Genomic DNA, 55,785 nt, shown 5'->3' with positions numbered 1-55,785 from the left:
GCCCGGCGGAGGCGCATCTCCCGGCGCAGGATCCGGCACGGGATCGTGCTGGTGGTGCTCGTCGGGCTGGTCGCCGCCGGCGTCGTCCTGGCGCTCGGCCTCGTGCGTGGCGACATCAGGATCGGTTCCTCCGAGGCCGTCCCGGAGCCCACGTCCACGTGCCCTGCCGGGCCGTTCGACTACCAGGACCCGAGCGCGATCACCGTGAACGTCTACAACGGCACGACTATCGACGGGCTCGCCGGTACGGCTGCCGAGCAGCTCCGCGGGCGGGCGTTCGCGGTACGCGACATCGGCAACCGGGAGGGTGGCTCCGCCTCCGTGTTCATCGTCTCGGGCGAGGGCGGACGCGCCAACGCGTTCACGCTGCAGCGCACGTTCCCCGACTCGGTCTACGTGCCGGACGAGCGGGAGGACAGGACGGTCGACGTCGTCCTCGGCTCGTCCTTCGCCGGCCTCGTGCCGCCGGAGAAGGTGGACATCACCCCGGCAGGGCTCACCTGCGCGCCCGAGGAGGGCTCGACGCCGACCCCCACCGCTCCTTAGACGTACTGGGCCGTGAGCCCGACGCCGTGGTGGACACCGCCGTCCCGGTGGGTCACGACGCCGCGCGGTTCCGCACCGCCCGACGACGGACCGCCAGCGGATAGACGATCCACAGCAGCAGCACCAGGAGCAGGACCGACCCCGCCACGACGAGGCCCGCGAATCGGCCGACCACGAGGTCGAAGATCAGCCAGGCGGTACCCGCGAGGACGAGTCCCACGAGGGCGATCGTCGCCTGGATGATGACGGCGGTGTGCCGGACGAGCGTCGCCTTCACGCGCAGGCCGAACAGGACGCGGTGCAGGTTGACCGACGACAGCACCAGGGCCGTGATCAGCGCCGACAGGCAGACGAGACCCAGGTAGACCATCACCTGGGTGTCGTCGAGCTCGTCGAAGCGGCTCTGGAACGGCAGGGTCAGCAGGAATCCGGTCAGGATCTGGATGCCGGTCTGCATGACGCGCAGCTCCTGCAGCATCTCCTGCCAGTTCCGGTCGAGGCGCTGGTTGCTGCTCTCGCCGCGTCCGTCGTCCGGCACCGATCCGTCCGCGACGTCGTCGGACGCGGCGGGCTCCTCCTCGAGCGGGTTCGTCGCGGTGCTCACGATGCGCCTCCGCCTGCCGCTAGGAGCGCGCGCCGCCCTGCCAGACGGCGTCGAACGGGGCGTTGGACGCGACACGGTTGCGGATGCCCTCCGTGACGAAGTCCTTGGCGGTGCGGGCGGCGTCGAGCGGTGCCGCGCCCTTGGCGAGTTCGGCGGCGATCGCCGCGGCCAGGGTGCAGCCGGCGCCGCTGACGGCGACCTCGCCGACCTTCGGGGCGGACAGCACCTCGAGGGTCTCGCCGTCGAAGTAGACGTCCACGGCGTCGGGGCCCTCGAGACGCACACCGCCCTTGGCGAGGACGACGGCGCCGCTCTGGCGGTGGATGATGCGGGCGGCCTCTTCGAGGTCCTCGAGGGACTCGATGGTGATCCCCGAGAGGGACTCCGCCTCGAAATGGTTGGGTGTCACGAAGGTGGCCAGCGGCAGGATGTTCGCCTTCAGGGCCTGGTCGGTGTCGAGGGCCTCGCCGGGCTCCTGTCCCTTGCAGATCAGCACGGGGTCGAGGACCACGTTGTCCCACTCCTGGCTCTTCAGTGCCGTGGCCACGGTGTCGATGGTCGCCGGCGTGCCGAGCATGCCGAGCTTGACCGTGCGCAGGGGATAGCAGGACTGGATGGCCTCGAGCTGGTCGGCGATGACCTGCTGGTCCACGGGTACGAAGCGGTGCTGCCACGCGTTCTTCGGGTCGAAGGAGACGATGCAGGTCAGCGCCACGATGCCGTAGACCCCGAGCTCCTGGAACGTCTTGAGGTCCGCCTGCGCGCCTGCGCCGCCCGTCGCCTCGGATCCGGCGATGGTCAGGGTGACGGCGGGGGTTACGGGGGTCTGGGTCTCGGCCATCTCCCTAGTCTGCCCGAACCGGCTCGGGGGCGGCCACCCGTGCGCCGGCGAGGATGTCGTCGAGCGCCGGCCCGAGCGTGGAATAGGTGAAGCGGAAGCCCTCATCGAGCAGTCTGCGGGAGCTCACCCAGCGGCTCTTCAGGACGAGTTCGGCCTCGGTGCGGATGAGCCTCCCGCCGAGGTGCAGGAGCCAGGCGGGTGTCGGCAGGCCCGCGGGGACGCACAGGTGCTGCCGGACGGCTGCCATGAGTTCGGCGTTCGTCACCACGTCCGGCGCGGCGACGTTGACGGGTCCGGAGAGGGACGGCGACCCGGCGATGAACACCACGGCGCGGAAGAGGTCGTCGAGGTGCACCCAGCTGAACTTCTGGGCGCCCGTGCCCATGGGGCCGCCGAGGCCGGTCCGGGCGAGAACTGTCAACGGCGTCATCACACTGCCGCGGCCGAGCACGATCGAGAGGCGCAGGGCGACCTTGCGCACTCCCGGGGCGTCGGCGTCGGCCTGTGCCCTCTCCCACGCCCGGGCCACCGAGACCGAGAAGCCCGTGCCGAGTTCGCCGTCGTCCTCCGTCTGGGGCCTGTCCGTGGCGTGGCGGTAGATGGTGCCGGTGCTGGAATTGATCCACACCGGAGGCGGCGCGCCTCCGCCGGCACGGCACAGGGCGAGGGCCCGGCCGAGTTCCTCGGTGGTGTCCACGCGGGAGGAGAAGATCGCGTCCGCGTTCCGCTTGTTGTAGCGGCAGTTCACGCTCCGGCCGGCGAGGTTGACGAGCAGGTCGGCGCCGTCGAGCGCGGCGGCGATGCCCCTCGTGTCACCCCAGACGGTGGGGCCTGCGCGACCGATGGTCCTCACCTCGACGCCGGCCTCGGTGAATCGGCGGACGAAGTGCGTGCCGATGAAGCCCGAGGCTCCCGCGATGACGACCGTGCTGATGCTCGACGGGATGTTCATTGCACGCGGACCAGCTTCCAAATACTGGCGCGGGCCACCGCGGCCGCGCCTCCGATGACGAGGGCGGTGGGCAGGCTGTCCCGGGGCAGTGTCGAGGGGGAGAGCAGGGCGGTGACGAGGAAGGCCGTCACCGCGAACGCCGCGAAGAAGATCCCGACGTGGACCCACTGGTTGCGTACCGGGCGCAGGAGGAGTCCGAGCACGATGCCGAGGGGCAACCCCGTGACCAGGCCGATCCCGAGGCCGTACCAGAGCGCCAGCAGGAAGACCCGTGGCGCGTCGGCTCCCCACGAGGAGGCGAAGGCCAGCGCGAGGACGGCGACCCCCACGAGGAATCCGACGGCGACGGCGCCCGGGCCGAAGGTCAAGCGCCGGCGTTCCGGGGGCCTGTCGTCGGGTGATGCGCCGTCGGGTGTCCCGCCGTCGGGTGTCCCGCCGTCCGCGCTCATTCCCGTGTCCCCCGGATCAGCTGCACGATGTCCTCGACGATCTTCCGGACCACCGGTAGCCGGGAGAGGATCACGAGTTTCGAGATCAGCGGCGCCACCTGGTGGATGAGCCGGCGTGTGCGGGCCTGGGAGGGGGAGGAGTCGTACACCCAGAAGAGCGTCACGGCCATGTAGGCGAACCAGAGGAGTTCGGGCAGGTCGTCGCGGATGGCGAGCGGCGGTTGAGGCCTCGACACGGCCACGGCCTGCCGGAACAGGGCGATGGCCCGGGCGCGGGCGACGGCGGATTCGCTGCCGAAAGGGCTCGTCGTCGCCGAGGGCTTGATCGCGATGCCGATGAAGTTCGAGCCGAAGTCGTGGTACGGCTCCATGACGTCGATCCCCGTGTTCAGCACGATCCGCAGGAGTTCACCGAGGTTCTGGCCCTCGCGCAGCAGTGGCAGTGCGCGGGCACGGTGCTCCTCCTGCAGGCTGCGGTACAGCTCGTGCACGAGATCGTCCTTCGAGGCGAAGTAGTAGTACGCACTCCCCGTGGAGACGTTCGCGGCCGACGCGATGGCGCGCATGGTGGTCTTCTCGTAGCCGACCTCGCGGAAGAGCCGGAGCGCGGTGGACACCAGCAGCTCCCTCGTGGCTTCGCTCTTGGCTGTGGCGGCGGGCATCGGGCTCTCTTTCTGAACGTGTTCAATTCGGAGTATAGCCCTGAATTGAACACGTTCAAAAGAGTTGCCGATGTCTGCCGTGGTTCGTGCCGTCGTCGTCCACCCTGGCGTTGTCGCCGCGCCGGGTGCCCAGACCCGTTGGTTCTTGCCCCCGGGTCTGTGACTACGGCCCGGCTTTGTGCCCTCGGCGTCCGCAAGCACTGAGAAGGGCGCTCTGCCCTGCATTCCCCGCCGAAGATGCGGAACGCCCGGATGCGGCGTCCTGGTCAGGCGGCGGCTTTTCGAAGGGCGGCGTCGAGGGCCCGACGGATGCGGGCTTCGAGTTCCGCTTCCCTGAACAGGTCCGACCACTCGATGCGCACGATGGTCCAGCCCTGCTCCGTCAGAGCCTTCTCCCGGCGCCGCTCCTGGTACAGCACCTCGTCCGTGGCGGTTTCGAAGTACTTCACCCGACCGTCGAACTCGAGACCGACCAGCAGTTCCGGCCAGGCGAAGTCCAACCGGTACAGCCCGTAGCGAGTGTCGACCTCGACCTGCGACCGAGCAGGAGGAAGACGGAAGCGGAGCAACCTGCTGCGGGTGAGTGTCTCGCCCGGCGACTCCGAGAGGGGGTCCGCTGCCACGACGACCAACCGGGCCCGGGTGATTCCCGTGACCGGACCGAGCAGGTCGAGGGCTTCGAGGGAGGAATCCCTCGGAACACCTCGGGCGAGGCACTGGTCGGCGATGATCAACGCCTGGTCGAAGGGCAAGGTCCTCGCGCAGTCCAGCATCGTGCGGCGCAGTGACGTCGAGGGCAGCCCCCGCAGAATGACGACGTCGTCCTCGCCCAGACTGGCGCTGTGGTTCCGCACATCGGCGCCGTGACTCGCGTTCGAGGTACGCGTCGGCTGCGTCACGTGGACGTCCGGGGCGGGCCTCCACAGACTGAGCCCGTGCAGGGCTGCGGCGGTCTCGTGACTGTAGACATGCTGAGTCGTGACGAGCCCGACGAGCGAGTGGTGGTGGGCTTCCGCGCGAAAAGCAAGGCGCTGCAGCGGGGTGAGGGCCGCCCAGTATTCATCCGGGACGTAGCAGTTCTTGCGCAGTCGGCGGAGCTCGCCGCCGGCAACGAGTCGCTGGATGCGCTGACGGCTCAGCCCCTCATCGAGGAGCTCCTGGTAGCGCCAGAGGGTCCGTGCTCCGAGGGCGTCCGTCGAGGGGGTCATGGCCCTACCTTGGGGAAGTGGGCGCCGCGATTCACGGCGGATGCGCGGAATGTGGACAAGTCGTCCGACGACGACGACGACGACGACAACGACAACGACGGCGGCGGCGGCCGCCGGCGGCCTCGAGGGGACGCGGAAGGGCGGCGGGGAAACCCGTGGCGCCGTCTCAGGGCCGGGGGCAAGAACCAACGGGTCTGGGCACCCGGCGCGGCGGCCCCAAGGGAAGGCGGAAGGGCGGCGGGGAAACCCGTGGCGCCGTCTCAGGGCCGGGGGCAAGAACCAACGGGTCTGGGCACCCGGCGCGGCGGCCCCAAGGGGGAAGGTATGGCGGGGCGGCGGAGAGATACAGGCGGACGACGGCGCCGCTAGGCGTAGTACCTCCCCAGCACCTCCGCCTTCAGGTCGTAGAAGGTCCCGTCGTCGATGGCGTCCCGCGCGTCGTCGACCATGCGCACCACGAAGCGCTCGTTGTGGATCGAGATCAGCGTGGCCGAGACCATCTCCTTCGCCTTGTACAGGTGGTGGATGTAGGCACGGGTGTAGTGGGTGCACGTGTAGCAGTCGCAGCCCTCGACCAGGGGCGTGAAGTCGCGCCGGAAGCGGGCATTCGAGAGGTTCCAGCGGCCGTCCGGCGTGTAGAACGCGGAGTTCCTGGCGACGCGCGTGGGGGAGACGCAGTCGAAGGTGTCGGCACCGTTCTCGATGCCCGTGAACAGGTCGTCCGGCTCGGAGATCCCGAGCAGGTGGCGGGGCTTGTCCTCGGGCAGCTCGTCGCTGCACCAGCCGAGGATCGTGCCGAGGTTCTCCTTCTCGAGGGCGCCGCCGATGCCGAAGCCGTCGAAGTCCAGGCCCCCGAGGTCGACGGAGGCCTTCCTGCGCAGGTCCTCGTACTGCGCCCCCTGGATGACGCCGAACAGGGCCTGGTAGGGGCGGTGGCTGCGCTCCGCCGTGAGCCGCTCGTGCTCCGCGATGCAGCGCAACGCCCACAGCCGGGTCCGCTCGAGCGACTCCTCCTGGTAGCCGCGCGAGTTCATCAGCGTGGTGAGCTCGTCGAAGGCGAACATGACGTCCGCGCCGAGCTGGTGCTGCACCTGCATCGAGATCTCGGGCGTGAACCGGTGGCGGTCCCCGTTCAGGTGGCTCTTGAACCAGACACCGTCGTCGTCGATGTGGGCCAGACGCTCCTTGCCGGCGGCCACGCGGTCGTCGGCGCCGGCCTGATCGGCGTCCACCGGCACGTCCATGGTGATGACCTTCTTGAAGCCCGAGCCGAGGCTCATGACCTGGAACCCGCCCGAGTCGGTGAAGGTTGGACCGGGCCAGTTCATGAAGGCACCGAGTCCTCCGGCCTCGTCCAGGATGTCCGCGCCGGGCTGCAGGTACAGGTGGTAGGCATTGGCGAGCAGCGCCTGGGCGCCGAGCTCGGCCATCGACCCCGGGAGGACGGCCTTCACCGACGCCTTCGTGCCCACGGGGATGAACGCCGGTGTGCGGATCTCGCCGTGCGGTGTGGTGATCGTCCCGGTCCGCCCGTGCCGGCGCCCGCCGCTCCCGGCTCCCGGCGTCGTGTCCTCGAGGCGGCTGTGGACGGAGAAGGAGAACGAGGACTGCTGGGACTGTGGATGCACCACCCTATTTTGCCAGCACGGGGCGGGCCGGAAGTCCGCACCCGGAGGCCGGGGCCGTCAGTCCGCGGCGAGCCGGTCGTTGAGCGCACCGACGGCGGTGAGCTCCGCGGCGATCCGGCGTTCGAGGACGTCGCGGCTCAGGGTCTCGGACCCGCCGTGCGCGCGGAGGTAGAGCAGCACGCCGATGCGCAGCACCCGCCAGTCGCGTTCGACGTCGATCTTCCCCGCCGAGGAGGCGCGCAGGATCTCGGGGTCGTAGACGTTCGGCTCGTTGAGCTGGCGCTGCCGGTACATCGCCGCCGTCTTGGCGCGCAGCGGGTCCGTCTCGGCGTCGTCGGCCGCCCGGATCGCCGCCGCGTACCGGGCCGAGCGGGCACCGTCGTGCCGTGTGAGGTAGGCGGCGATCGCGAGGCCTCCCTCGATCCACTTCCACCGCCCGAAGTTCCCGTCGAAGGGCAGCTCGGCCAGCAGGTCGGCGACGGTCAGGGCCGACGCCGTGTCACCCTCGTCGATGAGCAGGGCCAGCGCGAGCTGGTGCAGGTCCTGCAGGTTGCTGCCCGACTTGAGGTTGATGCCCCGGGCCAGCCGCCCGGCCACCTCCTGGATCGCGGCGCTGTCGGGATGGCCCAGCGCGATCTGCGCCACGAGCGCCTCGGGTGAGCCGTGGTCCGCGGCGACGGCGGACACGCCGATCTCGGCGTCGGACGGCTCGAGGTAGACCATCGAGCCCGTGGCGATCGTGACGCGCCCCGCTCCGCCGACGGTCGCGACGACGAGGGCGGGCACCCCGAAATCGTCGTTCTCGACGGCGATGGCGGTGACCTCCGCCAGGTCGCCGTCGGGGAGTGCCAGGACGTCGCCCGCCGTGAGCGCCTCTGCCGGGACCGCACGCAGTCCTGTCCTGTCTGATCTGTTCATGTACGTCGTGCCAACCTCTGCCAGTAGCGCCCCGGATGTCCTGTAGCGCCCCAGCGCGCCCGTTTCACGATACGGTAACGCGGGCGCCGACGGGTGCTCGTGGGCCGGCTAGCGGCCCCATCCGGCATGCGCGAGCGCCTGGCGCAGCAGATCTCCACGCCCGCCCGAGAGCTCCGCCTGGATGGCGGGGCCCAGCGCCTCGGCCGGGGTCAGCCAGGACAGCTCGAGGGCGTCCTGCCGTGGGGCGCATTCACCGGTCACGGGGATGATGTACGCGAGGGCGACGGCGTGCTGGCGGTCGTCGGTCAGGCCGGTCTCCGAGGGGGACGGGAAGTACTCGGCGATCGTGAAGGGCAGGGGCGACGGCGCCAGCTGCGGGAGGGCGAGCGGCCCCAGGTCCTTCTCGAGGTGGCGCAGCAGCGCGGCCCGGATGGTCTCCCGGTACATCACGCGGCCGGAGACGAAGGTGCGCAGCATCTCGCCCTGCTCGTTCGCCTGGAGGAGCAGGCCCACCTCGTTGACGTAGCCGAGGGCGTCACAGCGCACGGGGATCGCCTCGACGTAGACCATCGGCAGGCGGCGGCGGGCCTCGTACAGGTCATCTTCGGAGAGCCAGCCCGGGTTGGGGTCAGGGGTGCGTACGTTCATACCCCCAGTTCTATAGCAGACACCCTCCGGGGCACCTGCGGCGCGCGGTTCTTCGGCCCGTGGCTGAATACCCGACGGTGCCGCGACGCCGCCCCGTCAGGAGGTCGGGTGCCCGGAGAGGTCCCCTCGCCGCTCGTCGACCCGGATCCCGGCACCCCAGGGAGCGCGGACCCGGAGCGACCGTCCGTCGCTTCCGTCGCTCACCACGGGCCCCGAGCCACCGGCCGTGAGGTTCCCGAGCAGGTCCCGCACGTCGCCGTCGTACTCGAAGGCCAGACCCACTCCGCCGCGTGCGGCGGCACGGACGGCCACGAGGCCACCGTTCTTCGCCCGGAAGTCGCGCCGGGTGCCGGCACGGGCGCCGGCCCTCGGCCTCGCGCCCATGTCGCCCAGCACTCTCGCGGCGCGGTCGACGTCGGGCGTGGACCAGACCGCGAGGACCGCGAGGGGCGACGCCGGCGCACCGGTCTCGCGGGGACCCGCCTCCACGGGGAAGGAGGTGCCGTCCGGCGCGGTGATCCGCGCGGTGAGGCCGGAGCCCTCCCCGGACAGCCCCACGGCGGTGCCGGCCTCGACGGTCCGGCGGGCGAACTCCCGGACGTCGCCGACGTCGAACGCGAGGGCCGCCCGTCCCTCCTCCCTGCTGCCCGGCGCACAGGTGCGCAGGGCCACCCGGCCGCTGCCGGCGTCGAACACGGCGCGGGAACCGTCGGCGACGGGCTCCTGCGCCGGATGGAGCCCGAGGGCCCGGAGGAACCCGGCCGCCGCGGGGAGATCGGAGGTGGCGACGAGGGGGCGGACGCGGAGCATCGGTTCTCCCTGGGGTAGGCGCGGAACCACTGTTCCGCGGAGGTGGTGGACCGCCCGTCGGGTCCGACGGACCCGTCAAGGATGCCAGCGATCCGGTAGGCAGTCGGGAAGGGGGGTCCTAGGGTATGAGCATGAAAGCCGAACTCCCCGAACTCCTGCTGCCCGACGCGACGGCCTGGCGGCGCTGGCTGGAGGAGAACCACGCGTCCTCGCCCGGCGTCTGGCTGATCGAGCACAAGAAGGGAGGCACGACGACGGCGCTCACCTACGCGCAGGCCCTCGACGAGGCGCTCTGCTTCGGCTGGATCGACGGCCAGGCGAAGTCCCGCGACGAGGGCAGCTACCTGCAGCGCTTCACGCCGCGTGGCCCGCGGAGCATCTGGTCGGTCCGCAACCGGACCTATGTGGACAGGCTCCGCGCCGAGGGCCGCATGCGGGACGCCGGGGAGCGGGCGGTCGCCGCGGCGCAGGCGGACGGCCGATGGGAGCGGGCCTACGCCGGGCCCGCGACGGCCGAGATGCCGCCCGACCTCCTGGCCGCGATCGAGGCCGACGCCGCCGCGCTCGCCACGTACCGCACGCTGTCGTCCCAGAACCGGTACGCCATGATCTTCCGCCTGTCCCAGCTCAAGACGGACGCGGCGAAGGAGCGGAACATCGCGAAGTTCGTCGCGATGCTGTCCCGCGGCGAGACCTTCTACCCGCAGGGGAAGGGCCCGGCGAGGAGCGACTAGCCGAACGCCGCTCCGCCGTCAGTCCAGCCGGGTCACCTCGTAGGTGTGCCCGGCGGCACGGAGCCGCTGCACGAGCACCGTCCCGAGCGCGGTGGCAGGCGTCAGCGATCCGCTCCGGGGCGGTAGCCGGTCACCGTCCAGTGCCAGGGCCAGCGCCGTCTCACCCGCCATGACGGCGGTGGCGGCGTAGCCCGGATCACCGGGGCCGGCGGCGACCGCCTGGTACCGGCGCCCGTCCTCGGTGCGGGCGGTCACCCGGGAACGGAACCAGCCCCTGCGCTGCGTGCCGGCACTCGGACCCGTCCCGGGCGCCGGGAGCACGCGGTCGAGCAGGCTCCGGGTCGCCGGGAGCACCATGGCACCGGCGAACGCGCGGAGGCCGAGGGCGGTCGCCCCGGCGATGACCGCCCCCGCCGGTCCGCGGGCGACCCCCATCACCTCGCCGTACCGGAGGGAACGGCCGTACGCCCAGCCCTGCAGGGCGTTGCTGCGGCGCACGATCCGCGTGTTGGCCGCGGCCATGACGAAGGGTGCGGTCCACGTACCGTCACCGGAGCGGCCCACCGGAGCGGTATCCGCCGGCTGCGGTGTCGCCGGCTCGCGGGCGCGGTCCGGGCTGAGCGAGTAGGGGTCGGCGGCGAGCGAACGCAGGGCGGCACTCGCCCGCATCCCGTCGAGCTGCCCGCGCATCGACTCGAGAGTGCCTCCGCTGATGCCGCCCTTCGCCGTGGCGACGAGCTGGACCTCGGTCAGCGCGCCGGCACCGTCGGCCTCCGCTGCCTGGTGGAGCAGGAGTACGGCGAGATCGGAGGGCACGGAGTCGTAGCCGCACGCATGGACGATCCGGGCACCGCTCGACCGGGCCGGGAGGTCGCAGCGGTCGATCGCCTCGCGGACGAAGGACACCTCACCCGTCAGGTCGCCGTAGTGGGTGCCCGCCCGTGCGCAGGCCTCGACGACGGGCAGTCCGTACTTCGCGTAGGGGCCGACGGTGGTGAAGAGCACCCTCGTGCTCCCGGCCAGGGCGGCGATCGAGTCCGCGTCCTCCGAGTCGGCCTCGAGGAGGGACCACTCGTGCGCGGCGGCCGGCAACCGCGAGCGCACCGCCGCGAGCCTGGCCGCCGACCGGCCCGCGAGCCCGATGCGCAGGCCGACCGGGGCGTGTGCCGCGAGGTAGGCGGCGATCAGTTCGCCGACGAAGCCCGTCGCCCCGTAGAGGACGAGGTCATGATCGCGGGGCAGGTTCTCCATGCGAGCAGTCTGTCATCCCGGGCGATCGGCCTGCTCGGGAATCTCCCGTGCACGGGCACTCCCCGCGGCCTCCAGGACCATCCAGGCCTGGAGCTGCGAGGACAGGCTGACGGGCCCGTCCTGCCGCGGCGGGAACACGAGCGTCCTGCCTCCCGGGATGCCGCCCGGCTGCGGGCCGTCGATCTCCGTCCGGCCCGCCCAGAGTCGCTCCGCCGTCGCCTCCAGGAGGGACCGGGCGGTCGCTGCGGCCCGTCCGTCGATCCCCGGCGTGAGGACGGCGAGGGACAGGTAGCGTGCGAGGATCCCGGTGAACAGGCCGGCGTCGCCCCCGGAGGCGAGGGGCAGCACGCCGTCGTCGTCGGCCAGGCGGTCCGCGATCGCGCGGACGAGGTCCGAAGCCTGCTCGAGGTTCCCCTGCCCGCCCGTCGCCACGAGCGCGCCGAGCACCGTGCCCTGGTTGTAAGTGTGGACGGTGCGCTCCACCGAGCCCTCCGCGGTGCCGTCGGCCTTCACGCCGTCGAGGTACAGCCCGACGGCAGGGTCGTGCAGGCGTGCGTGCAGCCAGTCCAGGAGCTCCTGTGCGCGTGCCGGGTCCCCGGCGCGCGCGAAGAAGAGCGCAGCGGGAGCCGTGCTGGGAGTGTTCTTGTAGTCCCGCGTCGTGTTCCAGAAGACGCCGCCGCCGAGGTCCGGCGTATGGGCCGACGCGAGGGCTCGCCCGAGGACCCGGACGCGGCGCCGTGGCCGCCGTCGCCCCTCCACCGCGTCGAGGCGCTGGAGGGACAGGGCCAGCCAGGCCATGTCGTCGTAGTAGGCGTTGCGCCACCGGCCGCCGTTGCGCAGCCAGATGCCCCGGGCGAGCTTCCGCGCCTCGGTCAGCGCGCCGCCGCCGGGGTGGCGGAGGTGTTCGTCCAGGAGGCAGTCGAGGTAGTGGGCCTGCCACCAGTAGTGCCAGTGGCTCCTCCGGCTGGTCGGCGCCGGGTAGGCGATGGCACCGAGCCTCGTTCCGGGGAGGCGCAGGCTCCGGCGTGCGAAGAGGCGCCGGACGCTGTCCGCGGCCAGGGAGGCGGCGTCGTCGGGGATGGGCATATGACCACCCTAGTCATGCCCGCTCCGCCGGGAATTGCGCAGGATGCGCAGTCCGATACCCGCCGGGTGCGCAGTGGGCCACGTCACAGTACGCTGGGCGCGGGACGGACCAACGGCGGTCCTCCCGCTGCGGAAGGGTCAGGCATGGACATCAGGGGAGCGGTAGCGCTCGTCACCGGAGGCGCGTCGGGACTCGGTCTCGCCACCGCCCGCAGACTGTTCGACGACGGCGCGTCCGTGGTGCTCGTCGATCTCCCGCAGTCCGCCGGTGCGGACGTCGCGGCGGACCTCGACCCCTCCGGCAGCCGCGTGCGCTTCGTCGCCGCCGACGTCGCCGACCCGGCGCAGGTGCAGGCCGCCGTCGCTGCCGCCGCCGGGCTCGGTCCGCTGCGCATCGTCGTGAACTGCGCGGGGATCGCCACGCCCGGCAAGGTCCTCGGGCGGGACGGCGTCCTTCCTCTCGAGCAGTTCGCCCGCGTCATCAGCGTCAACCTCGTGGGCACGTTCAACGTCATCAGGCTCGCCGCCGAAGCCATGGCGGCCACCGCCACGGTCACCGGCCTCGGCGGCTCGGACGAGCGGGGCGTCATCATCAACACCGCCTCCGTCGCCGCGTTCGACGGGCAGATCGGCCAGCCCGCGTACTCGGCGTCCAAGGGCGGCGTTGCAGCCATGACCCTCCCCATCGCCCGCGAACTCGCGCGGTCGCTGATCCGCGTGGTCACGATCGCCCCGGGCATCTTCGAGACGCCCATGATGGCCGGACTGCCGCAGGAGGCGCAGGACTCCCTGGGTGCCCAGGTCCCCCACCCGTCACGCCTCGGCAAACCCGCCGAATACGCGGCGCTCGCCGCGCACATCGTCGAGAACCAGATGCTCAACGGCGAGACGATCCGCCTCGACGGCGCCATCCGCATGGCGCCGAAGTAGAGCACAGCCAGGTCTCAGTCCGATCGAAAGGACGGCTCGATGGAGAGCCAACTGCCCACCGCCGACTTCCTCGGCTTCGAATCCCTCCTCACCACCCACGAGCGGGAGAAACTGCAGGACGTCCGTGACTTCCTCGCGAAGGAGGTCTCGCCGCGCGCCGTCGAATGGTGGAACCGCGCCGAGTTCCCCCACGAGCTCCTGCCGAAGCTCGCCGGGCTGAACCTCAGCACGCCCGTGCAGCAGGGCTACAGCCACCTGTTCAGCGGGATGGTGATCGCCGAGCTGACCCGGGCCGACACGTCGATCGCCACGTTCTTCATGGTCCACCACGACCTCTTCGTCGAGGCCCTGCACACCTTCGGCAGCGAGGACCAGAAGGCGCGCCTGCTGCAGGACGCCATGGACCTGAGGATCACGGGTGCCTTCGCGCTCACGGAGCCCCTGCACGGCTCCGACGTCGCCGGCGGCATGACGACCACGGCCACGCGCGACGGCGACACCTGGATCCTCGACGGCGCGAAGCGGTGGATCGGCAACGGGACCTTCTGCGACTACATGCTCCTGTGGGCGCGGGACACCCAGACCGGGGGAGTGCGCGGGTTCATCCTCGACGCCACCCTGCCCGGCGTGACCCGCACCGCCATCGGGAACAAGATCGCGCTGCGGACCGTGCAGAACGCCGACGTCGTCCTCACCGGGGTGCGCGTCGCCGAGGCCGACCGCTTCGCCGGCATCGAGTCCTTCGAGGACACCCGGCAGCTCCTGCTCGGCTCCCGGATCCTCGTGGGCTGGCAGGCCGTCGGCCAGCAACTGGCGGCCTTCGACGTCGCCCGGCAGTACGCCGTGGAGCGCCACCAGTTCGGCAGGCCGATCGCCGGCTTCCAGCTCGTCCAGGACCAGCTCGTCACCATGATGGGCAACACGACGGCGAGCCTGGCCGTCATGGCGCGCGTCGCCCAGCTGCAGGAGCAGGGCGCCTCCGACATGCCCCAGGCCGCCTTCGCGAAATCCTTCACGACGGCGCGCATGCGCGAGACGGTCGCCCTGGGTAGGGGGATCCTGGGCGGGAACGGGATCGTGACGGAGTACGGCATGGCGAAGATCTTCGCGGACGCCGAGGCCGTCTACACCTACGAAGGGTCGTACGAGATCAACAGCCTCATCGTGGGCCGGGCCCTGACGGGTATCTCGGCCTTCGCCTGATCCGGCCCCCGGGCCGGTGCCGGTCGTCGTCGTCGTTCATGCTTTCCATGCCACCTACCGCGTGCCGAGCGCCGACACGCCCCGTCATGGTCGTCCGGTCGATGAAAGCCGGGAACGACGGCGGCCGTTCACATGACGGGCGGGGTGAGGCGCACGCCACATTACTGGGTAGGATCCCAACAGCAATCCGTCGTATCCAGTGCCGCATACGCCCGTTCTTCATGCCCTGAAAGCAGGCCGTTGTGACAGTGCCCCTCGAAGTGTCCCCCCTGCACGCCGACCCGTTCGGCGGTGCCGCGGACATCAGCTCCGACCTCCGCGCCGACGTGCGCCGCGTGAGCACGCTGCTCGGCGAATCGCTCGTCCGGCAGCACGGCCAGGAACTGCTCGACCTCGTGGAGCGCGTCCGCCGGCTGACCAAGCAGTCCAAGGAATCCGGCAGCGGCGCCGACGCCGACGAGCGGGCGGCCCTCACGGAGCAGGTGCGGGAACTGCTCGCCGCCCTCCCCGTCGACAGGGCCACCGAGCTCGTGCGGGCCTTCGCCGCCTACTTCCACCTCGCGAACGCCGCCGAGCAGGTGCACCGCGTGCGGGGGCTGCGGTCGCGGTCGGAGGAGGACGGCTGGCTCGCGCAGACGGTGTCCCGCATCGCGGCCGACGCGGGCCCCGAGGCGCTCGCGGACGTCGTGCGGGCCCTGGACGTCCGGCCCGTGTTCACGGCACACCCCACCGAGGCCTCGCGCCGCTCGGTGCTGGACAAGCTGCGGCGACTCTCCGACATCCTCGCGGACACGACGGCGGAGGGCTCGCAGCAGCGGCGCCGCCAGGACCGGAGGCTCGCCGAGGTCATCGACCTGATCTGGCAGACGGACGAGCTGCGCCAGGTGCGGCCCACGCCCATCGACGAGGCCCGCAACGCCATCTACTACCTCGGCGACATCCTCACCACCTCCCTGCCCGAGCTCCTCGAGGACCTCTCCGACCTCCTGGCCGAGCACGGTGTCGCCCTGCCGGCCGAGGGTGCGCCGCTGAGGTTCGGTTCATGGATCGGCGGGGACCGCGACGGCAACCCGAACGTCACCGCGGCCGTCACCCGCGAGATCCTGCAGATCCAGAACCAGCAGGCCGTCCGGATCGCCATCCACTTCGTCGACCGCCTCATCTCGTCGCTGTCCTCGTCGACGGCGATCGTCGCGGCGTCGGAGGAGCTCACGGCGTCCATCGAACGGGACCTCGCGAGCCTGCCGCGCCTCGACAGGCGGGTCCTCGAACTCAACGCCCAGGAGCCCTACCGGCTCAAGCTCACGTGCGTGAAGGCGAAGCTGCTCAACACGGCGTCCCGTGTGCAGAACCAGACGGCCCACGAACCCGGCCGGGACTACAACACCACCGCCGGGGTACTGGCGGACCTCCGGCTCGTCGGCGACTCCCTCCGGCAGCACGCGGCGGGCCTCGCGGCGGACGGGGCCCTCGCCACGGCCTCCCGCGTCATCTCCTCCTTCGGTCTGCACCTCGCGACGCTCGACGTCCGCGAGCACGCGGACATGCACCACGACGTCATCGCCCAGCTGGCCGACCGGCTCGGCGAGCTGCACCTGCCCTACCTCGAACTGGCCCGCGAGGACCGGCTCCGGGTGCTGTCCCGCGAGCTCGCGTCCCGGCGTCCGCTCGCCACAGTCAACCCGCCGCTCGACGACGGAGCGCGGCGCACGTTCGACGTCTTCCGCGAGATCGCCTCGGCCCTGGAGACCTACGGGCCCGACGTCGTCGAGACCTACATCGTGTCCATGACCCGCGGGGCTGACGACGTCCTCGCCCCCGTGGTGCTGGCGCGCGAGGCCGGACTGGTCGACGTCGTCGGCGACGGCTCCGGCGGCCCGGAGTCCGGGGCGTTCGCGAAGATCGGCTTCGCCCCGCTCCTCGAGACGGTGGACGAGCTCCGCGTCTCCGCCGAGATCGTGGACGCCCTCCTCTCCGACCCGACGTACCGCGAGGTGGTGCGGCTGCGCGGGGACCTCCAGGAGGTCATGCTCGGGTACTCCGACTCCAACAAGGAGTCGGGCGTGCTCACGAGCCTGTGGGAGATCCACAAGACCCAGCGCCGCCTGCGCGACGTCGCGGCGAAGCACGGCGTCCGCCTCCGCCTCTTCCACGGCCGCGGCGGATCGGTGGGGCGCGGTGGCGGCCCCACCTACGACGCCATCCTCGCGCAGCCCAACGGCGTCCTCGAGGGCGAGATCAAGTTCACCGAGCAGGGCGAGGTCATCAGCGACAAGTACTCGCTGCCGGCCCTGGCCCGCGAGAACCTCGAGCTCTCGCTCGCCGCCGTCATGCAGGGCTCCGCACTGCACCGTACGCCCCGCACCTCCGACGACGACCGCGGGCGCTGGGCCGAGGTCATGGAGACGGTCTCCGACGCCGCCTTCGCCCGGTACCGCTCCCTGATCGACCACGAGGACCTGCCCGCATACTTCCTCGCATCGACGCCGGTCGAGCAGCTCGGGTCCCTCAACATCGGCTCCCGCCCGTCGAAGCGCCCCGACTCCGGAACGGGGCTCGGAGGGCTCCGGGCGATCCCGTGGGTCTTCGGGTGGACGCAGTCGCGGCAGATCGTCCCGGGCTGGTTCGGCGTCGGCTCCGGTCTGCGGGCCGCACGGGAGGCGGGCCACGGGGGGCTGCTCGCGGAGATGCTCGACCGCTGGCACTTCTTCCGCACCGTCGTGTCGAACGTCGAGATGACGCTCGCCAAGACGGACCTCGACATCGCCGCGCACTACGTCGAGGCCCTGGTGCCCGTCGAGCTGCAGCACCTGTTCGGGGTGATCCGCGAGGAATACGAACTGACCCTCGCCGAGATCCGCCGGCTCACGGGCGAGCACGAACTGCTCGACAACCAGCCCGTGCTCAAGCGGTCCCTGGCGGTGCGCGACCAGTACCTCGACCCGATCTCCTACCTCCAGGTCGAACTGCTGCGCCGGGTCCGCGCCGGGTCCGACGGCGGGCAGCCCGACGAGCAGCTCCAGCGCGCCATGCTGATCACGATCAACGGCGTCGCGGCGGGGATGCGCAACACGGGCTGAACGGCGATCCGCCCGACGCCCTGCCCGTCGCGAACGACGGGCCGGGCCCGGCCGGAGGCGGCACCCTAGTAGCGCGACTCCTCGTAGTCGTCCCCGGTGAGGTCGATCGGATCCCGTTCGGCGTCCTCCTGGGCGCGCAGCCAGCGCCGGTAGGCGTGGTCCACCCGGTGCCGGCGTGATCCGGCCGTGATGAGCAGCAGGAAGATCGCGAGGGCGGCCACGAACGCGACGTTCACCGCGAACGGCTGCCCGAGCACACGCTCGACGGCGATCCACAGCAGGCCCCACGACGTGGCCGCGGCGACGGAGAGGCGTCCGCGGTCCGTGGAGCAGACCACGGCGGCGGTCATCAGGACCGCGATGATGCCGAGGACCGCCCACGCCCTGCCTCCCCAGCCGAACAGGTCCACGCCGCCGCCGGTGAGTACCGCGGCCGCGTTCGCCGCCGCGGCCACGAGCACCCACCCGAGGTAGAGGCCGATCGGGACGTCCACGAGCGCGCCCTCGAGCCGTGTCCGGTCGGGATGGTCGTTCATCGCGCTGACGGCCGCGAGCAGGGCGAAGAAGAGCAGCATGATCACGACGAGGCTCAGGGCGGCCAGTCCCGCCTGGGCGCTGAGGATCCAGGCGAGGTTCAGGAGCATCGACGCGGCGACGATCCAGCCCAGGCGCCGCTGGCGTCCGCTCCGGCGCTGCGACGGCAGCCACTGGAACACCGTGAAGGCCACGAGCCCGACATAGATGACACTCCAGATGGAGAAGGCCGACGACGACGGCGCGAGCAGCGTCGCGTCCGGGGCGAACAGGCCGCCCGCGGCGTCCCTGATCGACGGTCCGCCGAAGGCCCCGACGCCCGCCGCGGAGCCCAGGACGCAGGCCACGGCGGAGAGGGTGACGACGGTCTGCCGGACCAGGTCCGGGTCCCAGGTCCCCACGTGGCGTGCCGCGACGCTGCTGCCGCGACGGGCGGCCCGGTAGGTGGCATCCGCGGCGACCCTCGCCTTCCCGGCGGCGATGCGGAGCGTGTCCGCGGAGGCCCGGCCGGCGCCCTCGAGGCCCGAGCTGCCCCCTGAGCCGGTGCCTGAACCGGTGCCTGAGCCCGTGCCTGAACCGGTGCCTGAACCGGTGCCTGGGCCGGTGCCTGAACTCTGGCCGGGGCGGGCGCCTGCCGGTCCGGCCGTGGCGCCTGCCGCCCCCACGCCCGCGGGGACCCATCCGCGGGTGCGGCCGGGGGCAGGTCCCGGCCCGCCCGGCGCCGACTCCCGTCGGGGCGCCGGTTCCGCGGGTCGGGGCTGCGTCCCCGCCGGCTCGTCGTCGCGCACCGCCGCTGAGCGCGGCTGCGCCGCACGGAGGCGTTCGAGGACGCTCCTCGTGTCGGAGGACGGCTCGGCGGCAGGACTCTGGCGGGCGATCCTCGGCGGCCGGACCGGCTTGTCAGGAAGCCTGGGTCCCGGGGTCTTCGGGGTGCTCATGCGCTTTGGGGGCCTTCCGGTGTTTCTTCACGGCGATGGTTGCCGCCGTGATGGCTCCCACCAGCGTACCGACCGCCATCCCGAGCAGGGCGCTGACGCCCGCGGGCAGCCCGGTGGAGGCTCCTGCGACGAAACCGAGGCCCATGAGCCATGCGGTCCACAGCACCCCGCCGCCCGCCGCGGCGAGCATGAACGGCCGGAAGGGGAGTTCGGCGATCCCGGCGGCGGCCACGCTCGCGGTCCGCCCGCCGGGGAGGAAGCGGACCGCGACGACGGCGGCGTAGGTGGGCGAGGTCCCGGCCTTCTCGATGGCGCTACGCAGGCCGCGGTGGATGGAGCGGCCCCACCGGAAACGGTCGAGGAAGTGGGTGAGCCGGCGCCGGAACAGCAGGAAGATCGCGATGTCGCCGAGCCAGCTCCCGGCGAACGCCGTGAGGACGGCGAAGGGGAGCAGGAACCTGCTGTCGGACGACATGGTGCCGGCGCCGATCACGAGGAGTTCGGACGGCACCACGGGAAGGACGACGTCGACGAAGACGACGGCGAACATGACGAGGAGGTAGAGCGGTGCTGGGATGTCCGTTCCGGGCAGGTCCACCCTGCAAATCTACAGTCCGGGCGGAAGCCCCGGCCCCGGGCGGTCGGGGGAGCGGCGGTGGCTCAGGCGAATCCGCCCAGGGCGAGACCGGACTCGAACCGCCGGTCGGCGCCCGTGACCGGGTCGCGGAAGGCGATGCTGTGCGCGAGGAGCTGCAACGGGCGGGTGTAGTCGTCCGGAGCCTGCGGGTGCAGGACCGGGTAGAACGGGTCGTCGACGATGCCGAGCCCGAGCGACGCCATGTGCAGCCTCAACTGGTGCGTCTTCCCGGTGTGGGGCTGCAGCCGGTACAGTCCGCGGTCCCCGCGCTGCTCGAGCAGGCTGACCGTGGTGTGCGTGTTCGCGGGCCCCTCCACCTCCTGCGCCAGGAGGTAGGTGCGGGACTTCACGATCCGGCTCCGGACGTCGAGCGGCTCGGTGTCCAGGTGCAGCTCGGGGCGTACGGGCGCCACCGCGCGGTACTCCTTGCTGATGCGCCGGTTCTCGAAGAGCAGCTGGTACGCGCCCCGGGTCCCCGGCTCGACGGAGAACATGAGGATGCCCGCCGTCATACGGTCGAGGCGGTGCATGGGGATGAGGTCCGGGATGCCGAGCTCCACCCGCAGCCGGACCAGGGCGGACTCCGCGACGTACATCCCGCCGGGGGTGGTGGGCAGGAAGTGCGGCTTGTCGACGACGAGCAGGTGCTCGTCCCGGTGCAGCACGGACAGCTCGACGGGGAGCCGCTCCTCGACCGGGAGTTCCCTGTAGTACCAGACGAAGGTGTGCTCGCCCAGCGGCGTCGACCGCGTCAGGACCTCGCCGCCCAGCGCCACCACTTCGCCGCGGTCGAACCGCAGGCCGATGCCCTCGGGGTCCACGTGGTCGAACCGGTCGAGGATGTAGTCGAGCGCCGTCTCCCAGGGCCCCTCCGCGGGCAGCCGCAGCCGCGTCGCGTTGACCCCGTTCCGCACGGGCAGGGGTGAGCGCATCGCCATCACCGCATCACCCGCCCGTCGCCGTCCACCTGGTCAGGGTAGTGCCGCTCCAGCCGGCGTTCCCAATCGCGGCTGGCAGTGCGGGCAGTAGTAGAGCTCGCGCAGTTCGGTGTCCCGGTCGCCCAGCTGCTCGAGGGCCACGGGTGTCCCGCACCGCAGGCACCCCCGCCGCGACCGTCCGTACACCCAGAGCGTGTTGCCGCGCAGCTGTCCGGTGGTGGCCCGGGTGCTGCGAGCCTTGTTCGCCTCGAGGAGCTTCTTCGACAGTTCGACCATGCGCGGCAGGTTCGGCACCTCGCCGGTCGGCGTGAGCGGGTGGACGCCGGCCAGGAAGCACAGCTCGCACCGGTAGACGTTGCCGATTCCTGCGAGGTTCCGCTGGTCCAGCAGGGCCAGGCCGATGGGCCGCTCGGGCTGGTCGAGCAGCCGGCGCAGCGCCTCGTCCGGATCCCAGTCGGGCCCGAGCAGGTCGGGTCCGAGGAACCCGACGGCCTCCTCCTCCTCGGCGCGCGCGATCACGCGGAGCAACCCGAGCTCGAACCCCACGACGACGGCGTCCTCAGTCTCCAGGATGCACCGGGCCTTGAAGGCGGGCCGGCGCCACTTCTCCCCGTGGGCGTAGACGTGCCAGAGGCCCTCCATCTTGAGGTGCGAGTGGATGTCCCAGCCGTCGTCGCCCCCGCCGCGGATGAGCAGGTGCTTGCCACGCGCGACGGCCTCCTGCACGGTGTCCCCGGTGAAGTCCACGGTGGCGAAGCGGGGGACGCGGATGTCGCACCGCGTGAGGACCTTCCCGGCGAGGGCGCGGTGCAGCTCGCGGGCGGCCCGCCAGACGGTATCCCCCTCAGGCACGGATCCTCAGCCCCTTCGGCGTGGAGTGGAAGCCCGCGTCGGCGAGGGCGCGGCCGATGTCGGTGTCGAGGATCTCCCCGCCGTTCACCTTCTCGAGGGCCATCTTGTCGGCGGCACCCCGACGGATGATCGTGACCAGCGCCAGGGCGGCCGCTCGCAGCACCGCGGCGTCCTCGGTGAAGGTCAGCAGGGTCTTCCCGCCGCGCTCCACGTAGAGGGCGAGCGCGCCGTCGACCAGGACCACGAGGGCGCCCGCCTTCCGCCCGGCGCGGTGGCCGCCGTCGGCCTGCGGCCAGCTCAGCGCGGCGCCGTAGGGGTTGGCGGGATCGGTGGCCGCGAGCGCCACGGCCTTCAGGGGAGGGGTTTCGCCGCCGAGGACGTCCTGCGCGGTGGGCAGCTGGTTGTCCGCGCTGAACGTGCGCAGGCGGTCCACCGTGGCAGGAACGGCGAACTGGGCGGCGCCGAGGTGCTCGATGAAGTAGCCGCGCCGGCACCGGCCCATCTCTTCGAGGCGCGCCAGCACCTTGTACATGAGGCCGAAGCCTCCGGGGATGCCCTCCTGGCCGACGGCGCCGCGCGTGACCACCCCGTACCGGTCCAGCAGCAGCTCCGCCGTGGCATGGGCGTGCAGCGTCGTCTCCGCCTCCACCCCGGGCAGCATGTTCCACCGGCCGCCCGCCAGGGGAGGGGTGGGCCGCTGGTAGCTGCCGCCGTCGTCCGTGGCCGCGGCCAGGCGCATCGAGGCCCCGGTGAGTGACTTGCCCGGCGCCCGGCCGAGCCGCCCCGCCCGTGACGTCCGGGCGCGCGCCGGGACGGGCTTCTGCTTGTGGGCCGTCTTGCCGTGGGCCAGGAGCGCGCGCACCGGCGTGAAGGTGTCGTTGCTGATCCGGCCCGCCCAGACGAGGTCCCACAGCGCGGTCACGACGGCGGTGTCCGGCGTGGCCTCCTGCACGTCGAGCAGGTTGGTGAGCTGCCGCAGGAAGAACCCGCCACCGCCCGCCAGCAGGTCGAGCAGTGCCGTGTGGAGGGTGTTCGGCTCGAAGGCGGGATCCGGCCGCAGCGTCAGCGGAGCGTTCTCCGCGAGGTGCAGGGCGATCCAGCCGTCGTTGCCGGCGAGCGATCCTGCTCCGGACCACAGCACCTCGCCGCTCGCCGTCAGCTCGTCGAGCATGGCGGGCGCGTAGTTCGCCACGCGCTGCGCCAGGATGAGCGGCTCCCACGCCGAGGCGGGGATCGGTACACCCGAGAGCTGGTCGATGACGGTGATCACGCCGTCGAGTCCGCGCAGGCCGGAGCCGATGTGCTGCCAGGTGGGCAGGAACCGGCCGTAGGCGGCCGGGTCGACCGGCTCCACCTCCTGCCGGAGGGCGGCGAGCGAGCGGCGGCGCAGGCGGCGGAGCACCTCGGCGTCGCACCATTCGCTCGCGGCGGGTGGGTGGACGGTGATGGTCCCGGGCGCGGCACCCGAGGCCGCCGAGATGTCGAGGACGGGCACCGACTCCGTGGGGCGGAACTCGCCCTCCACCACGCGCCCGGCGCCGGCGAGACGCTGCAGGGAGCCGGCGACGACGGCGACGCCGAGACCCAGGCGGGCCGCGGCCTCGGCCGCGGTGAACGGCCCGTGCGTGCGGGCGTAGCGGCCCACGAGATCGCCGAGCGGGTCGGTGACCGGCTCGATGAACGCCAGCGGGATGCCCATGGGCAGCGGGACGCCGAGGGCGTCGCGCAGGCGTGCGGCGTCCTCGACGGCGGAGATCCGCTCGATGCCGGCGATGTGCACGGTCAGTGCACGGTTCGTCTTCACCAGGGCTGCGACGTGCCGGGCGACGATCTCGACCGACGCGCGGCCGGGCGCGGGGGCCGGGGCGGCGGCCATCAGCATCTCGTCCGAGGGGTCCTCGTCGGCGGACACATCGGCGGATGCGATTACGGGCGACGTGCCGGCAGCGGACGGGTCGGGGACGGCCGCGAGTGCGGGCCGGTCGTCCGCGGGGGCCTCGAGCCGCTCGGCGATCTCCTCGACGGTGAGCGGTCCGAGCAGGCGCAGGAGGTCCGCGACGCCCTCGAGCCCCCGCGCCAGGCGGTCCGGCCGGAGGCGCTGCAGTTCGAGTTCCGTCTCGGCGATGACCCGCGCGTCGAGCAGTTCCCGCAGCTCCGCCCGGCCGAGCAATTCGTTGAGGAGCGTGGGGTCGAGGGAGAGCGCCGCCGCCCGGCGTTCGGCCAGGGGGGAGTCGCCCTCGTAGAGGAAGGACGCCACGTAGCCGAACAGCATGGACCGTGCGAAGGGCGAGGGCTGCTGCGTGGTGACCTCGACGATGCGCAGCTCCCGGCGCTCGATCGAGGCCGCGAGCTCCTTGAGCGCGGGCAGGTCGTAGACGTCCTGCAGGCATTCGCGCACGGTCTCGAGGACGATCGGGAACGTCGGGTACTTCTTGGCGACGTCGAGCAGCTGCGCCGACCGCTGCCGCTGCTGCCACAGCGGCGAGCGCTTGCCCGGGTTCTGCCGCGGCAGCAGGAGGGCGCGGGCGGCGCACTCCCGGAACCGCGAGGCGAAGAGCGCCGAGCCGCCCACCTCGGCGGTGACGATGTCGTCGAGCTCCTCGGGGTCGAACAGGAAGAGGTCGGCGCCGGGCGGTTCGTCCTCCATGAGCGGGACCCGCAGCACGATGCCGTCGTCGGAGGCCATCGCGGCGCCGTCCATGCCGTAGCGCTGCTCGAGCCGGGCTCCGACGGCGAGCGCCCAGGGCGCGTGCACGGGCATGCCGAAGGGGCTGTGCAGCACCACGCGCCAGTCGCCGAGCTCGTCGTGGAACCGCTCGACGACGAGCGTGCGGTCGCTGGGGACCACCTCGGTGGCCTCGCGCTGCTCCGTCAGATAGGTGATGAGGTTGCCGGACGCCCACGCGTCGAGGCCGATCCTCTCGCACCTCTCCTGCGCCTTCTCCGGCGTGGACCCCGACATCTCCCGGTTGAAGGCGCCGAGGGCGCGGCCGAGCTCCACGGGCCGGCCGAGGGAGTCGCCCTTCCAGAACGGGAGCTTGCCCGGCTGCCCGAAGGCGGGGGAGACCAGGACGCGGTCGTGCGTGATCTCCTCGATCCGCCAGCTGGTGGCCCCGAGGGCGAAGACGTCGCCCACGCGCGACTCGTACACCATCTCCTCGTCGAGCTCGCCGACGCGGCGCCCGCCCGCGCGCGGCCCCTCGCCCTCGGACCCGACGAGGAACACCCCGAAGAGCCCGCGGTCGGGGATGGTGCCGCCGGACGTGACGGCCAGGCGCTGCGCCCCGGGCCGGCCGGTGATGGTGCCCTCCACGCGGTCCCAGATGATGCGCGGGCGCAGTTCGGCGAACTCGTCGGACGGGTACAGGCCGGCGAGGAGGTCGAGGGTCGCGTCGAACGCGGACCGCGGGAGGGTGGCGAACGGCGCGGAGGCCCGGACGACGTCGAACCACTCCTCGACGTCGATGGTGCCGAGCGCCGCGGCGGCGACGGTCTGCTGCGCCAGGATGTCCAGCGGGTTGGTGGGGATGTAGAGGGGTTCGATCTGCCCGGCGAGCATGCGTTCCACGGTGACCGTCGTGTTGATGAGGTCCCCGCGGTGCTTGGGGAACAGGACGCCCTGCGAGACCTCGCCCACCTGGTGGCCGGCGCGGCCCACGCGCTGCAGGCCGCTCGCCACCGAGTGCGGGGACTCGACCTGCACCACGAGGTCCACCGCGCCCATGTCGATGCCGAGCTCGAGCGAACTCGTCGCCACCACGCAGCGCAGGCGCCCCGACTTGAGGTCGTCCTCGATGAGCGCGCGCTGGTCCTTCGACACCGACCCGTGGTGGGCGCGGGCGAGGAGCGGCTCGGCACCGTTGCTCTGCCCCGCCTGCGCCATCATCTGGGCCGGGGTCGCCGTGGTGTGCGCGAACGACGGCGCGGCGGGCTCGACGGCGGCCGGGTCGCCGCCCGCGGCCCACACGGCGTCGCGCTCGCGGCGTTCCGCATGGATCTCGTTGAGGCGTGCGGTCAGGCGTTCGGCGAGCCGCCGCGAGTTCGCGAACACGATCGTGGCGCGGTTCTGCTCGATGAGGTCGACGATCTTCTCCTCGACGTGCGGCCAGATGCTCGCCTGCGGCACGGCGTCGCCGTCGTCGTCGGTGTTGGCTGCCGCCCCGCCGAGTTCCGTCATGTCCTCGACGGGCACGGTGACGGTGAGGTCCCACTGCTTCTTCGACGGCGGCGCGACGATCTCCACGGGCGCGTTCCCGGACAGGAAGCGGGCCACCGTCTCCTTGGGCTCCACCGTGGCGGAGAGGCCGATGCGCTGCACGGGCTTGTCCAGCAGTGCGTCGAGGCGGGCCAGGGACACCGCGAGGTGCGCGCCGCGCTTGGTGCCCGCGACGGCGTGGACCTCGTCGATGATGACGGTGTCCACCTCCATCAGGGTCTCCCGCGCCTTCGAGGTCAGCATGAGGAACAGCGACTCGGGCGTGGTGATGAGGATGTCCGGCGGCCGCGTGAGCATCGCGCGCCGCTCGGCCTGCGGGGTGTCGCCGGACCGGACGCCGACGGTGATGCTGGGCGCGGGCAGTCCGAGGCGCTTGGCCGTCTGCGTGATCCCGATGAGCGGGGCCCGCAGGTTCCGCTCGACGTCGACGCCGAGGGCCTTCAGGGGTGAGATGTAGAGCACGCGGGTGCTGCGCTTCGGTTTCGCCGGGGCCTTCCGGCCCTTGGCCGGCGCCGGAGCGTCGGGCTCGGGATCACCGCCGCCCTCACCCGAGGCGATCAGCCGGTCCAGCGCCCAGAGGAAGGCCGCGAGCGTCTTGCCCGAGCCGGTGGGTGCGACGACGAGGGCGTTCGACCCTGCGGAGATGGCGGCCCAGGCGCCCTCCTGGGCGGGCGTGGGCTCGGAGAAGGCCCCGGCGAACCACTCGTGCGTGGCCGGGGTGAACCTCGTCAGTACCTGCGTCACCTCCTCATCATGCCCCAGCCCACCGACACTCGGAGGAGGCCGCCGCACCGCAGGCCTGCTCCCGCGACGGGCCGTCGGGGAGTAGGTTTCAGGGAGGGCTGCGCCGTGCGGCCGGGGAGGAGCGGTCATGACAGCCGCGGCGCCGGATCCCCGGCGCGGGCACGTGTCCAACAACTGGCTGCCCGTGGCGGGCGTGGGGTCCCTCTTCCTCGGCGGCGGGGCGGCGGGGCTCGCCTTCGACGGCGACACGGGCCGCATGGCCGTCTACTTCCTCGCGGGCACGCTCGTCCTCGTCGTGCTGACCACGCCGTGGCTCGTCCGCCATCCGCCCGCGATGAATGCCACGGCGGGCTCCTACCTGGTGCTCGCCGTCGTCGTCGAACTCGGGGCGCTCCTGGGCGGGGCCGTGGAGGCCTTCCGGGGGCTCGGAGCCTGGGTGGTGCTGGGGATCGGCCTCGCGGTGTACGGACACCTCGAGCGGGGCCGCGTCCTGGTCACCGCCGGGGCGGGGACCGCACTGCTGGGCGGTGTCGCCGTCGCCGCGAAGCGGCCGTGGCTGACCCTGGTGCTCACGCTGGCCACCGCCGCCCTGCTCGTGTTCGCCGCCTGGCGGCTCCGGCTGCTGGGGTCGAGCCCGGCCGTCGCTGCAGCCGGCAGCACCGGCCGCCGGGTCGGGTCGTCGGGGCGGGCCGCTTGAGCGGGTCGCTCGCCGGATCCGCTCCGACGGGCCGCTAGGACGCGGGCTGCAGCGTCCCGACGGTCATCAGCACCACGGAGGCCGCGGAGCAGGCCGGGATCTCCTGCGGCAGGACGAGCGAGTCGGTGGCTCCGGGCGGGTACACGCGCAGCCCGACAGCCGGGACGAGGAGGCACTCCGCGCCGTAGTTCTGCGCGTTGGTCTGCCGCAGGGTCGTGGTCGTCGAGGCGCCCGGGGCGAGGGACACGAGGGTCGACGCCGAGCCGTCGCGGTCAGCGGGTGCCCCGATCTGGGCTCCGGCCACGTCCACGTAGGACACCCCCGGGAAGCCGTCCACCGTGCACTCCTGCCCGGAGGCGTTGGTCAGCACGAGCGTGCGGTAGATGCTGCCCGCGGCGCCGCCGCCGGGCTGCTCCTGGATGCTCCCGGTCAGCTGCGCTGCCGTGCAGGTGCCGATCGCGGCGGGCGGCGCGGCCGAAGCGGTGGGCGAGGGCGCGTCCGCCGTCGGAGCCGTCGACGCCGAGGGCGATGCGGAAGCGGACGGAGCCGCGGACGGAGCCGCCGACGGAGCGGCCGGAGCCGACTCCGAAGCGGATGGAGCTGCCGACGCCGATGCGGACGGGGCCTCCGACGCCGAAGCGGACGGGGCTGCGGACGGGGCCGCGGACGACGGTGCAGCCCCTCCGGCATCGGTCCCGGACGACGTGCAGCCGCTCACGGCCAGTAGTGTTCCGGCAGCCGCAGCGGCCATGGTCCAACGCTTGCTCCCCAGCAGACTTGTCATGCCCTCACCCTACGTCCGCGATCCCGGAGCGCCAGTAGGTGGGCACGGCCGTACCGCGATCGTTACCTGCGCCGTCGTCCTCTGCGGGCCCGGCCCTACTCGTGGTGGTACGCGCGCCCGCCGGCGATCTCCTGGGCGCGGTACACCTGCTCGGTGAGGATGAGGCGGACGAGCTGGTGGGGGAAGACCAGCGGCGAGAGGGACCAGACGAAGTCGGCGCGCTGGTGCACCCGGGGGTCCACGCCGTAGGCGCCGCCGATGATCACGGTGACGCTGCGCGAAGCCTCGAGCGGTCCCAGGAGGGTGCGGGAGAGCGTGGGCGAATCGATGGCCCGTCCGCGCTCGTCGAGGAGGATCACGTAGTCGGTGCCGAGCCGGGCGAGCAGCCGCTCGGACTCTTCGCGGCGGGCGGCGTCGTGCTCACGCGCCGAGTGGTTGATGAGCTGCCAGGAGAGGTCGAACGGCTTCTTCAGGCGTTTCCCGTAGCGCTCTATGCCGTCGGACACCCAGCCCTCGTGCTTGCGGCCCACAGCGAGCACCCGGATTGCCATGGCCTCAGGTTATCGTCCCGCGGCAGGGCCGGCGCGGTAGCGGCGGGCCAGGAGGCCAGTGCGGGAGGAAGGTACGGGAAGGCCGGGAGAAAGGCACGGGGAGGGCCCGGGAAAGCCCGTGAAAGGCCCCGTCCAGGTGAACGCCGGACGAACACGAGGCAAAGAACAAGCGCTTGCACAAGGAGTTCGCCGGCCGAAGTTTTCCTGCCCGGCCCCCGGAAACCATCAGTACGCTGACGGAATCCCCCGAAGAACCACGAATCGTACGAAGGAGGCGGCAATGTCGACCATCACCGACCGAATGGACGCACCGAGCACAGCGGGCAATGAGGCACGCCCCCGACGACGAACCGTCGGCGTCATCCTCGCCGGTGGCATCGGCACGCGCATGGGCCTCGAGATCCCCAAGCAGCTCGTCCCCGTGGCGGGCCGCACGAGCCTCGAGCACACCGTCGACATCTTCCAGCAGTGCCCCTTCATCGACGAGATCATCGTGATGATGGACCCGGGGACCATGGACCGCGCCGAGCGCCTCGTGACGAGCGACCGTTTCCCCAAGCTCTCGGGACTGCTGCCCGGCGGGCGCGACCGCAACGAGACCTCGTACCTCGCGCTGCGCGAGATCGCGACCCCGGGTTCCAAGGTGGTCTTCCACGACGCCGTCCGTCCGCTCGTGGACCCCTCCATCATCCGGGCCTGCGTCGATGCCCTGGACACCTACGACGCCGTCGACACCGGCATCCCCTCCGCGGACACCATCATCGAGGTGGACGAGCACGACATCATCCGCGCCGTCCCGCCGCGGGCGTCCCTCCGCCGCGGCCAGACGCCGCAGGCCTTCCGGTGGGACACCCTGATGGAGGCCTACGGGCACGCGCACGCCGATCCGGACTTCGCCGCGACGGACGACTGCTCGGTGGTCCTGAAGTACAGCCCGGACGTCCCGATCATCGTGGTGCCGGGCCACGAGGCCAACATCAAGATCACGCACCCCATCGACATCCACCTGGCCGACAAGCTGTTCCAGCTCAAGCACCAGCACTCCGACCCGGTGCCGTTCGCCGCGTCCTCGCTCCGCGGCGCCGTCGTCGTCGTGTTCGGCGGCAGCTCCGGCATCGGCGGCGAACTCGGACGGCAGCTCGAGGACGAGGGCGCGCATGTCGTCTCCCACAGCAGGACCGGCAGCGGCACCTTCGTGGAGGACCGCGACTCCGTCTCGCGCGCCCTGGCCGGTGCCGCGGCCGAGTACGGGCGGATCGACCATGTGGTGCTCACCGCGGGCGTCCTGACCATCGGCGACCTCGTGGACCTCAGCGACGAGCAGCTCCAGCACGACGTCGGCGTCAACCTCATGGCCGCGTTCGTCGTCGCGCAGGAGTCCCACTCCTACCTGGCGTCCTCCCGGGGCTCGCTGCTGCTGTTCTCGTCCAGCTCCTACACCCGCGGCCGCGCCCAGTACACGGTGTACTCGGCCACGAAGGCGGCGCTCGTCAACCTGACCCAGGCGCTCGCCGACGAATGGAGCAGCGACGCCATCCGGGTCAACTGCATCAGCCCGAGCCGCACGGCGACGCCCATGCGCGAGAAGGCGTTCGGCCGCGAGGACGAGACCACCCTCGTGCAGGCCGGGGACGTCGCCCGCGTCTGCGCCTCGGTCCTCGCCTCCGACATCACGGGGCAGGTGTTCGACGTCCGCCTGCTGCACGTCGATCCGCTGCCCACCCAGTTCGAAAGCGTCCGGTGAGGGCGGGGCCCCTCACAGCCGACGCACGGCGGCTGGTGATCCCCGATGCCCGCATCCCCTCGGGGGATGCCTTCTCCGTCCTGCTCGGCGGCCGCCGCATCTGGACCGTCCGTGCGCCGGAACCGGGCGACGACGGCGCCCTCACCCTGCCGTGGCCGCCCTCCCTCGCCGAACGCCTCACGGGCCGGGCGCGACTCGCGGTGGAGCACGCGGGCCGTGAGGTCGCCGCGGCGACCGTGGCCTTCGACGACGACCCGTCGGACTTCGGCCTGAACGAGCCCGGCACCGGGATCCCCCAGGTCGTCAACAAGTGGGGGCGCATCGCCCGGTCCTTCGAGGGCCGGGACGCCGTGCTGATCGAGCAGGTCCTCGACGAGGCCGAGCGCCTCATCGAGGTGCTGCACCGGACCGTCGGCATCGACCTGTTCGTCACGGGCGGCACGCTCCTCGGACCCGTCCGCAACGGGCGCATCCTCCCGCACGACGACGACGCCGATCTCGCGTACCTCAGCACCGCCACCAACCCGTCCGACGTCGTCCTCGAGAGCTTCCGCATCGAACGGACGCTCGCGGAGCAGGGGTACGAGACGGTGCGTCACTCGAGCGGCCACCTGCAGCTGATGTTCCCCGGCGGCACGGTGTCCGACCGTTTCTACCTCGACATCTTCACCTACTTCGAGTGCGACGGCTGGTTCTACGGGACCTTCCACGCCCGCGAGCCGGCGGAGACGGTCACCATCCACCCGCTGAAGCCGCTGTCCGTGAACGGCCGGCTGCTGCCGGGCCCCGCCGAGCCCGCGCAGCTCCTCGCCGCGATCTACGGCCCCTCCTGGGAGGTGCCCGACCCGACGTTCGCCTTCCTCACGCCGCCCGCCGCGTTCCGCCGGTACTACTGGTGGCTCAACCACTTCGACATCGACCGCGAGAACTGGGAGGACCACCACCGCGCCGAGATCGAGGCGGGCCCCGGCCGGGTGCCGTCGGGCCTCGCCGTCGCCGCCGCGGAGCAGCTGCCGGCATCGTCGACCGTGCTGGACCTCGGGTGCGGCCTCGGCGCGGACGCCCGCTACCTGGCCGACCGCGGCCACCGGGTCCTCGCCGTCGACTACAGCCGGCCGGCGCTCGCCTGGGCGAAGGAGCACCTCGCGCACGACGGCGCCGTGACCTTCGAACGGGCGAACCTGGCCATGGCCCGCCACGCGCTGCACCTGCGGAAGCGGTGCGCGGAGCTCGACACGACGGTGCACGTCCACGCCAACCACCTCTTCAACGCGCTCACCCCGCTCGGCTGGGACACCACGCTGATGCTTCTCAAGCATCTGCTGGCGGCGCCCGGGAGCACCGCGTTCCTCGAGGTCGGGGTGGCCGGTACGGAGGGGTCGGGGAGCTGGGTCGAATACGGGCCCGTGGACTGGACGAGGTTCCGAGAACAGCTGCGCCGGTACTCGCTGAGTGCCGAGGAGCAGGACGACGACGGAGCAGGTGCGGCGACGAGCCGGCGCGTGCTCGTGAGGAGGGAGAGGGCATGACAGACACGACCCAGACCGCGGCCCGGGACGTGGAGCTGCAGTCCGCGGGACCGGAAGGGCTCGCGGAGCAGTTCCTGGCGCTCCGTGCCGAAGTGGAGCAACTGCGGGCGGACGTCGTCCGGCTCGACGGCGAACTCGACGAGTCGCGCCGCCTGAACCTGCGCGCGGCCGAGCTGCTCGACATCGTCTACGAGGAACTCGGCGCTCGCCGTACCCCGTCGGAGGGCGCACCGTGAGCCCCCAGGGCGGGGAGAAGCCGCCGCTGCAGATCATCGGGGGCTTCGAGAGCACCTTCATGCCTGCGCACGACCGGGACATCTTCGAGACCACGGAGCACGACACCCGCTGGCGCGAGGACCTGGACCTGCTGTCGAGATCGGGCATCACGCGCCTGCGCTACCCCGTCCGGTGGCACCGCATCGAGGAGGCCGAGGGCGTCTTCGACTGGTCCGCCACGGACGAGGTGCTCGGCTACCTGCACGAGCACGGCTTCCGCCCCATCATCGACCTCGTGCACCACACGAGCTACCCCCGCTGGCTGACCGACGGCTTCGCCGACGCCCGCTTCGGCGAGGTGTACCTCCGCTACGCGGAGGCCTTCGCCCGCCGCTACCCCTGGGTCGAGGAGTACACGCTCTTCAACGAGCCGTTCGCCACGCTCTTCCTGTGCGGCCACGAGGCCATCTGGCCTCCGTACCACTCCGGGCTGCAGGGGTTCGTGGACCTCCTCGTCAACGTGCTCCCGGCCGTCGCCGCGGCCGGCAACCTCTACCGCGAACTGCTGCCCGACGCCCGGCACGTCTGGGTGGACACCTGCGAGTTCCACACGGGCTCCGACGAATCCGGGCGGCGGTACGCGGACATGGCCAACGACCGCCGCTTCCTCGCCCTCGACGCCTTCCTGGGCCGGGGCTACGACGTCGACAGCCAGCTCGGACGCGACCTCGCCTCCGTCGGCGGTGAGCGCCTGCTCGCCCTGCCCGCCGGGACGGTCGACGTGTTGGGCCTCGACTACTACGCGCACTGCCAGTGGAACTTCTCGGTGGCGGGAGGGACGGCGCCCACCCCCACCCCGCTGCCGCTGGCCGACCAGATCGAGCAGTACTGGGAGCGCTACGCCCTGCCGTGCATGCTCACCGAGACCAACGTCCGCGGCCGCACCTCGGACCGGGCCACCTGGCTCAAGTACGTGCTCGAGCAGTGCGAGGAGGCCCAGGCACGCGGCGTCGCCCTCGAGGGCGTGTGCTGGTTCCCCGTCGTCGACTCCACGGACTGGAACTCGCTGCTCTTCCGATGCGAGGGCCACGTGGACCCGGTCGGCGTGTACTGGCTCGACGAGGACCTCGAGCGGCGCGACTCGGTGATGTCGACGTCGTACGCGCTCGCGGCCGGGGGAGTGCGCTCCGTCGAGCTCCCCGCCTACCTCCTCGGTGAACCTGTGGCCACCTGGCTGCAGGGTTACCGACAGCAGATGTCCCACTGGGACTGGCAACAGCCCCCCGGGACCGATCTCGGCTCACGTCTTCCCCGAACGACAACACGAATGGAATTGAGGATCGTCGATGCAAAGTGAACTCATCGTCTTGTCCCACCTGCGGTGGGAATGGGTCTGGCAGCGGCCTCAGCAGCTCGTCTCCCGCCTGAACCGGGCGCCGGGACGCAAGACCTGGTTCGTCGAGGAACCCCTCACCCCGCCGGACGTCGAACTGACGGAGAACCGGCTGGGGACCACGGACATCGACGGCCTGACGCGCGTCTACCTGGAGATACCGGAGCAGGGCCGGCACGTGGGCTTCTTCGACGAGGTCATGCCCGACTACGTGGCGCAGCTGCCCCAGCTCCTCGGCCCGCCCACGGGTGACCGCGTCGTGTGGATCTACACGCCCCTGGTGCTGGAGGCCGCCCTCGCCCTCGAACCGACCACGCTCGTGTTCGATGTCATGGACGACCTCGCGGCGTTCAGGAACGCGGCCCCCGAACTGCTCGTGCGGCAGCGCCAGGCGCTGAAGAGGGCCGACGTCGTCTTCGCCGGCGGCCGCTCGCTGCACCGGTCGGTCGTCAAGCAGGGCCGGGAGGACGCCCACCTGGTGCCCAGCGGCGTGTCCGTGGAGCACTACGCGGCAGCGGCGCGGGCAGCGGATCCCGATCGCAGCAATCCGGTCGCCGGCTACGTCGGCGTGCTGGACGAGCGGCTCGACCTCGACCTCGTCGCGGGCCTCGCCGAGCGCCTGCCCGAGTGGGAGATCCGGATGATCGGCCCTCTCTGCAAGATCGAGGAATCGGACCTCCCGCAGGCACCCAACATCACCTACTACGGCCAGCAGGACTACAAGGACCTGCCGGGGCACATGGCCGAGTTCGACGTCGCCCTCATGCCGTTCGCCCTCAACGAGGCCACGAAGTCCATCAGCCCCACGAAGACGCTCGAATACCTGGCGTCCCGGCTGCCCGTGGTCTCCACGCGTGTGCCCGACGTCGTCGCGGACTTCCCCGGCGTCATCGAGCTGCAGGACGACGCCGACGGCTTCGCCGCCGCCTGCGAGGCGCTGAGGGGCCGGGCCGGCGAACCGCCGTCGCCCGAGCTGCGCAAGCTGCTCAGGCGCCATGACTGGGACAGGATCGCCGAGCTCATGGACAGGACCGTGTTCGACCAGGAGCGGTCGGCGCCGGAGCGCGTCGCCGCCGAGGCGACCGCCTAGCACCCATGCCGACCCCTGACAGGCGGGAGGATGCTCCGGTGTCCCGCGAGCATCCTCCCGCCGACCATCTCCTGCTCCATTTCAGCGACACCCACTTCGTGGCCCACGGGCCGCTGTACGGGGGCGTGGACGGCCGGGAACGGCTCGCCCAGCTCCTGGCGGAGGTCGGACGGTCGGGTGTGCGCCCGGACGCGCTCGTGTTCACGGGCGACCTCGCGGACAAGGGCGACCCCGACGCCTACGCGGTGCTGCGCGACCTCGTCGAGCCCTTCGCCGACCGGCTGGGCGCCCCGGTGATCTGGCTGACGGGCAACCACGACAAGCGGTCGGCCTTCCGCGCGGCGCTGCTCGGCGAACCGCCGGAGGACACCCCGCTCTACCGGAGCTACCTGCTGGGCGGGCTGCGCGTCATCGCGCTCGACACGTCGGTGCCGGGGTACCACCACGGCGAGCTCGACGACGCCCAGCTCGCCTGGCTGGAGGACGAACTGTCCCGGCCCGCGCCCGAGGGCAGCATCCTCGCCCTGCACCACCCGCCCATCCCGATGGTGCAGGACCTCGCGGTGCTCACCGAGCTGCGGCGGCAGGACCGGCTCGCGGAGGTCGTGGCGGGTTCGGACATCCGTCTGATCCTCGGCGGCCACGTGCACTTCCCGTCGTCGTCGCTGTTCGCCGGGATCCCGGTGTCCGTCGCCTCGTCCACCTGTTACACCCAGGACCTCAACGTGCCGGCGGGCGGCATCCGGGGGCACGACGGGGCGCAGAGCTTCAACCTCGTCCACGTGTACCCGCACACGGTCGTGACGTCGGTGGTGACCATCGGGTCCTACCCGACGGTGGGGGAGTACATCGCGCCGGAGGAGGCCCGACGGCGCCTGGCGGCGGCCGAGGGTAACGCCCGGACGCGGCGCTGAGCGGGCGGCACCGACCGGCCGGGTTCAGCGGTCCGCGTCCTCGCGGGACGTGATGCCGAAGCTCGGGGACTGCAGCTCGGGGATGTTCCCGACGGTGGCGCGTACCGTGCACTGCGGCCTGATTTGCAGAGCCGTGACCGTGAGCCCCGAACTGTCGACGGCGAGCGCCCCGCCGCACCCGTCGGGGAACCGCACCCCATCCTCGCCGCCTGCAACCGCGGCGAACATGAGCGACGGCCTGCCCGATGCCGGACTGGCGTAGAGCGGGTTCGATCCGTCCGGGCCACCGGCCCACACGGGGATGAGCGGGGCTCAAGCCCAGGACCTCCGCTTCACATGGACGACGGCCCGAGTGCCGGTGCCCGGGCGTAGGGTGGAAGGCTGACGAAAGGAGCACTTCATGAAGAAAATCCTCATGGTTCTGACCAGCGTTTCCGAGATCGGCGACACGGGGGAGAAGACCGGCTACAACGTGGCCGAGGCCGCCCACCCCTGGAAGGTGTTCAAGGACTCCGGGCACTTCGTCGACTTCGCCTCCATCCAGGGCGGCCAGCCCCCGCGCGACGAGGTGGACACGGCAGATCCCGTGCAGGTCGCCTTCACGGAGGACGAGACCACGCGCGCCGGTCTCTACAACACTGCCCGCGTGGACGTCATCGATCCCGCCCAGTACGACGCCGTCTACCTCGTGGGTGGCCACGGCACCATGTGGGACTTCCCGGACAGCGAGGGACTGCAGAAGCTCGTGGCAGGCGTCTACAACGCAGGCGGCCTCGTGGGCGCGGTCTGCCACGGACCCGCCGGGCTGGTGAACGTGGAACTGGACAACGGGTTCCGCCTCGTCGAGGGCCGCAAGGTGGCAGCTTTCACCAATGACGAGGAGGTCGCCGCAGGAAAGGACAAGGTCATCCCCTTCTTCCTGGCGGACCGACTCGAGGAACAGGGCGCGACGCACGTCTCCGCCGGTGTCTTCGAGGAGAAGGTCGTCGTCGACGATCGGCTCGTGACCGGCCAGAACCCGGCCTCGGCAGCGGGCGTGGCCAAGGAGATGGAGAAACTCTTCGCGGTGGTCATCCATCAGGAGAAGGCCGAGGAACAGCACGAGACCGAGGCCCTGCGCGCCGAGAAGGATGCGATCAAGGCTGCCGCGACGAGCGACGAGGGCTGAGCCCGGACGGATTCGTCGGGGAGCCGCGGCGTTCGCTCCGCGGCTCCCCGACGAGGGTTCATGCTCCGGTTGAGCCGGAGGGGCGGACCGCCCTCGGGGCCTGAGTGAGATCGGCCGGGGTGTTCCCCTGGAAGGCTCCGGTTCCCCTGGAAGCAGAGGGAACCGGGGCCTTCCGCTGTGCCCGGGAGGGGATCCCCGGGCGGGGTCCGATCAGCTCAGGACAGCCGTGGCCTCTGTCTCGACGAGGAGGGCGGGGACCCGGAGCGCCTGGACCCCGATGACCGTGATGGGCGGCAACGGCGAGGTGAAGCCTTCGGACGCCTGGGCGCGCGCACTACCCGCCCGGAGGTCGTCAGCAGTGTCCGGCGTCCAGCCGACGACGTGGAGGGTCAATCGGGCGATGTCCCCGACGTGGCCCCTGCGCCCCTCACGCCCGTCGCGACATTGCGCAGCGCGGAGTGGACCTGGCCCGTCGGATCCTCTGCGGTCGGTATGCCGGCGGGCGTCACTCCCACCTGTCCTGCGAGCAGCAGGAACCGCGTTCCCGTCGCCACGGCGACCGGCACGTCGTCGGCCTGCTGCAGCGGACCGTCAGGATGGCGGAGGTGCACTCGCCGTCGTGAGCGACGAGGGAGCCGTGCAGCCCCTCGCCGAGCGGTGTGACGTACCGCTCCTCCTGGGCCCTTGACCCTGTTCCTGGCACACCCTCTTCAATGGTCAGCACCTGGAATAATCCAGCCCGACACAGCGCTCTTGACCCCACAGTTAAGGCGTGGTATATGGCGGCGGAGTAATCACCATCCGTCGCGGAAGAGACGAAGGAGAACAGCGTGGACAACCCGTATGAAGGAATCAGGGATTGGGTGCAGCAACTGCCCGAGCTGGTTCAACCCCTCGGCGTCGGTGTCGCCGGCATGGTTCCTTATATCGAGGGCGAGGGAGCCGCAGGCATCGGCATCATCCTCGGGATCAATCCGGTCGTGGCGGCCCTCGCTGCCATGATCGGTAACTTCCTGAGCGTGCTCGCCGTCGTCACCGTCAGTTCGCGTATCCGCGAGAAGGTCGTGGTCGGCCGCGGGAACGGGCGCGAGGCGCCCGGTCCCGCAGCTGCCGCTCCATCGGCGCGGCGCGTGAAGGGGCAGCGCCGCCTGCAGGGCTGGCTCTCCCGGTTCGGCGTGCCGGGCGCGAGTCTCCTCGCTCCGCTTGCACTGCCCACGCAGCTCACTGCCGCGTTCTTCGCAGCATCCGGGGTCCGGAAGGAGCGGGTCCTGCTCTGGCAGGCGATCGCCATCATCCTGTGGACCGGCGGTATCGCGGCTCTTGCGACAGGACTCGTCGGATTCCTGGGCTGGTGACGGACGTCGGAGGGTCTTCGGCCGGTGGGACGATGGGTTTCCCACGGGCCGGTTGACGGACAGCAGACACAGCAGATGAACCACCGGACGAGGACGCGGAAGGAGGAACGAGAATGGCGTGGAGCACCCGCGAGATCGCCGAGCTGGCGGGAACGACCGTGAACACCGTTCGCCATTACCACCAGGTCGGGCTGCTGGAGCAGCCGGACAGGATGTCCAACGGCTACAAGCAGTACCAGGTCAGGCATCTGGTCCGCCTCCTGAAGATCCGCCGCCTGCGGGATCTCGGCGTCCCGCTCGACCAGATCGACGACGTGGCCCTCGAGGGCGACCCATCGTTCGAGGCGCTGAGGGCGATCGACGCGGACCTCGCCGTGAGCATCGAGAGGCTGCAGCGCGCCAGGGCGGAGATCCAGGCGATTCTTCAAGGGTCCTCGGTGACGGGCGTCCCGGCAGGATTCGAGGATGTGGCGCCTCGACTGTCCGAGCCGGACCAGTCGCTGATGCTGATCTACTCCCAGCTGTACGACGACGACGCGATGCAGGACCTACGCACCATGATCCGGCAGGATCCGGAGTCGCCGAGCAGGGAATTCGACGCGCTGTCCCCCGACGCCGACGAACCAGCACGCGCCGAACTCGCCGAGCGCTACGCGCCGACCATCGCCGATGCCATCAGGGGCTACCCGTGGCTCACGGAGCCCGGGAAGCACCTCTCCAAGAGTCTGGAGGTCACTCGGACCACGGTCGTCGAGTCGCTCACGGCGCTGTACAACCCGGCGCAGCTCGACGTCCTTGCTCGGGCAAGCGTCCTTGCCGGCGAACTCCTCAAGAAGGAACAGGGCGCCAAGGACGATTCGCCGCCCTGACTCCGGCCGCGGCACCCACGCTCTGTCGGAGCCTCGGTCAACGCCACATCCCGCCGTCGAGCCGGCCTCCCGCTCGTAGTCATCCGGTTGGTTGAGAGCGGACCGCCTCGGCGAACGGCGTCTCCCCTCGCGTCGGTTCCAGGATCCGTCTGTTGATGGAGGGTGGTACAGGAGTTCGACCAGCAGCGCATGCGCGCCGCGATGGGCATCTCAACTGCTCCGATCCCATGTGATCCGTTGCCGGCCTGACAGAAGGCTGCCATTCTTGGCGAATCAAACTTCCGACAGTGCACGAAAGGAAGAGACGATGCCGCTCTATCTGTCGAAGTTCAGCTACACACCGGAGACCTGGGCGAGGCTGATCGGCAACCCCGAGGACCGCGGAAAGGCCGCCCAGGCGTACATCGAATCGGTAGGCGGGAAACTCCACGGATTCTGGTACGCCTTCGGCGCCCACGACGGCTACAACCTGTGGGAGGCTCCCGACAACGTGTCGATGGCCTCGGTCGCGCTGGCGATCAGCGGAGGCGGCGCACTGAGCTCGTTCGAAACGACGGTCCTCCTGACCGTCGACGAAACCATGGAAGCCATGCGGACAGCCGGGCAGATCAAGTACCGGTCTCCCGGCACCTGACAGTGGAGCGCTCAGTCCGCCGGCTGGGAGTTCCGAAGCAGAACTGGAAGACGGCACGCGCACCATCAACGCCGGCGCCGCCTGTTCGATCCCCGCCGGTCATGATGCCTGGGTCGGGGACGAAGCGACGTTCGTGGGGTACGAGGTCATGAGCGCGGCCGTCCGGGCCGAACCTGCCTGATTTCTCGGAGGACACCTCCTGAGGAAGGTGTTCCACGCGCCGCGCGCTCGCCGCCGTCGACATCGAGGCCGCGGCTGTCCTGAGCCGACCGGGCCAGGCTCCGCGATCCCCTCCTGCGCAAAGCGAAAGGCCCCGGTTCCCCCTGCTCGAAGGGGACCGGGGCCTCGCTGGGTGGCGGTGACGGTGGGATTTGAACCCACGTTGGCTTTTACACCAAACAACATTTCGAGTGTTGCACCTTCGGCCGCTCGGACACGTCACCAACGCCACTACGTTACCGGGTCCGGCGCCCGAGACCCAAAACGGGTCCGGTGCCTACGGGAGGTCGACGACGTCGTTCTTCCCGACGTCCGGCTTGGAACCCGTGACGAGGCCCTTGACCATCTTCACGGCCGAGACCACGCGCGGCGCGTCCATGGACCAGTACTCGGCGGTGTCGGCGTCCACGTGGATGAGGGCCACGGAGGGATCGTCCCGTCCGTCCTCGAACCACGCGGACACCGACGGGCTCCACAGCTCGTCGATCTTGGCCTGGTCCTTCGTCAGGGTGGCCGTGCCCGCGATCGAGACGTAGCCCTTGCCCGTGCTCGCTGAGACGTTGACCTGCGGGTTGGCGCGGATCTCATCGGCCTTGGGGGAGGGGTCCTCCGTGAAGAACCAGAGGTCGCCGTCGAAGTCCTTCGCCTGCAGGGCGAGCGGCCGGCTCACGAGCTGGCCGCCGAGGCTCACCGTGGTGAGGATCGCGATGTCGGCCTTGTCGAGGATGTCCTGTACTTCCTTCAAACCGTCCTGCTGGTCTGCCACGTCTGCTCCTTCTCGAGGGGTCCTGCGTATTTCATCAGCCTACGCAGTGTCAGGGGGTGCCGGAACCGGAGCGCTGCGCGGCGAAGAACTCCCTGAGCAGTGCGGCGCACTCGTCCTCGCGCACGCCCGCGACGACCTCCGTCCAGTGATTGAGCCGCCGCTCGCGCAGGACGTCGAACACCGATCCCGAGGCTCCGGCCTTCTCGTCCCACGCCCCGAACACCACGCGGGGGATGCGGGCGAGGACGGAAGCCCCCGCGCACATGGCACACGGTTCCAGGGTCACCACCAGCGTGCAGCCCTCGAGCCTCCACGCGCCCAGCCGGCGGGCGGCGGCGCGGATGGCCTGCACCTCGGCATGCGCCGTCGGGTCCCCGAGTTCCTCGCGCTGGTTCCAGCCCATTCCCAGCACCTCACCGTCGGGGCCGACGACGACGGCGCCGATCGGCACGTCCGCGCTCGGGCGCGCCAGTTCTGCCGCCTCCAGGGCCAGCGCCATCCACGCCTCGTGCTCGGGATCCACGGGCTGCAGGGCGGGGTTCATGGGCTCAATGGTACTTTTGAGGAATGCGAGTACTGGTAGTCGACCACCCCCTGGTAGCCCACAAACTCACGGTTCTCCGGGACAAGGAGACGTCGTCGCCGGTGTTCCGCCTCCTCACCGAGGAGCTCGTCACCCTGCTGGCGTACGAGGCCACGCGCGAGGTCCGCGTCGAACCGGTGTCCATCGAGACTCCCGTCACCGCAACCCAGGGCACGGGGCTCGTGAAGCCCACGCCGCTCGTGGTCCCCATCCTCCGTGCCGGCCTCGGGATGCTCGAGGGCATGACGCGCCTCGTGCCGACGGCCGAGGTCGGCTTCCTGGGCATGGCCCGCAACGAGGAGACCCTCGAGGCGATCACCTACGCGGAGCGGCTGCCGGACGACCTCACGGGACGCCAGGTCTTCGTGCTCGACCCGATGCTGGCCACCGGTGGGACGCTGCGCGAGGCCATCAAGTTCCTGTTCGCCCGGGGCGCCGCCGACATCACCTGCATCTGCCTGCTCGCCGCGCCCGAGGGACTCGCCACGCTGCAGGAGGAGCTCGAGGGCCGCAACGTCACGATCGTCCTCGCCTCGATCGACGAGAAGCTCAACGAGAAGTCGTACATCGTGCCGGGCCTCGGAGACGCGGGAGACCGCCTCTACGGCGTCGTCGGCTAGCCCGGGTCCCCCCGGCGGGGACCCGGGCAACAACTTCCGCCCTCGCGTCAAGGGGTTGCGCGAGCGCGTGCGAGCGACTGCAATGGTGCGATGGCGACGGACAGCGGCACGACAGAAGCGAGTGCGCAGGGCGGACTGAAGCGGGCGATCGGGGCTCCGCTCCTCTTCGCCTTCATCGTCGGCGACACCCTCGGGGCCGGCATCTACACGCTGGTCGGCACCATGGCCAACGACGTCGGGGGCGTGATCTGGCTGCCGCTGCTCATCGCGCTGGTCGTGGCGCTGCTGACCGCGGGGACCTACGCGGAGCTCATCACCAAGTACCCGCACGCCGGTGGCGCGGCGCGGTACATCGACCGGGCCTTCGGCATCCCCTATCTGTCGTTCCTCGTCGGGTTCCTCATGATGGCATCGGGCATCACCACGGCCGCGGCCCTGGCGAACGCCTTCGCCGGTGACTACCTGGCCGCACTCATCGACGTACCGTCCGCTCCGGCGGCCGTGGTCTTCATCATCCTGCTGACGCTGATCAACCTCCGCGGCGTCCGGGAATCCCTGACCGCCAACCTCGTCGCCTCGATCATCGAGGTGACCGGCCTCGTGCTCGTCATCGTCCTCGCCGCCGTCGTGCTCGGCAGCGGCAACGGTGAGCCGGGCCGGCTCCTCGAGTTCGCGCCGGACGTGCCCCCGCTGGAGGGCGCCTTCGCGGCGTCGGTCATCGCCTTCTTCTCGTTCCTGGGGTTCGAGGCCGCCGCCAACATGGCGGAGGAGGTCCGCGACCCCTCGAAGGCCTACCCCCGGGCCCTCTTCGGCGCCATCGGCACCGCGGCCGTCGTCTATCTCCTGATCGCTCTCGGCGCGGTCATCGTCCTGCCGCCCGCGGAGCTCGCCCAGTCCACCGGGCCCCTGCTCGACGTCGTGAATGCCAGCGGTGCGGGCATCCCGTCCTGGCTGTTCAGCCTGATCGCACTGATCGCCATCGCCAACGGCGCCCTGCTGTTCATGGTGATGGCCAGCCGCGTGGGCTACGGACTGGCGGAAGCCGAACTCCTCCCGCGGGCCTTCGCGCGTGTGCTGCCGAACCGGCGTACGCCCTGGGTCTCCATCGTCGTCGTCGCCGGTCTGACCATCGTGCTGACCCTCTTCGGGGACCTCGCCACCCTCGCCGAGACCACCGTGCTCCTGCTGCTCCTGGTGTTCATCTCGGCCAACGTCAGCGTGCTCGTGCTCAAGAAGGACAAGGTGGAGCACTCCCACTTCTCGGCCCCGCGGATCGTGCCGATCCTGGCCGTCATCGCCAGCATCGCGCTGCTCACCCAGCAGACCGGCGTCGTCTGGCTCGGCGCCATCGCCTACATCGTCGTCGGGTCGGTGCTGTTCCTGGCGGCCCGCGCCGGACGGAAGCGCGAGGCGCGCGTCTCGCAGTAGCGGAGCCGCCGGCGTCGCCACGTCGCCGTCCGCCGCGTCTCGCATGGCGGACAAAGTTCCTTTGTTACTTGTGCGTAGGCGAATGTTACGTGCAATAATTCCTTGCGTGAACACCCACTCACTCGCATCCGCAGCCGCGGTCCGCTGCCCGGACGTCCTGTCCGGGAATCAGCCGCGCTGTCACCGAATGCACGCGTAGCGGTTACACCCAACCTCTTCCTACGCACTTCGAGCCCAACGGCGGGCATTCCTCTTCATCCCGACCGGGCTCATCCCGCATTCGAGCCGTGATGACGGCACACTTCACGAGGTGGTTTTCATGTCAGTAAATCCCGGCTACGTCCATATCTCGCTCCGCTCACCGCAGGGCCCCCAGGCGCGGCAGTCCTTCGGGCCGACCTTCCCCCAGCAGGCGCAGCAGGTGCCGCGCTCGCACTCGCGCCTCCAGGCGGTCTCCGCCGACGCGCATCCCCTCAGCGTTCCCGTCCCCGTCGTCGCCCCCAACGGTGTCCCCGGCCCCCAGGCGGTCACCGGGGACACGACCGCACGCGGCTTCGTGCTCTACGTCGCGCTCGACGAGGCGACAGCCGCAGCGGCGGGGACCACCTTCTCGAAGCTCGCACAGGACGTCCGTGCCTACGTGCGCTCGCTCGTGCCGACGGCGGAGAGCCATGCGGCCGTGGCGCTCGCCCCCGCGGACGCCCCTGGCTCCGACATCGACGTCGTCCGCGCCGCCCTCGGCGATCCCACGGTAGCCCGCCGCCCGCGCCCCGATGCCGCCCCGGCCGCAGCCCAGGCACGCCCCACGGGCGTGCTCATCGACCTGTCGAGGCGCGAGGTGCACCTCGACGGCGAGACGCTCAACCTGACCTTCAAGGAATTCGAGCTCCTGAATTACCTGGTCGAGAACGCGACCCGCACCGTGGGCCGCGAGGAACTCCTCGGCGGCCTGTGGCGGAACGCGGACGAGGTGCCGAACGAGCGGACCATCGACGTCCACATCCGTCGCCTGCGGTCCAAGCTCGGACGCCTGGCCAACACCGTGCGGACCGTGCGGGGGCAGGGCTACCGGTTCTACGACCACCCCGAAGTGATCGTCTGGGCTGCTCCCGAGTACTCGATCTAAACCCTCCGGCTGCTGCAGGGACGCCATAGACTGCGGGGATGGCTCCCCACCACCTGAAGAAACTCATGCTCCTGCGCCATGCGAAGGCCGAGTTCCAGCAGGGCGTCCCGGACCACGAGCGGTCGCTCAGTTCCAGGGGCCACGCCGACGCCCCGCTGGTGGGCCGCTGGATGGTGGAGCACGACACCGTACCGGACTTCATCCTCGTCTCGTCGGCCCTCCGTACCCGGCAGACCTGCACCTGGGTCTGCACCGAGCTCGGGGACAAGGCCCCGACGCCCAAGCTCGAGGACGAGCTCTACGCGGCGCGTCCGTCGGAGATGCTCGCGCTCATCAACCACGTGCCGCCGACCGTGACGAGCCTCCTCGTCATCGGGCACAACCCCGGCGTCCAGGAGCTCGCGATGCGCCTCGCATCGGTGCGGTCGAGCGAGCACGCCGTCATGGACCTGGCCACCGACTACCCGACGGCAGGGCTCACCGTCCTCACCTACGACGGGGAGTGGGCCGAGCTGGACGGCCGCGACGCCGAGGTCACCGACTTCGTGGTGCGCAGGGCACCGACCCTGCGCTAGGGCGACCCTGCGCTAGCGACCGTACCTGCGCCGGGGGCCCGTACCGTGTCGCGGGGACGGCCCGCCCGGTGCCCGCATCCCGAGCCCTAGCCCACCGACCCTTCCTGCTCCCTCCCGGCGAGCTGCTGTCGTTGCCATGCGTACACCCCGGGCAGCCACTCCGTGCCGTACCTGGCCGACGGGCCGATGCGCGGATCGTCGGGGGTCCTGCCGTCCCGCAGCGCCCGTACGTAGGCGCGATCCAGGCCGACCCGTCGGCGTACCTCGCCCGGGCCACCGACCGACCCGTGGCCGGGGACGACGACATCGACGTCGCCGGCAACGTCCTCGAGCAGCCGCAGCCCCTCGAGGTAGTCCGCGAGGGGGGTCGCGGCGTCCAGGTCGGGGAACGGGATCAGGATGTCGGACAGCATGTCGCCGGCGACGAGGACGCGGTGCTCCTCGATCAGCAGCGCCGCATGGCCCTGCGCGTGCGCCGGATGCTCGATGATCCGGACGGCGGGGCCGTCCCAGGGGATCCGGGCCGTATCCGGCGGCAGGCCGGTGACGAGGCCGAACAGGTCCAGCGGTATCTCGCCCGCGATCTCCGGGGGCAACCCCTCGGCGACGCGGGCCTGCCAGTCCGCGTCCGCGAGCAGGTCCCGCAGGAAGGCCGCGCCGCGGGCCGTCCCGTAGCGGGGCGCCTCGCCGAGTTCGGCGTGCCAGAGGACGTGGTCCCAGTCCGGGTGCGTCGAGAAGCCGGCCACGACCGGCCTGCCCGTCTCGCGGAGATCCTTCGCGAGGCAGGCCATCTCGGAGCCTCGTATCCCGGGATCGATCAGCAGCACGCCGGCCCGGCCCTGCACGACGACGGTATTGTTCCGGATCAGCTCACTCTGGTGGACCAGCACGCCCTCCGCGATCTGCGTCAGCATCGGGTTCCTTCCGCTCGGGACATCGGAGAGCGCGTCCGCACCCCGGTGCCTGCCGTCTGTCCTGTCATGTCGTTCATCTGCCATTCCTTCTCGTAGGGGTCCCGCGGCGATGCGGGAGTTCCTCGGGCCTCAGCCCAGGGCCACCAGCCCGACCGACGCGCCGCAGACGAGCAGCCCGAGGCCCTGGCCGAGCCGGAACGGCTCGCGCAGCACCGTCGCCGCGAGGAGCACGGTCGCAGCAGGGTAGAGGGAGGCCAGGACGCCGATGACGGCCAGGTCCGTGCTGTGGCTCGCCCCCAGGAACGCCACCGTGCCCGCCGTGCCGAGCAGTCCGCTGACGGCACCCCAGCCGACCGCGCGGCGTCCTGTCCGGTCGTCGGGCGCCCAGGGCTGCCGCAGCAGTGTGGCGGCGCCCAGGGTGACCACGGCCCCGACGCCCTGGTTGACCGCCAGCGGCAGGATCCCGGCCGACTCCGGGACCCGTGCGAGCGCCACGAACAACAGACCGAATCCTCCGCCGGCCAGTGCCCCGTCCAGGATCCCGTCGCAGGGCCTGCCGGTTCCGTCCCTGGCCCCGCGCGAGACGAGGTAGATGCCGGGCAGCGCCACTACGATGCCGATCCACGTCGGCGTGCCGAGGCGCTCGCCGAGTGACACGCCGACGAGCACCGGCACCAGGGCTGCGCCGACTCCGGATACCGGCGCGACGACGCCCATGCGGCCCCGCGCCAGGCCGCGGTACAGGAAGACGGAACCGACCGCGCCGCCCAGGCCGGCCAGCACCGCCCAGGCGAAGTCGGCGGGGCGGGCGAGGCCCGGCAGGGACAGGCCCGCAGCGAGCAGCGCGGACCCTCCCGCGAGCTGGCCGGCGAGGGCGATGGCCCACGGGGAGGCGCGGCGCGCGGCGAGCCCGCCGAGGAAATCCGCCGCCCCGTAGCCGGCCGCGGCCAGCAGGGCCAGGACGATACCGATACTCATGCGACGATGATGGCCCCGATGCGGTCCGGCATGAAGGTCCACCTGGGCCGCATCTCACTGGACCACTCGGGAGGATCGGATGAGCATTCCCTGGTCGGGACAGGGTCCGCCCCTGCTCCTCGCCCTGGACAGGACCGACGGGATCCCGCTCGGGCACCAGCTCCAGGAACAGCTGCGCGCGGCGGTGCGTGACGGACGGCTGAGCACCGGCGAACGGCTGCCGTCCTCGCGCCGGCTCTCCCAGGACCTCGGGGTGTCCCGGGGGCTGGTGGTCGCCTGCTACGAGCAACTCATCGCCGAGGGCTACCTGGTCGGGGCGGGCGGTTCGGGCACGCGGGTGGCTGCCGGGGTGGGCCGGCAGACCCCCGGGCGACGGGCTGCCCGCCCGTCCACGACGACGGAGCACCGCATCGACGTGGATTTCGAGTACGGCGTGCCCGACCTGCGGTCGGCGCCGCTGCGCGACTGGATCTGGGCCCTGCGCGAGGCCGGGCGCACCGCGCCGACCGCGGTGATGGGCGACGAGGGGGACGCGGGCAGCTTCCGGCTACGGGAAGTGGTGGCGGCCTACCACCGTCGCGTCCGTGCCGGCACCGCCGAGCCGGAGCACGCGGTGATCGTGAACGGCTTCCGGCAGGGACTCGTGCTCGTGCTCGGTGCACTCGCACGGTCCGGCATCGAGCAGGTGGGCCTCGAGGATCCCGGGCCCCGACAGCACGACGAGATCGTCCGGCGCGCGGGGATGCGGCCGGTGGCCGTCCCTGTCGACGGTGCCGGCCTCGACGTCGACGCACTGCGCCGTTCGGGTGCCCGGGCCGTCCTCGTCACGCCGGCCCACCAGTGCCCCACCGGGGTGGTCATGGGCCCCGGACGGCGCCAGGCCCTGGTCGCCTGGGCGGCGGAGGTCGACGGGATCATCCTCGAGGACGACTACGACGCCGAGTTCCGCTACGACCGGCAACCGGTGGGATCCCTGCAGGGACTCGCGCCCGACCGGGTCCTGGCGCTGGGGTCGCTGAGCAAGACCATGGCGCCCGGGATCCGCCTCGGCTGGCTGCTGGTGCCGCAGTCCCTGGTCGGTCCCGTGGTCCGCGAGAAACTCCTGACCAGCCGCGGGGCCCCCGCCCTCGACCAGCTGGCCCTCGCGGCGCTGATGGAATCGGGGCGCTACGACCGGCACGTGCTGCGGATGAGGGAGGTCTACCGCCGGCGCCGCGACGTCCTGGCGCGGGCGGTGGCGCAGCACGCAGCCGGACTGCACCTGGCGGGGCTCGACGCCGGCTGCCACGCGGTCCTCGAACTCCCGGCGGGCGTCGCCGAGGCCGACGTCGTGCAGGCGGCGCTGCACCGTGCGGTCCGGGTCCACGGGTTGTCGCGCTATCGGGTCGATGCCCCGCGGGCGGCCGAGGCGGACGTCCCGGCGGCGCTGGTGCTCGGCTTCGGCAACGTCGGAGAGGAGCGGATCCTGCGCGGCGTCGAAGTGCTCGGCGGCGTCATCGCGGACGGGCTCCGCTGAGGAACTCCGCTCACGGACTCCCCTGACGGACTCCCCGGCCCGGGGGACCCCCGACCGGCCCCCGGCGGGTGCCCGGTCGGTCCGCGCGGCCCGTCACAGCCCGTACTGCTCGAGCAGGCGCAGCCAGACCTCGCTGACGGTGGGGTAGGCGGGGACGGCGTGCCAGAGCCGGTCGAGGGGTACCTCGCCGACGACCGCGATGGTGGCCGCGTGCAGCAGTTCGGACACCTCCGGCCCGGCGAAGGTCACCCCGACGAGTACCCTGCGGTCCTCGTCGACCACCATCTGCGCCCAGCCCTTGTAGTCGTCGGAGTGGAGCGACGAGCCCGCCACGGAGATGGGCAGCGACGTCTCGGAGGCGTTGATGCCGTCCTTCCGTGCCTGGTCGAGGCTGCGCCCGACCATCGCGATCTCGGGATCGGTGAAGACCACCTGGGGTACGGCCCCGCGGTCGGCGGTCGCGGTGTACGGGCTCCAGTCCTCGGCCGTGTCCCCGAGCGTGCCCGTGGCGCGGGCGGCGATGGCGTCGGCGGTCATGCGCGCCTCGTACTTCCCCTGGTGGGTGAGCTGCACCCTGCCACCGGCGTCACCGACGGCGTACAGCCAGCCCCCGACGCCGGGCACGCGGCCGGTGTCATCGCCCCGGATCTTCTTCACGTCCAGCCCGAGGTCCTCGAGCCCGAGCCCCGTGGTGTGCGGGTGGCGGCCGGTCGAGACGAGCAGCCGCTCGGCGGTGACACTCCGGCCTTCGCCGACCTCGAGCACGAACCGGCCGTCCTCCTTGCGGACCGACGACGTGGCGGTGTCCGTGAGGACGGTGACGCCTTCGGCACGCAGCGCGTCGAGCACGAGGTCGGACGCCTCCTTCGGGAAGGTGCCGAGGATGCCGCTGCGCGCGATCACCGTCACCTCCGCGCCGAGCCGTGAGTACGCCTGCGCCAGTTCGACGCCGGCCACGCCACCGCCGAGGACGGCGAGACTCGCGGGTACCTCCTTCGCCGAGGTGGCCTCGCGGGTGGTCCAGTAGTCCAGGTCCGCGAGCCCGTCGATGGGCGGGACCGTCGGCGTCGAGCCGGTCGCGAGGACGACGGCGTGGTCGGCCCGGTAGACCGTCCCGGACCCGTCCTCCCGGCTGATCGTCACTTCCCGCTCGCCGGATATCCGCGCCCGGCCCCGTTCCAGGGTGATGCCGGCCGACGCGACCCATTCCTCCTGCGAGGAGTCGTCCCAGTCGGAGGTGAAGGAGGTGCGGCGCTCCAGGACCTGCTGCGCATCGAGGGATCCCGTCACCGCCTCGCGCGCGCCGGCGACGCCGCGGGCTGCGTTGAGGACGGTCCCGGGGCGCAGGAGGGCCTTGGACGGCATGCACGCCCAGTAGGAGCATTCGCCGCCGAGGAGGTCCGCCTCGACGAGGACCGCGGAGAGACCTTTCTGGACCACCCGCCCTGCGACGTTCTCGCCGACCGCGCCGGCTCCGATCACGATGACATCGATGGTCTGGGGTTCGCTCATAGGCAGAGCCTTCCACCCGCCCCGCGGGGGAGCAACCTCACGCGAAAGGCCCCGGCCGGAGCCGGGGCCTTTCGATGGTTCTGTGCAACAGTGGTGCGCGCGAAGGGATTCGAACCCCCAACCTTCTGATCCGTAGTCAGATGCTCTATCCGTTGAGCTACGCACGCATCCGTAGGAGCTCGATCCGGCGGGCGGATGAGTCCTACAAGCTGGCCGTTTGGCCGTAGACAACTTTAGCGTGGAATCTGCAGGACGCCTAATTCACCGGCCGCCCGAAGAAGTCCTAGACCGGTCTACGTGACCTTCGTCACACCCGAGTGTGACGTAAGCGCATGACATCGCTGGAATGGCGCGGATCGTCCGTGGCCCCCCGGGAGTGCCGAGTACCCATGACCCTTGCATGAAATATCCCGCCCCTAGCATCGATACACCGAGCACCCAACGAAGGGAAGTCCAATGGGCCATACTGCGCGTCAGCTTGATGAGGTCGGCACACCCCCCATAAATCCTGACGGCAGCCCGCTGCCGGATGCCACCGGCTCCGCGCCGACGACCCATCCGGCCCTCCTCGCCTGGGTGCAGGAGGTGACGGAGCTCACGCAGCCCACCGAGGTGGTGTGGGTGGACGGCTCGGAGGCGGAGAACGCGCGCCTGACGGAAGGGCTCGTGGCCAGTGGGACCTTCGTGCGGTTGAACCCCGAGACGTTCCCCAACTCCTTCGCCGCGTTCTCGGACCCCAAGGACGTGGCCCGCGTGGAGGAGCAGACCTTCATCTGCTCCCGGGAGGAGCGCGAGGCCGGCTTCACCAACAACTGGATGGACCCCGACGAGATGAAGGCCAAGCTCACGGGCCTCTTCTCCGGCTCCATGCGCGGGCGCACCATGTACGTCATCCCGTTCGTCATGGGCCACCTCGACGCCGAGGACCCGAAGTTCGGCGTCGAGATCACGGACAGCGCGTACGTGGTGACCTCGATGCGGATCATGGCGACCATCGGCACCGCGGTCCTCGACCGGATGACGGAGCTCGAGGCTCCGTTCGTCCCCGCGCTCCACTCCCTGGGCGCGCCCCTCGCCGAGGGAGTGGCCGACGTCCCCTGGCCGTGCAACGAGGACAAGTGGATCGTCCACTTCCCGGAGGAGCGCTCCATCTGGTCCTACGGGTCCGGCTACGGTGGCAACGCCCTGCTCGGCAAGAAGTGCTACGCGCTGCGCATCGCGTCGGTGATGGCCCGCGACGAGGGCTGGCTGGCCGAGCACATGCTGATCCTCAAGCTCACCTCGCCGCAGGACAAGACCTACTACCTCTCCGCCGCGTTCCCCTCCGCGTGCGGCAAGACCAACCTCGCACTGCTCGACCCCACGATCGACGGGTGGAAGGTCGAGACCCTGGGCGACGACATCACGTGGATGCGCTTCGGCAAGGAGGGCGAGCTCCGTGCGGTCAACCCCGAAGCGGGCCTGTTCGGCGTCGCTCCCGGCACGGGCTGGGGGACCAACCCGAACGCCATGCGCGCGATCGCGAAGGGCAACTCTGTCTTCACCAACGTCGCCCTCACCGACGACGGCGGCGTGTGGTGGGAGGGCATGACGGAGGAGGTGCCCGCGCACCTCACCGACTGGCAGGGCCGGGACTGGACGCCGGACATGGACCACACGGCCGCGCACCCGAACGCCCGGTTCTGCACGCCCATCGACCAGATCGACATGCTCGCCGAGGAGTTCAACCGGCCCGACGGCGTCGAACTCTCCGCGATCCTCTTCGGGGGTCGCCGCAAGACGACCGTCCCGCTCGTCACGCAGTCCCGCAACTGGGCCAACGGCATCTTCATGGGATCGACGCTGTCGTCGGAGACGACGGCCGCCGCCGCCGGCCAGGTGGGGCGGGTGCGCCGCGACCCGATGGCCATGCTGCCCTTCATCGGGTACGACGCCGGCGACTACCTCCGCCACTGGCTCACCCTCAGCGCCGGGGCGGACCAGGCCCGGCTGCCGAAGATCTTCCTCGTGAACTGGTTCCGCCGCACGGCGTCGGGCGGCTTCGCCTGGCCGGGCTTCGGCGACAACTCGCGGGTGCTCAAGTGGGTCATCGAGCGCCTCGAGGGCACCGCCGACGCCGTCGAGACGCCCATCGGGTTCGTCCCCACGGGCGACGCGCTGGACCTGACCGGACTCGACATGACCCCCGCGGAGGTCGAGGCCGCAGTGCATGTCGACGCCGTCGAGTGGGCCGAGGAACTCGAGGGCATCGAACAGTGGTACGAGCGCTTCGGCGACTCCCTGCCCGAGGAACTGAAGGGACAGCTCGAGGAGCTCAAGCAGCGCTTCAGCGTCGCCTGACCCGTCGGATCCCGACTCCTTCGACACGAGAGGCCCCTTCCCGACGGGAAGGGGCCTCTCTCGTGCCTGTGGTGCTACGGGGTCAGTCGCGGATGACGGCCAGGACGCGCCGGACGAGGTCCTCGAGGGTCTGCGGATCCACGGCCTCGGCGTTGAGCCGGAGGTACGGCTCGGTGTTCGAGGGGCGGAGGTTGAACCACCAGTCGCCGTGTCCGGGGGTGAAGGTCAGGCCGTCGAGGTCGTCCACGACGACACCCTCCTGCTCGAATTCGGTGCGTGCCCGGGCGATGGACGCATGCAGGTCCGCCACCTTCGAATTGACCTCGCCCGAGGAGAAGTAGGGCTCGTACTCACGGCCGAGCTCCGACAGCGGTCCGTCCTGCTCCCCGAGGGCGGCGAGGACGTGCATGGCCGCCAGCATGCCGGTGTCGGCGTTCCAGAAGTCGCGGAAGTAGTAGTGGGCCGAGTGTTCGCCGCCGAACACCGCGCCCTCCTCGGCCATGATGGCCTTGATGAAGGAGTGGCCCACGCGCGAGCGGAAGGGCCGTCCGCCGTCGTGCCGGATCAGTTCCGGCACTGCACGGGACGTGATGAGGTTGTGGATGATGACGGGCTCCGCCTCGCCGGCGGCCTGTGCGCGTGCGATCTCGCGGCGGGCGACCATCGCGGTGATCGCGCTGGGCGAGACGGGCTCGCCCTTCTCGTCGATGATGAAGCAGCGGTCGGCGTCGCCGTCGAACGCGATCCCGATGTCCGCGCCGTGCTGCACGACGGCGGCCTGCAGGTCGAGCAGGTTCTCCGGTTCCAGCGGGTTGGCGGGGTGGTTGGGGAACGAGCCGTCGAGCTCGAAGTAGAGGGGCACGATGTCGAACGGCAGGGCGGGGAGGATCCGGTCCCCGAGGACGGCCGGGGTGGTGAGGCCCGCCATGCCGTTGCCGGCGTCGACCACGACCTTCAGCGGCCGCGACGACGAGAGGTCCACCAGGGTGCGGAGGAACCGCGAGTACTCCTCGAGGACGTCACGGACACCGGTGGTGCCCCGGATGCCGGCGGCGGGGATCGTGCCGTCCGCGAGGTAGCGCTCGGCACGTTCCTGGATGTCCTTCAGGCCGGTCTCCGAGGACACGGGCACGGCGCCGGGGCGCGTCATCTTCATCCCGTTGTACTGGGCGGGGTTGTGGCTGGCGGTGAAGGTCACGCCCGCCGCGTCCAGGGTGCCGCTGGCGTAGTACAGCTCGTCCGTGGAGATGAGGTCGAGGAAGAGCACGTTCGCGCCGCGCAGGGTGGCGCCGTCGGCGAACGCCTTCGAGAACTCGGGGGACGACGGGCGCATGTCGCCGCCGACCAGGATGGTCTCGCCCGCCAGGTCCAGGGAGTCCACGAAGGCAGCCCCGACTGCACGGACCGAGTCCACCGTGATGGTCTCACCGACGATGCCGCGCACGTCGTAGGCCTTGAAGGAGAGTGAGAGATCGAAGGTTGTAGTCACGTTGGAAAGTGTATCGGTGGGGCCGCTACGCCGGTTGCGCACATGGCGGACCCGCCCCGCGAGGACTGGGGGAGGTGGCTGGGATACTGGGAGGATGTCGACGACCACCACGCTCAACGAGCAAGCAACAGCCATCCTGCACACCCTCGTCGGGTCGCCGGACGCGCAGTTCCACGAGGGGCAGTTCGAGGCCATCGAGGCACTCGTCGAGGGCGGGCGGCGTGCCCTCGTCGTCCAGCGCACCGGCTGGGGCAAGTCCGCCGTGTATTTCGTGGCCAGCCTGCTCCTGCGCGCCCGCGGAGCCGGCCCCACGCTGATCGTCTCGCCCCTGCTCGCGCTCATGCGGGACCAGGTGGCCGCGGCCGCCCGTGCCGGGGTGCGCGCCGAGGCCATCAACTCGGCCAACCAGACCGAGTGGCAGGACATCGAGGCGAAGCTCCAGGCCGACGAGGTGGACGTCCTGCTCGTCTCGCCGGAGCGCCTCAACAACCCGTCGTTCCGCGAGCTCTACCTGCCGGAGCTCATGCGGCGGACGGGCCTGCTCGTGATCGACGAGGCCCACTGCATCTCCGACTGGGGCCACGACTTCCGGCCCGACTACCGCCGCCTGCGCGAGCTGATCCTGGGGCTGCCGCAGGGCGTCCCCGTGCTGGCGACCACGGCGACCGCGAACTCCCGCGTCGTGAAGGACGTCGAGGAACAGCTCGGGGCGGGCGGCACCGACGTCTTCACGCTGCGCGGGGAGCTCGCCCGCAAGTCGCTGCGGCTCGGGGTGTTGCGGCTGCCGAGCCCCCGCTCCCGCCTCGCCTGGCTCCTCACGCACCTCTCCGACCTGCCGGGCAGCGGCATCATCTACGCCCTGACCGTGTCCGCCGCGGAGGACACCGCACGGCTCCTGCGCGAGAACGGGCACGCCGTCCGCGCCTACACCGGACGCACCGATCCGGCCGACCGGGAGGCCGCGGAAGCTGCCCTGAAGAACAACGAGGTGAAGGCGCTCGTGGCCACCAGCGCACTCGGCATGGGCTTCGACAAGCCCGACCTCGGCTTCGTGGTGCACCTCGGGGCCCCGTCCTCGCCCGTCGCCTACTACCAGCAGGTGGGCCGCGCCGGACGCGGGACGCCGAACGCCGACGTCCTGCTGCTGCCCGGGGCCGAGGACCGCGATATCTGGGAGTACTTCGCCACCGCGTCGATGCCGTCCCAGGACGCCGCCCTGCGGGTGCTCGAGGCCCTCGAGCCCGGCACCGTCCTGTCCACCCCGGCACTCGAGACGCGCGTCAACCTGAAGCGCTCGCCCCTCGAACTCCTCCTCAAGGTGCTCGACGTCGACGGCGCCGTCCGCAAGGTGACCGGCGGATGGGAGAGCACCGGGACGCCCTGGACCTACGACGCCGAGCGGTACCGGCGGATCAGCGAGGCCCGCGTCGTGGAGCAGAAGGCGATGCTCGACTACGAGAACACCGGCGGCTGCCGCATGGAGTTCCTCTCGAGGTCCCTCGACGATCCGGCCGCCACCCCGTGCGGCCGCTGCGACAACTGCGCCGGCCCCTGGTACTCGGACGAGGTGGCACACGAGGCCTCCGACTCGGCGAACCAGGCCCTCAGCCGCGTCGGGGTGGAACTCGAGCCCCGGGGCCAGTGGCCGTCCGGCATGGAGAAGCTCGGCGTGCCCCTGAAGGGGAAGCTGAAGCCGGCCGAGGTCAGCCTGCCGGGCCGGGCACTGGCCCGCCTGACGGACCTCGGCTGGGGCAACAGGCTGCGGGAGCTCATGGCCGACGCGACCCCCGACGCACCGTTGGACGACGCGGCCATCGAAGCCGTGGTGCGCGTGCTGGCGCAGTGGGGCTGGGCCGAGCGGCCCGTCGCCGTGGTCAGCGTCCCCTCCCGGCGGCGTCCGGAACTCATCGGATCCCTCGCGCAGGCCCTGGCCCGGGTGGGGCGCATCCCCTACCTCGGGCAGCTCGCCACCCCGCACGGCTTCCCGCAGGGGCACGCGGGAGGCAACAGCGCCTTCCGCCTCGCGGCCGTGTGGGACCACTTCGCCGTCCCGGAGGGCGGCGCCGCATGGTTCGCCGCGAACCCCGGGCCGGTGCTGCTGGTCGACGACGTCGCGGACAGCCGCTGGACCATCACCGAGGCAGGGCGGGCGCTGCGTTCCGCCGGCGCGTCCGGAGTGCTGCCCTTCGCCCTGGCGCTCAAGGCGTAACGGGCCCGGATGCAGAAAGGCCCCCGGGGTACCCGGGGGCCTTGACGCGGAGACGGGGAGATTTGAACCTATCCCCCTTCCCAATAACCGCAAGGAACTTTCACAAACGTACGATCCTAAGCGCATTTAGTGTGATCTAACGTGCAGAAAACCTTCC

At 71.3% G+C, this 55,785-nt stretch carries 51 protein-coding genes and 2 tRNA genes (1 of these 53 only partly in view); 23 read left to right on the top strand and 30 right to left on the bottom strand.

Annotated features, from left to right (window positions below):
* On the top strand, nt 1-546 hold the 3' portion of the coding sequence (locus ACX80K_RS14230) for a LytR C-terminal domain-containing protein (protein ID WP_459272548.1). Its footprint begins 150 nt before the window's first position; 546 of the gene's 696 nt are visible here — the last part of the coding sequence; its start codon lies off the left edge, out of view; it ends in the stop codon at nt 544-546.
* A 52-nt stretch (nt 547-598) separates the two neighbouring features.
* On the opposite strand, the gene ACX80K_RS14225 is transcribed toward ACX80K_RS14230, so the two are convergent.
* The 10 genes from ACX80K_RS14225 to ACX80K_RS14180 all read right to left on the bottom strand — a co-directional run bounded on the left by ACX80K_RS14225 (nt 599) and on the right by ACX80K_RS14180 (nt 9,266).
* Entirely contained in the window at nt 599-1,150 is a 552-nt protein-coding gene (locus ACX80K_RS14225) for a DUF6328 family protein (protein ID WP_459272547.1), read from the bottom strand.
* A 19-nt stretch (nt 1,151-1,169) separates the two neighbouring features.
* Nucleotides 1,170-1,991, bottom strand: coding sequence for a bifunctional hydroxymethylpyrimidine kinase/phosphomethylpyrimidine kinase (gene thiD / locus ACX80K_RS14220; protein ID WP_459272546.1), 822 nt, complete (start codon nt 1,989-1,991; stop codon nt 1,170-1,172).
* Nucleotides 1,992-1,995: 4 nt separating this feature from the next.
* Nucleotides 1,996-2,943 carry a TIGR01777 family oxidoreductase gene (locus tag ACX80K_RS14215; protein WP_459272545.1) on the bottom strand — a complete coding sequence of 316 codons (948 nt, stop codon included), beginning with the start codon at nt 2,941-2,943 and terminating at the stop codon, nt 1,996-1,998.
* The gene (locus ACX80K_RS14210; protein ID WP_459272544.1) at nt 2,940-3,392 is read right to left on the bottom strand and encodes a hypothetical protein; all 453 of its coding nucleotides are present in this window, start codon (nt 3,390-3,392) and stop codon (nt 2,940-2,942) included. Before ACX80K_RS14210 ends, ACX80K_RS14215 begins: the two co-directional genes overlap by 4 nt.
* Nucleotides 3,389-4,054, bottom strand: a complete 666-nt coding sequence (locus ACX80K_RS14205) for a TetR family transcriptional regulator (RefSeq protein ID WP_459272543.1) — start codon at nt 4,052-4,054, stop codon at nt 3,389-3,391. Before ACX80K_RS14205 ends, ACX80K_RS14210 begins: the two co-directional genes overlap by 4 nt.
* Nucleotides 4,055-4,320: 266 nt before the next feature.
* Nucleotides 4,321-5,262 (bottom strand): type IV toxin-antitoxin system AbiEi family antitoxin domain-containing protein, encoded by a 942-nt coding sequence (locus ACX80K_RS14200; protein WP_459272542.1) that lies wholly within the window; start codon nt 5,260-5,262, stop codon nt 4,321-4,323.
* Between the two features lie 365 nt (nt 5,263-5,627).
* A complete protein-coding gene (gene tgt, locus ACX80K_RS14195; RefSeq protein WP_459272541.1) occupies nt 5,628-6,890 on the bottom strand; it encodes a tRNA guanosine(34) transglycosylase Tgt in 1,263 nt (420 codons plus the stop codon).
* 57 nt (nt 6,891-6,947) lie between these two features.
* A complete protein-coding gene (locus tag ACX80K_RS14190; RefSeq protein WP_459272540.1) occupies nt 6,948-7,808 on the bottom strand; it encodes a DUF6707 family protein in 861 nt (286 codons plus the stop codon).
* Nucleotides 7,809-7,916: 108 nt separating this feature from the next.
* On the bottom strand, nt 7,917-8,456 hold the full coding sequence (locus ACX80K_RS14185) for an NUDIX hydrolase family protein (RefSeq protein WP_104180579.1): 540 nt from the start codon (nt 8,454-8,456) through the stop codon (nt 7,917-7,919).
* Nucleotides 8,457-8,552: 96 nt separating this feature from the next.
* A complete protein-coding gene (locus ACX80K_RS14180) occupies nt 8,553-9,266 on the bottom strand; it encodes a VOC family protein (protein WP_459272539.1) in 714 nt (237 codons plus the stop codon).
* Nucleotides 9,267-9,397: 131 nt separating this feature from the next.
* Here ACX80K_RS14180 and ACX80K_RS14175 point away from each other — a divergent pair, with 131 nt between their 5' ends.
* Entirely contained in the window at nt 9,398-10,000 is a 603-nt protein-coding gene (locus ACX80K_RS14175) for a YdeI/OmpD-associated family protein (RefSeq protein WP_459272538.1), read from the top strand.
* 18 nt (nt 10,001-10,018) lie between these two features.
* On the opposite strand, the gene ACX80K_RS14170 is transcribed toward ACX80K_RS14175, so the two are convergent.
* Both ACX80K_RS14170 and ACX80K_RS14165 read right to left on the bottom strand, forming a co-directional pair.
* Nucleotides 10,019-11,251, bottom strand: coding sequence for a saccharopine dehydrogenase family protein (locus tag ACX80K_RS14170; protein ID WP_459272537.1), 1,233 nt, complete (start codon nt 11,249-11,251; stop codon nt 10,019-10,021).
* Nucleotides 11,252-11,263: 12 nt separating this feature from the next.
* On the bottom strand, nt 11,264-12,337 hold the full coding sequence (locus ACX80K_RS14165) for a glycoside hydrolase family 76 protein (RefSeq protein ID WP_459272536.1): 1,074 nt from the start codon (nt 12,335-12,337) through the stop codon (nt 11,264-11,266).
* A 144-nt stretch (nt 12,338-12,481) separates the two neighbouring features.
* Between ACX80K_RS14165 and ACX80K_RS14160 the strand changes: the two genes are divergently transcribed.
* The 3 genes from ACX80K_RS14160 (at nt 12,482) to ppc (ending at nt 17,550) form a co-directional block, all read left to right on the top strand.
* A complete protein-coding gene (locus tag ACX80K_RS14160; protein WP_459272535.1) occupies nt 12,482-13,267 on the top strand; it encodes an SDR family NAD(P)-dependent oxidoreductase in 786 nt (261 codons plus the stop codon).
* Between the two features lie 39 nt (nt 13,268-13,306).
* A complete protein-coding gene (locus ACX80K_RS14155; protein ID WP_459272534.1) occupies nt 13,307-14,470 on the top strand; it encodes an acyl-CoA dehydrogenase family protein in 1,164 nt (387 codons plus the stop codon).
* Between the two features lie 242 nt (nt 14,471-14,712).
* On the top strand, nt 14,713-17,550 hold the full coding sequence (gene ppc / locus ACX80K_RS14150) for a phosphoenolpyruvate carboxylase (protein WP_459272533.1): 2,838 nt from the start codon (nt 14,713-14,715) through the stop codon (nt 17,548-17,550).
* A 65-nt stretch (nt 17,551-17,615) separates the two neighbouring features.
* Here ppc and ACX80K_RS14145 read toward each other — a convergent pair whose 3' ends face one another.
* The 5 genes from ACX80K_RS14145 to ACX80K_RS14125 all read right to left on the bottom strand — a co-directional run bounded on the left by ACX80K_RS14145 (nt 17,616) and on the right by ACX80K_RS14125 (nt 26,457).
* Nucleotides 17,616-19,022, bottom strand: coding sequence for a hypothetical protein (locus ACX80K_RS14145; RefSeq protein WP_459272532.1), 1,407 nt, complete (start codon nt 19,020-19,022; stop codon nt 17,616-17,618).
* On the bottom strand, nt 18,985-19,620 hold the full coding sequence (locus ACX80K_RS14140; RefSeq protein WP_459272531.1) for a DedA family protein: 636 nt from the start codon (nt 19,618-19,620) through the stop codon (nt 18,985-18,987). Before ACX80K_RS14140 ends, ACX80K_RS14145 begins: the two co-directional genes overlap by 38 nt.
* 62 nt (nt 19,621-19,682) lie before the next feature.
* Nucleotides 19,683-20,591 (bottom strand): RluA family pseudouridine synthase, encoded by a 909-nt coding sequence (locus tag ACX80K_RS14135; RefSeq protein ID WP_459272530.1) that lies wholly within the window; start codon nt 20,589-20,591, stop codon nt 19,683-19,685.
* 39 nt (nt 20,592-20,630) lie between these two features.
* Nucleotides 20,631-21,449: a DNA-formamidopyrimidine glycosylase family protein gene (locus ACX80K_RS14130; RefSeq protein WP_459272529.1), complete on the bottom strand. Its 819-nt coding sequence runs from the start codon at nt 21,447-21,449 to the stop codon at nt 20,631-20,633.
* Nucleotides 21,442-26,457 (bottom strand): Lhr family ATP-dependent helicase, encoded by a 5,016-nt coding sequence (locus tag ACX80K_RS14125; protein ID WP_459272528.1) that lies wholly within the window; start codon nt 26,455-26,457, stop codon nt 21,442-21,444. The genes ACX80K_RS14130 and ACX80K_RS14125 overlap by 8 nt, the downstream gene beginning before the upstream one ends.
* A gap of 79 nt (nt 26,458-26,536) precedes the next feature.
* Between ACX80K_RS14125 and ACX80K_RS14120 the strand changes: the two genes are divergently transcribed.
* Entirely contained in the window at nt 26,537-27,106 is a 570-nt protein-coding gene (locus ACX80K_RS14120; RefSeq protein WP_459272527.1) for a hypothetical protein, read from the top strand.
* A 34-nt stretch (nt 27,107-27,140) separates the two neighbouring features.
* On the opposite strand, the gene ACX80K_RS14115 is transcribed toward ACX80K_RS14120, so the two are convergent.
* Both ACX80K_RS14115 and ACX80K_RS14110 read right to left on the bottom strand, forming a co-directional pair.
* Nucleotides 27,141-27,890, bottom strand: coding sequence for a DUF4232 domain-containing protein (locus tag ACX80K_RS14115; protein ID WP_459272526.1), 750 nt, complete (start codon nt 27,888-27,890; stop codon nt 27,141-27,143).
* Between the two features lie 95 nt (nt 27,891-27,985).
* A complete protein-coding gene (locus tag ACX80K_RS14110) occupies nt 27,986-28,441 on the bottom strand; it encodes a 23S rRNA (pseudouridine(1915)-N(3))-methyltransferase RlmH (RefSeq protein WP_459272525.1) in 456 nt (151 codons plus the stop codon).
* A 280-nt stretch (nt 28,442-28,721) separates the two neighbouring features.
* On the opposite strand from ACX80K_RS14110, the gene ACX80K_RS14105 reads away from it, so the two are divergent.
* Genes ACX80K_RS14105 through ACX80K_RS14080 form a run of 6 tightly spaced genes read left to right on the top strand, consistent with a single transcriptional unit; the run spans nt 28,722 to nt 35,327 of the window.
* Entirely contained in the window at nt 28,722-30,185 is a 1,464-nt protein-coding gene (locus ACX80K_RS14105; RefSeq protein ID WP_459272524.1) for an SDR family NAD(P)-dependent oxidoreductase, read from the top strand.
* On the top strand, nt 30,182-31,714 hold the full coding sequence (locus ACX80K_RS14100) for a methyltransferase domain-containing protein (RefSeq protein ID WP_459272523.1): 1,533 nt from the start codon (nt 30,182-30,184) through the stop codon (nt 31,712-31,714). Before ACX80K_RS14105 ends, ACX80K_RS14100 begins: the two co-directional genes overlap by 4 nt.
* Nucleotides 31,711-31,950 carry a hypothetical protein gene (locus ACX80K_RS14095; protein WP_459272522.1) on the top strand — a complete coding sequence of 80 codons (240 nt, stop codon included), beginning with the start codon at nt 31,711-31,713 and terminating at the stop codon, nt 31,948-31,950. The genes ACX80K_RS14100 and ACX80K_RS14095 overlap by 4 nt, the downstream gene beginning before the upstream one ends.
* Nucleotides 31,947-33,287, top strand: a complete 1,341-nt coding sequence (locus ACX80K_RS14090; RefSeq protein WP_459272521.1) for a family 1 glycosylhydrolase — start codon at nt 31,947-31,949, stop codon at nt 33,285-33,287. Before ACX80K_RS14095 ends, ACX80K_RS14090 begins: the two co-directional genes overlap by 4 nt.
* On the top strand, nt 33,277-34,413 hold the full coding sequence (locus ACX80K_RS14085; protein WP_459272520.1) for a glycosyltransferase: 1,137 nt from the start codon (nt 33,277-33,279) through the stop codon (nt 34,411-34,413). Before ACX80K_RS14090 ends, ACX80K_RS14085 begins: the two co-directional genes overlap by 11 nt.
* Before the next feature lie 38 nt (nt 34,414-34,451).
* On the top strand, nt 34,452-35,327 hold the full coding sequence (locus ACX80K_RS14080) for a phosphodiesterase (protein ID WP_459272519.1): 876 nt from the start codon (nt 34,452-34,454) through the stop codon (nt 35,325-35,327).
* Between the two features lie 24 nt (nt 35,328-35,351).
* On the opposite strand, the gene ACX80K_RS14075 is transcribed toward ACX80K_RS14080, so the two are convergent.
* Nucleotides 35,352-35,555, bottom strand: a complete 204-nt coding sequence (locus ACX80K_RS14075; protein ID WP_459272518.1) for a hypothetical protein — start codon at nt 35,553-35,555, stop codon at nt 35,352-35,354.
* 172 nt (nt 35,556-35,727) lie between these two features.
* Here ACX80K_RS14075 and ACX80K_RS14070 point away from each other — a divergent pair, with 172 nt between their 5' ends.
* Nucleotides 35,728-36,495: a type 1 glutamine amidotransferase domain-containing protein gene (locus ACX80K_RS14070; RefSeq protein WP_459272517.1), complete on the top strand. Its 768-nt coding sequence runs from the start codon at nt 35,728-35,730 to the stop codon at nt 36,493-36,495.
* 210 nt (nt 36,496-36,705) lie between these two features.
* Here ACX80K_RS14070 and ACX80K_RS14065 read toward each other — a convergent pair whose 3' ends face one another.
* Together ACX80K_RS14065 and ACX80K_RS14060 are read right to left on the bottom strand one after the other, a co-directional pair.
* Nucleotides 36,706-36,888: a hypothetical protein gene (locus tag ACX80K_RS14065; RefSeq protein WP_459272516.1), complete on the bottom strand. Its 183-nt coding sequence runs from the start codon at nt 36,886-36,888 to the stop codon at nt 36,706-36,708.
* Nucleotides 36,885-37,106 (bottom strand): hypothetical protein, encoded by a 222-nt coding sequence (locus ACX80K_RS14060; RefSeq protein ID WP_459272515.1) that lies wholly within the window; start codon nt 37,104-37,106, stop codon nt 36,885-36,887. Before ACX80K_RS14060 ends, ACX80K_RS14065 begins: the two co-directional genes overlap by 4 nt.
* A 219-nt stretch (nt 37,107-37,325) precedes the next feature.
* Between ACX80K_RS14060 and ACX80K_RS14055 the strand changes: the two genes are divergently transcribed.
* The 3 genes from ACX80K_RS14055 to ACX80K_RS14045 all read left to right on the top strand — a co-directional run bounded on the left by ACX80K_RS14055 (nt 37,326) and on the right by ACX80K_RS14045 (nt 39,353).
* Entirely contained in the window at nt 37,326-37,850 is a 525-nt protein-coding gene (locus ACX80K_RS14055) for a small multidrug efflux protein (RefSeq protein ID WP_459272514.1), read from the top strand.
* 113 nt (nt 37,851-37,963) lie between these two features.
* Nucleotides 37,964-38,719, top strand: coding sequence for a MerR family transcriptional regulator (locus ACX80K_RS14050; protein ID WP_459272513.1), 756 nt, complete (start codon nt 37,964-37,966; stop codon nt 38,717-38,719).
* Between the two features lie 307 nt (nt 38,720-39,026).
* Entirely contained in the window at nt 39,027-39,353 is a 327-nt protein-coding gene (locus ACX80K_RS14045) for a GYD domain-containing protein (protein WP_459272512.1), read from the top strand.
* Nucleotides 39,354-39,706: 353 nt separating this feature from the next.
* Here the strand turns inward: ACX80K_RS14045 and ACX80K_RS14040 are convergent.
* The 3 genes from ACX80K_RS14040 to tadA form a co-directional block, all read right to left on the bottom strand.
* Nucleotides 39,707-39,796: transfer RNA gene (locus tag ACX80K_RS14040), tRNA-Ser, on the bottom strand.
* A 53-nt stretch (nt 39,797-39,849) separates the two neighbouring features.
* Nucleotides 39,850-40,338, bottom strand: a complete 489-nt coding sequence (locus tag ACX80K_RS14035) for a pyridoxamine 5'-phosphate oxidase family protein (RefSeq protein WP_459272511.1) — start codon at nt 40,336-40,338, stop codon at nt 39,850-39,852.
* 49 nt (nt 40,339-40,387) lie between these two features.
* Entirely contained in the window at nt 40,388-40,882 is a 495-nt protein-coding gene (gene tadA / locus ACX80K_RS14030; protein ID WP_459272510.1) for a tRNA adenosine(34) deaminase TadA, read from the bottom strand.
* A 23-nt stretch (nt 40,883-40,905) separates the two neighbouring features.
* Between tadA and upp the strand changes: the two genes are divergently transcribed.
* The 4 genes from upp (at nt 40,906) to ACX80K_RS14010 (ending at nt 44,670) form a co-directional block, all read left to right on the top strand.
* The gene (upp, locus tag ACX80K_RS14025) at nt 40,906-41,541 is read left to right on the top strand and encodes a uracil phosphoribosyltransferase (RefSeq protein ID WP_459272509.1); all 636 of its coding nucleotides are present in this window, start codon (nt 40,906-40,908) and stop codon (nt 41,539-41,541) included.
* Between the two features lie 90 nt (nt 41,542-41,631).
* Entirely contained in the window at nt 41,632-42,969 is a 1,338-nt protein-coding gene (locus tag ACX80K_RS14020) for an APC family permease (RefSeq protein ID WP_459272508.1), read from the top strand.
* Between the two features lie 319 nt (nt 42,970-43,288).
* Nucleotides 43,289-44,095 carry a winged helix-turn-helix domain-containing protein gene (locus ACX80K_RS14015; RefSeq protein ID WP_459272507.1) on the top strand — a complete coding sequence of 269 codons (807 nt, stop codon included), beginning with the start codon at nt 43,289-43,291 and terminating at the stop codon, nt 44,093-44,095.
* A 38-nt stretch (nt 44,096-44,133) separates the two neighbouring features.
* Nucleotides 44,134-44,670 carry a SixA phosphatase family protein gene (locus ACX80K_RS14010; RefSeq protein WP_459272506.1) on the top strand — a complete coding sequence of 179 codons (537 nt, stop codon included), beginning with the start codon at nt 44,134-44,136 and terminating at the stop codon, nt 44,668-44,670.
* 86 nt (nt 44,671-44,756) lie between these two features.
* On the opposite strand, the gene ACX80K_RS14005 is transcribed toward ACX80K_RS14010, so the two are convergent.
* Complete coding sequence (locus ACX80K_RS14005) at nt 44,757-45,584, bottom strand: MBL fold metallo-hydrolase (protein ID WP_459272505.1); 828 nt, start codon at nt 45,582-45,584, stop codon at nt 44,757-44,759.
* Nucleotides 45,585-45,713: 129 nt separating this feature from the next.
* Complete coding sequence (locus ACX80K_RS14000) at nt 45,714-46,562, bottom strand: EamA family transporter (protein ID WP_459272504.1); 849 nt, start codon at nt 46,560-46,562, stop codon at nt 45,714-45,716.
* Nucleotides 46,563-46,641: 79 nt separating this feature from the next.
* Between ACX80K_RS14000 and pdxR the strand changes: the two genes are divergently transcribed.
* Nucleotides 46,642-48,078 (top strand): MocR-like pyridoxine biosynthesis transcription factor PdxR, encoded by a 1,437-nt coding sequence (pdxR, locus tag ACX80K_RS13995; protein WP_459272503.1) that lies wholly within the window; start codon nt 46,642-46,644, stop codon nt 48,076-48,078.
* A 93-nt stretch (nt 48,079-48,171) separates the two neighbouring features.
* On the opposite strand, the gene ACX80K_RS13990 is transcribed toward pdxR, so the two are convergent.
* Both ACX80K_RS13990 and ACX80K_RS13985 read right to left on the bottom strand, forming a co-directional pair.
* On the bottom strand, nt 48,172-49,590 hold the full coding sequence (locus ACX80K_RS13990) for a dihydrolipoyl dehydrogenase family protein (protein WP_459272502.1): 1,419 nt from the start codon (nt 49,588-49,590) through the stop codon (nt 48,172-48,174).
* A 91-nt stretch (nt 49,591-49,681) separates the two neighbouring features.
* Nucleotides 49,682-49,757: transfer RNA gene (locus ACX80K_RS13985), tRNA-Arg, on the bottom strand.
* A gap of 289 nt (nt 49,758-50,046) precedes the next feature.
* Here ACX80K_RS13985 and ACX80K_RS13980 point away from each other — a divergent pair.
* Nucleotides 50,047-51,930, top strand: coding sequence for a phosphoenolpyruvate carboxykinase (GTP) (locus tag ACX80K_RS13980; RefSeq protein WP_459272501.1), 1,884 nt, complete (start codon nt 50,047-50,049; stop codon nt 51,928-51,930).
* A gap of 82 nt (nt 51,931-52,012) precedes the next feature.
* On the opposite strand, the gene ACX80K_RS13975 is transcribed toward ACX80K_RS13980, so the two are convergent.
* Entirely contained in the window at nt 52,013-53,419 is a 1,407-nt protein-coding gene (locus ACX80K_RS13975; protein ID WP_459272500.1) for a phosphomannomutase/phosphoglucomutase, read from the bottom strand.
* 94 nt (nt 53,420-53,513) lie between these two features.
* Here ACX80K_RS13975 and ACX80K_RS13970 point away from each other — a divergent pair, with 94 nt between their 5' ends.
* Nucleotides 53,514-55,628, top strand: coding sequence for a RecQ family ATP-dependent DNA helicase (locus ACX80K_RS13970; RefSeq protein ID WP_459272499.1), 2,115 nt, complete (start codon nt 53,514-53,516; stop codon nt 55,626-55,628).
* Nucleotides 55,629-55,785: the final 157 nt, after the last annotated feature.

This window comes from Arthrobacter sorbitolis (assembly GCF_054510995.1).
This window is presented reverse-complemented; position numbering and strand designations above follow the sequence as displayed.

Bases quoted from the DNA above. Each gene is read 5' to 3' on its own strand.
- ACX80K_RS14110 (WP_459272525.1), bottom strand. From the start codon at position 28,441: ATGGCAATCCGGGTGCTCGCTGTGGGCCGCAAGCACGAGGGCTGGGTG.
- ACX80K_RS14205 (WP_459272543.1), bottom strand. From the start codon at position 4,054: ATGCCCGCCGCCACAGCCAAGAGCGAAGCCACGAGGGAGCTGCTGGTG.
- ACX80K_RS14185 (WP_104180579.1), bottom strand. From the start codon at position 8,456: ATGAACGTACGCACCCCTGACCCCAACCCGGGCTGGCTCTCCGAAGAT.
- ACX80K_RS14075 (WP_459272518.1), bottom strand. From the start codon at position 35,555: ATGTTCGCCGCGGTTGCAGGCGGCGAGGATGGGGTGCGGTTCCCCGAC.
- ACX80K_RS14210 (WP_459272544.1), bottom strand. From the start codon at position 3,392: ATGAGCGCGGACGGCGGGACACCCGACGGCGGGACACCCGACGGCGCA.
- thiD (WP_459272546.1), bottom strand. From the start codon at position 1,991: ATGGCCGAGACCCAGACCCCCGTAACCCCCGCCGTCACCCTGACCATC.
- ACX80K_RS14105 (WP_459272524.1), top strand. From the start codon at position 28,722: ATGTCGACCATCACCGACCGAATGGACGCACCGAGCACAGCGGGCAAT.
- ACX80K_RS14215 (WP_459272545.1), bottom strand. From the start codon at position 2,943: ATGAACATCCCGTCGAGCATCAGCACGGTCGTCATCGCGGGAGCCTCG.
- ACX80K_RS14010 (WP_459272506.1), top strand. From the start codon at position 44,134: ATGGCTCCCCACCACCTGAAGAAACTCATGCTCCTGCGCCATGCGAAG.
- ACX80K_RS14165 (WP_459272536.1), bottom strand. From the start codon at position 12,337: ATGCCCATCCCCGACGACGCCGCCTCCCTGGCCGCGGACAGCGTCCGG.
- tadA (WP_459272510.1), bottom strand. From the start codon at position 40,882: ATGAACCCCGCCCTGCAGCCCGTGGATCCCGAGCACGAGGCGTGGATG.
- ACX80K_RS14085 (WP_459272520.1), top strand. From the start codon at position 33,277: ATGCAAAGTGAACTCATCGTCTTGTCCCACCTGCGGTGGGAATGGGTC.
- ACX80K_RS13990 (WP_459272502.1), bottom strand. From the start codon at position 49,590: ATGAGCGAACCCCAGACCATCGATGTCATCGTGATCGGAGCCGGCGCG.
- ACX80K_RS14135 (WP_459272530.1), bottom strand. From the start codon at position 20,591: ATGCGCTCACCCCTGCCCGTGCGGAACGGGGTCAACGCGACGCGGCTG.
- ACX80K_RS14120 (WP_459272527.1), top strand. From the start codon at position 26,537: ATGACAGCCGCGGCGCCGGATCCCCGGCGCGGGCACGTGTCCAACAAC.
- ACX80K_RS14200 (WP_459272542.1), bottom strand. From the start codon at position 5,262: ATGACCCCCTCGACGGACGCCCTCGGAGCACGGACCCTCTGGCGCTAC.
- ACX80K_RS14000 (WP_459272504.1), bottom strand. From the start codon at position 46,562: ATGAGTATCGGTATCGTCCTGGCCCTGCTGGCCGCGGCCGGCTACGGG.
- ACX80K_RS14160 (WP_459272535.1), top strand. From the start codon at position 12,482: ATGGACATCAGGGGAGCGGTAGCGCTCGTCACCGGAGGCGCGTCGGGA.
- ACX80K_RS13970 (WP_459272499.1), top strand. From the start codon at position 53,514: ATGTCGACGACCACCACGCTCAACGAGCAAGCAACAGCCATCCTGCAC.
- ACX80K_RS14190 (WP_459272540.1), bottom strand. From the start codon at position 7,808: ATGAACAGATCAGACAGGACAGGACTGCGTGCGGTCCCGGCAGAGGCG.
- ACX80K_RS14145 (WP_459272532.1), bottom strand. From the start codon at position 19,022: ATGAGCACCCCGAAGACCCCGGGACCCAGGCTTCCTGACAAGCCGGTC.
- ACX80K_RS14180 (WP_459272539.1), bottom strand. From the start codon at position 9,266: ATGCTCCGCGTCCGCCCCCTCGTCGCCACCTCCGATCTCCCCGCGGCG.
- ACX80K_RS14015 (WP_459272507.1), top strand. From the start codon at position 43,289: ATGTCAGTAAATCCCGGCTACGTCCATATCTCGCTCCGCTCACCGCAG.
- ACX80K_RS14170 (WP_459272537.1), bottom strand. From the start codon at position 11,251: ATGGAGAACCTGCCCCGCGATCATGACCTCGTCCTCTACGGGGCGACG.
- pdxR (WP_459272503.1), top strand. From the start codon at position 46,642: ATGAGCATTCCCTGGTCGGGACAGGGTCCGCCCCTGCTCCTCGCCCTG.
- ACX80K_RS14045 (WP_459272512.1), top strand. From the start codon at position 39,027: ATGCCGCTCTATCTGTCGAAGTTCAGCTACACACCGGAGACCTGGGCG.
- ACX80K_RS14020 (WP_459272508.1), top strand. From the start codon at position 41,632: ATGGCGACGGACAGCGGCACGACAGAAGCGAGTGCGCAGGGCGGACTG.
- ACX80K_RS14005 (WP_459272505.1), bottom strand. From the start codon at position 45,584: ATGCTGACGCAGATCGCGGAGGGCGTGCTGGTCCACCAGAGTGAGCTG.
- ACX80K_RS13980 (WP_459272501.1), top strand. From the start codon at position 50,047: ATGGGCCATACTGCGCGTCAGCTTGATGAGGTCGGCACACCCCCCATA.
- upp (WP_459272509.1), top strand. From the start codon at position 40,906: ATGCGAGTACTGGTAGTCGACCACCCCCTGGTAGCCCACAAACTCACG.
- ACX80K_RS14070 (WP_459272517.1), top strand. From the start codon at position 35,728: ATGAAGAAAATCCTCATGGTTCTGACCAGCGTTTCCGAGATCGGCGAC.
- ACX80K_RS14050 (WP_459272513.1), top strand. From the start codon at position 37,964: ATGGCGTGGAGCACCCGCGAGATCGCCGAGCTGGCGGGAACGACCGTG.
- ACX80K_RS14115 (WP_459272526.1), bottom strand. From the start codon at position 27,890: ATGACAAGTCTGCTGGGGAGCAAGCGTTGGACCATGGCCGCTGCGGCT.
- ACX80K_RS14095 (WP_459272522.1), top strand. From the start codon at position 31,711: ATGACAGACACGACCCAGACCGCGGCCCGGGACGTGGAGCTGCAGTCC.
- ACX80K_RS14155 (WP_459272534.1), top strand. From the start codon at position 13,307: ATGGAGAGCCAACTGCCCACCGCCGACTTCCTCGGCTTCGAATCCCTC.
- ACX80K_RS14175 (WP_459272538.1), top strand. From the start codon at position 9,398: ATGAAAGCCGAACTCCCCGAACTCCTGCTGCCCGACGCGACGGCCTGG.